The organism is Alloalcanivorax mobilis, from assembly GCF_002864685.1.
Taxonomy (GTDB): Bacteria; Pseudomonadota; Gammaproteobacteria; order Pseudomonadales; family Alcanivoracaceae; genus Alloalcanivorax; species Alloalcanivorax mobilis.
The window spans coordinates 282,640-337,881 of sequence record NZ_NMQZ01000001.1 but is presented as its reverse complement, the minus strand read 5'-3'; the positions used below and the strand labels follow the sequence as shown (position 1 = coordinate 337,881).

The following is a 55,242-nucleotide window of genomic DNA, read 5'->3' as shown; positions in this document are numbered from 1 at the left end:
TCCTCATGCTGGCCAGCCAGTTTGAGCACCTTATTGGCGCGCTCGGCCACGGTGCGGTGATCCTCGGCCAGGGTGCTCAGCATAGTCATGGCATCGGGTTCGCCTTCGGCGTCCTTGACGCTGGACAGCCGGGCGAACTCCGCGTAACTGCCCGGCGCCTTGCGGCCCAGGGCGCGGATACGCTCGGCGATGCTGTCCACGGCGGTGGCCAACTCGGTGTACTGCTGCTCAAACAGCAGATGCAGGCTGTGGAACATGGGGCCGGTCACGTTCCAGTGATAATTGTGGGTTTTCAGATACAAGGTGTAGCTCTCGGCGAGCAGTTTGCTCAGTTCCTCGGCCACTTCTTTGCTGTGCTCGATCATCGTGTGTCTCCTCCATGGATGGGGTTCGGGTCCACCGCAAGAGTGGCCCCTTGTGCGTGGGAATAAAGCTTTTTCCGCGCCTCCGTGATCCGGATCAGCGTTTATTGGTTCTAAGCTACGAATCCGCGGCCCGGGCAGCGAACCGTTTTTCGGTATTACCTCGATAGGAAACAACAATAAAAGGTTAAAATTCAATAGTTTTAACGAACCGCCGACGCCGGCCGGCCCGATGCTTTACAAGGCCATCCGCCCCCCGGCATGATGCCTTTTCGAGCCGGACGGCCCCGGCACCCGCAGCGCGAGCACCGAGGAACATTCCATGGCATCGCCTTCCGGCGCCACCCCCGTGACCTATTCCCTGGTCGAGGAATTTCTCAACAGCCTCACCCATGGCATCGGCATGGCCCTGAGCATTGCCGGCACCGCGGTGCTGGTGGTGGCGGCCAGCGCCCTGGGCGACCCGTGGAAGATCGTCAGTTTCAGCGTGTTCGGCGCCTGCCTGACATTGCTGTACACCGCCAGCATGCTCTATCACGGCAGCCGCCGGCCGGGCCTTCGCGCGGTCTACAAGGTGCTGGATCATTGCGCCATCTTCGCCCTGATCGCCGGTACCTACACCCCCTTTCTGCTGGTCAATATGCGCGGCGCCGTGGGCTGGACACTGTTCGCGGTGATCTGGGGGCTGGCCCTCACCGGCATCGTGTTGAAACTGGTGTTCGGCAACCGCTATAAACTGGCCCGGGTGGGTATCTATCTGGCCATGGGCTGGCTGGTGCTGTTCGCCTCCGGCGAGCTGCTGAACAGCCTCAATGACATTGGCTTCTGGCTGGTGCTGGCCGGCGGCCTGACCTACACCGCCGGTGTGGTGTTTTACCTGGCGGATCGGTTGCCCTACAACCACGCCATCTGGCATCTGTTCGTGGTCGGCGGCAGCGTGTGCCATTTCTACGCGATCTATTTCGGCGTACTACCCGCCTGAGGAAACCCATGAGGGCAAGGATACTGGGGCTGGCCGCCCCGCCCCTGCTGGTGCTGACCGGCTTCGCCACGGCCGCCGCCAGCCATACCCTGGACACCGTTACGGTCACTACCTCGCGCCAGGAGCAGCCCTTGCTGGATACGCCGTCGGCGGTCACCGTGGTGGACACCGAAGCGGCGCAGCGTGGTCGCCCCAATCTGCAACTGGACGAGGCGCTCAACCGGGTGCCCGGTCTGTTTTTCCAGAACCGCTATAACTTTGCCCAGAACCTGCGCCTTTCCAGCCGCGGGTTTGGCGCCCGTTCGCCCTTCGGCGTGCGCGGGCTGCATCTGCGCGTGGATGGCCTGCCCATCACCCTGCCCGATGGCCAGTCCCAGGTGGACGCCATTGATCTGGACTCGGTGCGGCGGGTGGAAGTGCTGCGCGGACCAGCGTCCAGCCTGTACGGCAACGCCGCCGGCGGCGTGGTGTTGCTGCACACCGCCGATGGCAGCGACGGCCCACCCGGCGCGAGCGTCAGCGTGGAAGGTGGCGGCGACGGCTACCGCAAAGCCAATCTCCAGCAGCAGGGGCGCAACGCGGACGGCAGCCACCATGTCAGCGTCACCGCGCTGGGTTTCGACGGCCAGCGCCAACAAAGCCGGGTGGAAAAATACCAGCTCGACGGCCATTGGCGCCACGCTCTGGCCGGGGGCGAGCTGACCACCCTGGTGAATCTGCTCGACGAGCCCACCGCTGAAGACCCCGGCGGCCTGACCCGCGCCCAGGTGGATGCCAACCGTGACCAGGCCAGCCGCTTCGCGCGCCTGCTGGATGCCGGCCAAACCGTGCGCCAACAGCGCATCGGCGCGGTTTACCGGCACCCCTGGGCGGAGGGCGAATGGCAGGGTTCTCTGCACTACACCCACCGGGATTTCGAACAGCAATTGCCGTTTCCCGGCAGTAGCCTGCTGGGTTACCAGCGGCACTTTTACGGCGGCGACCTGCGCTACAGCGGCCAGGCCGGCCCGCTCGCCTACACACTGGGCACCGAGGTCAGCCGCCAGGAAGACGACCGCTACCGCTTTAACGTCAACGCCGATGGCACCCGCGCCGCACGCTCCGGCGACGAGCAGCAGAACGCCACCGCCGCCGGCCTGTTTGGCCAGGCCACGCTGCCGCTGTCACCGACCTGGAGCTGGACCCTGGGCAGCCGCCTTGACCGGGTGCAGCTGGCCATCGGCGACCGCTTCGCCGCCGATGGCGACAACGACGGCCATCAGCGCTTCAACGAATACAGCTACAGCACCGGCCTGAACTGGCGCCCGGTGCCTGGCCAGCAACTCTACGCCAGTGTCGGCAGTGCCTTTGAAACCCCCACGTTTTCGGAATTCGCCAATCCCGATGGCGGCGGCTTCAATCCGGACCTGGAACCGCAGAAAGCCATCAACCGGGAGATCGGCGCGCGCGGCACGCTGAACCCGCGCTGGCGCTATGAAGTCGCGGTGTTTTCGGTCAGCACCCGTGATGAAATCGTGCCCTATGACGTCAGCGGCCAGACTTTTTATCGCAACGCCGGGCGCACCCGGCGTGATGGCATTGAGCTGGGCCTGACCTGGTTCCCGGACGACTGGACCACGGTGAGCGCCGCCTGGACCTGGGGCCATTACCGCTTCCGTGACGATCAGAGCAACGGCCAGGACCTGGACGGCAACGCCCTGCCCGGCCTGCCGGAAAATCAGCTGTATCTGGAGTACCGGCGCGATTTCGCCGGCGGCGGCTTCGCCGCGCTGGAAACCCTGATGGTGGATTCGGTGTACGCTGAAGACAGCAACCAGACCCGCGTGCCCGGCTACGCGCTGGTCAACGGCCGCGTCGGTCACCGCTGGCAGGGCGCCGGCCAACGCGCGCTGACCGTGTATCTGTCCGCCCGCAACCTGCTGGACCGCGATTACATCGCCAACCTGCGCATCAACACCAACAGCGACCGGCCGCTGGACGAGCGCGGTTATTTCGAGCCCGGCCCGGGCCGCACCTGGATAGTGGGGTTGGAAGCAAAACTGTAATGGCGGGAGCAAGGCCGCCGCCACGGGAGCGGCCCCATCGCGCCCCTGTGCTTACAGGAGCTTTTCGATGTCGTCGGCGAGTTTTTCCGGCTTATCCTTGGAGCCGTAACGGCGCACCACCCGGCCTTCCCGATCGACCAGGAACTTGGTGAAATTCCACTTGATGCCCTGGGTGCCCAGCACACCGGGAGATTCGGCCTTGAGGAATTTAAACAGCGGATGGGCCTGGGCGCCGTTGACCTCGATCTTGTCGAACATCGGGAACGAGACCCCGTAGTTCTTCTCACAAAAGGCGCCGATCTCACCGGCGTCGCCGGGCTCCTGGTGTCCGAATTGATTGCAGGGAAAGCCAAGGATTTCCAGCCCGCGCTCTCCATAGCGCTGATACAGCGCCTGCAGACCCTGATACTGAGGGGTGAACCCGCATTTGCTGGCGGTGTTGACGATCAACAACACCTTGCCCTTGAACTCGGAAAGCGGAATCTCCTGGCCATCCAGGTTACGGGCCTGGTAGTCGTACACGCCCATGCGGGGTCTCCATCAGCAAAGGAACGGCGCCGGCGGCGCCGCCTTCAGCTTATTCGGAATACAGGGCCTGTACCACCGCCTCCGCGGTGACCCGGCTGGAGGGGGGATTCTGCCCGGTGATCAGCCGCCCGTCGGTGACTGCCTGGGCCTCGAACTTGCCCTTGTTGTGAATCTCGGCGCCCAATTCACGCAGCCGTGTTTCCAACAGGAATGGCATCACCTCGTCGAGGCCGACTTCTTTCTCTTCCTCATTCGTGAAACAACTTACCTTGCGGTTGCGAACCAGAGGCTCGCCGTTTTCATCGCGCACGCCGACCAGCGCCGCCGGCCCGTGACAGACCGCGCTGACCACGCCGCCCTGGGCCCAGGTACGCTCCAGCACGCCCGCCACCATGGCATTGTCGGGCATGTCGAACATGGCGCCATGGCCGCCAGGCACGAACACCCCGACGAAGCCGTCTTGCCAGATTTCCTCCAGCGGGCGGGTGTTCTCCAGAACCGAAATGGCCTGCGCCCACTGTTCTTTCTGCTCGTCATCGGGCACCGAGCGCGGATCGATCGGCACCTTGCCGCCCTGCGGGCTGGCCACCACCACGGGCACGTTGTTGTCCTGGAAGATGCGATAAGGAAGGGCGAACTCTTCCAGCCACAGGCCGGTCTGCTGGCCCTGGCCCATCTGCGATGCGCTGGTGACCAGCATCAGAAGGGGTTTATCCAGATTCATAGCCACTCCTCGGTATTCTGAACCGCCCCGACGACGTGCCGCCAGGGCGGGATAATTCTCTTGACCCTGACACACGGGCCATCAAGATGGAATCAATGCCGCCGGCCGGTGCCGGCTCCTTCAGCTCTGGGGGCGAGTGCTCCCATTTCAACGATGTGCTCACCATGAACTGGGAACAACTGCTCAATAAGGGCCGCCTGGGACAGCGCGGCGCCAAGGACGAGAGCGGCCGCACCGCCTTTTTGCGCGATCATGACAAGATCATTTTTTCCGGCGCCTTTCGCCGCCTGGCCCGCAAAACCCAGGTGCATCCGCTGGCCACCAACGACCACGTTCACAATCGCCTGACCCATTCTCTCGAGGTCTCCTGCGTGGGGCGAACCCTCGGCATCCAGGTCGGCGAGCGTCTGCATGCCCTGGGCCTGCTGCCCGCCACCGCCAACCCCACCGACCTGGGCGACATCGTGCAATCCGCCTGCCTGGCCCACGACATCGGCAACCCGCCGTTCGGGCACACCGGCGAACGCGCGATCCGCGCCTGGTTCCAGGAGCGTGGCCAGCGGTACCTGGCGCTGCTGCCCGAGGCGCGCCAATCCGACCTGATCTATTTCGAAGGCAACGCCCAGGGCTTTCGTATCCTCACCAAGAGTGAGTACCACCAGTACCAGGACGGCATGCGCCTCACCTACGCCACCCTCGGCACCTTTCTCAAATACCCCTGGCTCTCGGCCCAGGCCGGCGAACACAGCGCCCGGCCGGGCAAATACAGCGCCTTTGTGTCCGAGGCGGAGGCGTTCCTCGAGGTGTGCGCCGCCACCGGCCTGCGGCCCCAGGGCGAGGGCCGTTTCTGCCGCCATCCGCTGGCCTACCTGATGGAAGCCGCGGACGACTTCTGCTACGCCATTATCGATCTGGAAGACGGCCTGGAGATGGATCTGCTGCACTGGGATGAAGTCTACGCGCTGCTACTGCCGGCATTGCCGGACAGCCCCGAGGTGCGCAAGCTGGTGCACTCGGAGATGCGCGATGGCCGCAAGGCGGCGCTGCTGCGTGGCAAGATCATCGAACGCTTTATCGAAGCCGGCGTGGAAGCGTTCGTGGCCAACCACGACGCCCTTCTGGCCGGCACCATGCGGGGTGATCTTCTGCATCATTGCGAACCCGCGGTCAGCGACGTGGTGGAGAACGCCAAGCAACTGGCGCGCGGTAAGGTGTTCGAGCACCCGCGCAAGATCGAGCTGGAAATCGGCGCTTTTGAAGTGATGGGCGCGTTGCTGGATGGCCTGATCGACGCGGTGCTCTCTCACGCTCTCGGTAATGTCCGCAACTATCGCCATGAGCGCATCATTGATCTGATCGGCCGGCACAGTTTCCCCGAAGGCCTGGCCCGCATGGACGAGCAGGAACGGATTTACCAGTGCATCATGCGGGCGCTGGATTTTCTCGCCGGCATGACCGACAACTACGCCACTTACCTGGCCAAGCAGTTCTCGGGGATGGCGGAGACCCGCTATTAGGGTCTGGGATGGGCCCGTTCACACCAATCTCCGCCGCTCAGGCGGCGCCCGGCCGGCGGCCGCTGGCGCAGGTATACCCAGGCCCGGCCCCAGGGCGTGGCGATCAGGGCACGGTGATAATCGCGGGGGTAATCCTCGAGCACGTCCAGCCGCGCCAATAACCGCCGGTTGATCGCGTAGACCTCGCCCAACACCGCGGTGCGGCCGCCGCGCCCCAGCATCGGGTAAGGCCCCAGATCCACCAGGTGATAGCGGGGCGCGGTGCGGCACTCGCCCAGGCAGGGCGCGCCTTCCAGCCAGCCATGGTTGGGCTGGCCGCGCCGCAGGGTGCCATAAACGAACACTCGCATCACTCGATCAGCGGTAACCGGTGTTCCAGACTGGCCGCGCGCACCGCGTCGGGGATCACGATCTCGGTAGCCAGCGGCAGATGGTCGGAAAGACGGCAATCAGTGAGGACCCGGGAATGGCGAACCTTCAATTCCGGCGCCGCCAGAATGTGGTCGATGTGCCGGTCCGGTGCCCAGCTCGGGTAAGTGTGAAACTCCCCTTCCACCGGCACCATACCCAGCTCCGCCAGGGGCGAGTTGGCGAGGTGCTCCAGGCGGCAGTTGAAATCGCCCATTACCAGCCGGTGGCGGTACGGCGCCAGCAACCCGGCCACATAGCCAAGCTGGGTGTTGCGCATCTTCTCGCCCAGGGCGAGATGCGCCACGGCGATCACCAGCGGCTCCGCCGGATGACCGAATTTCACCACGATCACGCCGCGCCCGGGTAATCCGGGCAACGTGTGGTCCTCCACCGCGAACGGCGTCAACCGACTCAGGAAACCGTTGCTGAACTGACCCAGCCGACCCAGGTTGCGGTTGAGCTGCTGGTGCCAGAACGGGAAGTCGGCCAGCGAGGCCAGATGCACCAGTTGATTGAGATTGCGTGAGCGCAGGCTGCCGCCATCGACCTCCTGCAGGCCGACCACATCAAAGTGACGCACTACGTCGGCGATCTGCTCGATGGTTTCGATACTGCGCGGGTGCGCCACCAGATGCTTCCAGCTTCCGGTCAGGTATTCGCGAAACCGGCTGGTGCCGATGCCGGCCTGGATATTGAAACTGAGCAGCTTAAGGGTGTCCGCGGGAAGTGCCACTTCACGCACCCGGCGGGTGCGGCGGTGGCCCTCCCGGGCGAAGGAAAAGCCCGCCGGGCGGGCCTTCCAATTCTGATAAGCGTTACGGGCTCGCTCCAACAACATGGCGGGGCGTTATTTGCTCTCTTTGTTGATCAGGTAATTGATCACATCGAACATCTCTTCATTGCTTTCCAGATGATCACGCAACACCAGGTACTTGGCGTTCACCACGAACGAAGGCACACCGCTGATCTGATAGTCGCGCGCCAGAGCGTCGGATTGCCGCACCTGGGTGGACACCCCGAAAGAGCTGTAGAGCTGGTTGAACTCTTCCTTATCCACACCGTACTTGGCGAAGAAGTCGGCCAGAGCGGTGGGCGTGAACAGCGGCTCGCGATGCTTGTGAATGGCATCGAACACCGCGCGGTGGGTTTTGGGCAGCAGGTCCAGGCTGTCCGCCACGTAGTAGGCGCGGGCCAGCGGCTCGGAGTTACGCAGGAAGGTCACCGGGCTGCGCACGAAATTGACGTTATCCGGTTTGCTCTTTTCCCAGGCCGTCACGGTCGGCTCCAGGTGGTAGCAGTGCGGGCAGATGTATGAGAAGAATTCACGCACCTCGATCTTGCCCGGTTCTTCCAGTGCGCCTTGGGTTTCCAGAACTTTGTAGTGAGTGCCAGCGGCATATTCTTTCTGATTCGAGTCCGCCGCCATGGCGGTGGACATCAGCCCCAGGCCGAGCAGCAATGCCATAAAGGTACGCAACATGTGGTTCTCCTTGTTGTCGGGTTCTCCAGTGTGACCGCGACGAAGCGAAAATGCTCCCCGGCGACACGGGTTTCAAGCTCAAGAAACCATTATGGGGATATATGGCGCCCACGCCCAGCCACCGCCCAACCCGGGGCAAACAAAAAATCGCCGGGAGCGATTCTGATGTCGCCACGGGCGGTGGCTCCGACGGTGGCCGCCAGGGGCGGCGAGCCACAAAAAAGGTGCTTCGCGGATTAGCGGGAAGTCTCGCTCCAGCCGGGGGCGCGGCTCAGGGCGCGACGCCCTGAGCCGCTTAGCAGTGAGCCTCGGCGACATGGGCCGCTGCAGACGCCGGGTGGAGCGATCCCGGAAGGCACCCACACAGATTCGCGTCCCGGATAGAGACCTCCCGCATAGATTTCCCGCTAAAGCGCGATGAACCAAAAAAAGGCAGCCCGCGGGCTGCCTTTTTGTGTTGCCGGGCGTGAACCTCGCCGTTACTCGGCGTCGCCCTCTTCCTCAACGGAAAGACCGGACAGGAAGCTGGCCACGGCCTTGATCTGGCCGTCGCTCATTTTGCCCGCGATGGTGCGCATCATCGCCTGCGGGTCGTTTTCACGGACCACCAGATTATCGCCCAGGTCGCCACGGCCGGCGGCGCGGAACGCCTTGAGCTGGGCTTCCAGGTACTCGGCATGCTGACCACCCAGCGCCGGGAAGTGCGCGGCGGCCACGCCCTGGCCGCCGGGGCCATGGCAGCCGGAGCAGGCGGGAATGCCGTTTTTCATGTCGCCGCCGCGGTACAGGCGCTCGCCCGCTTCCACCAGCTCCGGATCGGCCTGGCCCGGCTGAATGCTCTGATCGGCGAAGTAGGCGGCCAGATCCTGCATGTCCTGATCGCTCAGGTTGGCGACCATGCCGGCCATGATGGCGTTGTTGCGGGCGCCGGATTTGAACGCCTTGAGCTGCTCAAGCAGGTAGGGCGCGCCCTGACCGGCCAGGCTCGGGTACTGACCAGACGGGGAATTACCATCCTGGCCATGACAAGCCGCGCAGGGGGTCGCCTTTTCTTTACCGGCTTCCGCGTCGCCCGCGGCCAGCGCGGCGGGGGCGGCCAGCACGGCAGCCAAAAGCACAAACAGCTTGAAAAACTTCATGGCCCTTCCTTCAAAAACGGGGAGTTACTTTGAGGTCTTGGACATGTACTCGATAAGAGCACGATAGTCTTGATCGGAGCAGTCACCACACATGCCGCCCGGCGGCATGGCGTTGAAACCTTCTTTGACGTGTTTGACCAGCGTGTCTTCGCCTTTTTCCAGGCGCGGTTTCCACGCTGCCTGGTCGCCTGTTTTGGGGGCGCCCGCGGCACCGCTACTGTGGCAGTAGGTGCAGCTTTGGTCGTAACGTTCCTTGACCGTGGCGGCCTGGGCAACGGAAACGAGACCCAATGCGGCTACCAGGCCGAGCCCGGCGATCAAACCTTTCATGCGGTATCTCCCCATGGAGCTGGCGACATGCTGGCAAGCGGAATTTGCCTTTATAGACAAACACCTGTAGAACTCCGGCCACGCGCCAAACGCGTGACGGCGCGCATTATATACTACGCAGCCGGTGTTGAGTACATACGCATCCACTCCGGCGCCAAGCGCCGCCCCGGCGGTGATTTCCGCTGATTGTACGGACGACATCAGGCCATGTCACAGAGCCCCGCCGAACGCCTGTTGCACCAGGCCCAATTTTTTAAAAGCGCCCAGACCGTTGAGCAATGCCCGCCCGACGAGGGTTTCGAAGTGGCGTTCGCCGGCCGCTCCAACGCCGGCAAATCCAGCGCCATCAACCGGCTCACCGGACAGCGCAGCCTGGCGCGCACCTCGAAAACGCCGGGGCGCACCCAACTGATCAATTTTTTCGAACTGGACCCGCAACGACGGCTGGTGGATTTGCCCGGTTACGGCTACGCCAAGGTGGACAAGGTCACCCGAGCGCATTGGCAGCATCACCTGGACGATTATCTGGCGCGCCGGCAATGCCTCAGCGGGTTGGTGCTGCTGATGGACATTCGCCACCCGCTGAAGGAATTCGACCGCCTGATTCTGGACTGGTCGGCGCGCGCCAAAATGCCGGTGCATCTGTTGCTGACCAAAGCCGACAAGCTCAAGTACGGCGCCGCCAAGACCGCCCTGCTGGCGGTACGCAAGGAACTCACCGGCCACCCCGCCCCGCTGTCCGCGCAGTTGTTTTCGGCCACCGCCGGCACCGGCAGTGAAGACGCCTGGGCATTGCTGGGCGAATGGCTGGCAATCCCCGACGCGCCACAAAACTGACCGGCCGCGTCACCCCCGGGACATTTTGCGACACCCTGGCGCCCGGCACCGGCGGCGGGCTGATCGCGCCATTTCACGGCAACACGTTGATTTAGAAAGGATTTCTCTCTTTTTCGGGAAGTGGCACAGGAGTTGCTTTTCAGGAGGCAGGTACGCAAAGCCCACTTTTCGATGGGCAAAAAAAATCCCTGGCAGCAAGTGGGGGGAAGGGAACGACTGCGCTGCCAGGGAGGCTTGCCGCCCCAGCCTCCTGGGGGAGAGGCTGGGGTGTCCAGAAGCTACGAACCGGCGAGGGTACTGGGGGATCGGGGGTTACCAGTCCGTAGCTATTGATTAGGACCGGCCGCCTTGAGAAAAAGTTTCCATCGGTTCGGACCTTTTACAATTTTCACTGAATCTTTCTAATACCGCCCTGGAACTACTGTTTCCAGGGTCGGCCTTTTGTGTCTTTACGCCGTGCCAGACCCCGATGCATGGCCGCCTTGGCCAGCATGTGCGCGGACACCGGCGCGGTAATAAACAGGAACAACACGATCAGCACTTCCTGAAGCTGCAGGGTTTGCGCCTGCCAGGAAAAAAACAGCAGCGACGCCATGATCATGCCCCCCACGCCCAGGGTGCTGGCCTTGGTGGGCCCGTGCAGCCGCAGGTAAAAATCCGGCAGCCGCGCCAGACCGATGGAACCGATCAGCGCGAACGCCGCGCCCAGCAATATGAAGGCGGCGACCAGAAACTCAACCAGGGAATCCATTATTTTCTCTCCTGCCATCAGCACCGCGTGAGCGGCTATTCAATGATGTCGCCACGGGTCATGTATTTGGCCACCGCCACGGTGCTGACAAAGCCGATCAAGGCAATCAGCATGGCCGCTTCGAAGTACAGCTTGCTGTCGGTGGCGATGCCGTACAGCACGATCAGCGCGATGGCGTTGACGTACATGGTGTCCAGGGCCAAGGCCCGATCCGGCAGGGTCGGCCCGCGCAACAACCGGTACAGATTGAGCAGCAGGGCCAGCACGATCAGGGCGAACCCCACCGGAAGCGCGATCTCTAGCATTCGAAAATCTCCTTGAGCGGCCGTTCATAGCGCTGCTTGATCTCCGCCACCAGGGCCTCGGGGTCGTCCACATCCAACACATGAATCAGCAAGGTGGCGCGGTCCTCGCTGACGTCGGCACTGACGGTGCCCGGGGTCAGGGAAATGGTGCTCATCAGAACGGTGATGGCGAAGTCATCCGTGAGCGCCAGCGGCAATTCCACGAACGCCGGCCGCAAACGGCGCGGTGAACGCAGAATCAGCAATGCCACGGTCAGGTTGGCGACCACGATGTCCCAGTGCACCAGCGCCAGAAAACGCAGCAGCCGGGGCAGATTGCGCAAACGCGGCACGTTCGGCCAGAACGGCCGGGTCGCCAACGGCAACAACAGGGCCAGCAGCAGGCCGAGCAGCGCATGGCCCCAACTGAACCCATTGAGCAGCATCCACGCCAGCCACAACAACAGACTCAACAGCGGGAAAGGCAGTATCCGGATCATCCGCCACCTCCGGCGGTGTTCAGCACCGCATTGATGTACTGGGATGGATCGGCCCATTGGCCGGCGGTGGCATCGCTGATCGCCAGCAGAGGGCCGCCCCACACCGCCATCGCCGGCGCCGCCGCCAGCAACAGAGCCGCCGCGAACAACCGCCAGTAGTCCAGCCGCGGGGCATCCGCTTCGCCGGTGGCGCGCCAGAACAGCGTCGAGCCGGAACGGCTCAGCCCGACCAGCGCCACCAGGCCGGCGCTCAGCAACAGCGCCCAGTAGAGCGGCGCCGGCACCGCCTGCATCAGGGCGACTTTACCGAAGAACCCGGACAGCGGCGGCAAGCCCACCACCGCCACCGCGCCGATAAAGAACAACGGCGCCAGGCCCCCCCGGCCGGCCGGCACCGGCCCGGCCATGATCCGGTCACCCAGGTCGCCGCGACCCCGGCCGATCAGGTCGGCAAGCAGGAACAGCCCGCCGCACACCAACGTGGAATGAATCAGGTAGTACAGCGAAGCACCGAACGCCGCCGGCGTGCCCCAGGCCACGCCAGCCACCAGCGTGCCCACCGACATCACCACCAGATACGCGATCTGCTCGCCGAGACGGCGCGCCGACAGCGCGCCCAGCGCCGCCAGCACCAGGGTCACCAGCGCCACCACCCACAACGCGTTGCGGCCCAGCCCGGCCAGCTCACCGGCACCGAAGGCCAGCCCGTACACCCGCGCGATGGCGTAGATGCCCACCTTGGTCATCACCGCGAACAGCGCCGCCACGCCGGCACTGGCGTTGGCGTAGGTGGCGGGCAACCAGAAATACAGCGGGAACAGGGCCGCCTTGAGCCCGAACACAATCCACAACATCAGGCCCGCCACTTCGGCGAGCGTGCGGGCCTGGCCGTCGAGTTGATTCACCTTGACCGCGAAATCCGCCATGTTGAGGGTGCCGGTGGTGCCGTAGATCAACGCCAGGGCGATCAGAAACAGCGCCGAGCCGATCAGATTGAGCACCACATAATGGATGCCCGCGCCCACCCGCGCCGGGCCACGCCCATGCAGGGCCAAGCCGTAGGAGGCGATCAACAGCACTTCGAAAAACACGAACAGGTTAAACAGGTCGCCGGTCAGAAAGGCGCCATTGATGCCCATCAACTGCAGCTGAAACAGCGCCTGGAAATTGGCGCCGATACGGTCATCGCCCTGGCTCGCGTACAGCAGCGCCGGCACCGCCAGCAGCGAGGTCAGCAGCAGCATCAGCGCGCTGAGGCGGTCCAGCACCAGCACGATGCCAAACGGCGCCGGCCAGTTGCCCAGATCGTAGACGGTGATCTCGCCGGCGAAAGCACGCTGGAACAGCATCAGGGTCACCGGCACCAGCGCCAGGGTGGCGATCAAGCCGGTGGCGCGGCGCAGCCAGAGCCGCTCGCGCACTTCCAGCAACAGCAACATGCCGGCGAAGGCGGGAATCAGGATCGGCGCGATGATCAGGTGGTCCATCAGTCGATCTCCTCATCGCGCCGGCCATCCACATGGTCGGACTTCAATTCACCCTGGCCACGCAACGCCAGCACCACCAGAAAAGCGGTCATCGCGAAGCCGATCACAATGGCGGTGAGCACCAGCGCCTGGGGCAGCGGGTCGGTGGGCGAATCGGACACCCCCACCACCGCCACCTGGTCCAGTTTCAGGCGGCCGGAAACGAACACGAACACATTGACCCCATAGCTGAGCAGGGTGATGCCGAGAATCACCGGGAAGGTCCGGGCCCGCAGCACCAGATACACGCCGGTGCCCACCATCACGGCAATCACGATAGCGATCATCGCTTCCATCAGCCGGCCCTCCTTTTATCGTCAAGCAACGACAACTTGCCCAGATTGGCCAGCATCAACAGCGTGGCGCCCACCACCGTGAAGAACACGCCGGTGTCGAACAGCATGGCGCTGGCCAGTTCGAATTCGCCGACCAGGGGCCAGTGGATGTGATCGAAGGTGCTGGTCAGGAACGGGTAGCCGAACATCCAGGAGGCCAGCCCGGTAATGCCCGCCAGCAACAGGCCCACCGCCACCAGCGGGTGGTAATCGCCAGGCATGCGGCGGTGCACCCACTCAACCCCGGAGGCAACGTATTGCAGCAACAGCGCCACCGAAGTGATCAGGCCGGCGATAAAGCCGCCGCCGGGCAGGTTGTGGCCCCGCAGAAAGATGTACACCGAGACCAGCAACGCCAGCGGCAACAGCGGCCGCGAGATGGTCACCAGCACCAGCGGGTGGGCGTCCCGGGCCCACGGCCGGCCCATTGAATCGGTGGCCGCCGAGTCCAGTTCCAGGTCGCGCAGCAACGCATAGATGCCCAGCCCGGCGATGCCCAGCACGGTGATCTCGCCGAAGGTATCAAAGCCGCGGAAATCCACCAGAATCACGTTCACCACATTGGTGCCGCCACCACCGGGCTTGGCGTTCTCCAGGAAGAACGGGCTGATCGAATCGAAGCCACTGGTCATCATCGCGAAGGCCATCACCCCCACGCCGCCGCCGATCACCACCGCCAGCAGCACGTCCCGGCCCACCCGCAGCGCACCGGATTCCACCCGGGTGCGCACCGGCAGGAAGTACATCGCCAGCATCAGCAGCAGCATGGTGACCACTTCCACGGACAGCTGAGTGAGCGCCAGATCCGGGGCCGAAAAGCGCACGAAGATCAACGACACCACCAGCCCCACCACACTCACCGACATGATCGCGGTCATCCGGTGCCGGTGCAGGAAGGCGGTGATCAACGCCGCCACGATCAGAATCAGACCACCAAGCGCGGCGGCGCCGTCCAGCGGCAACATCGCGCCGGAGTCCGTGAGCAGGGCCGGCGTCAGATACACCAGCAGCATCAATGCCACCACGCCGAGCAGCCAGGCGGCGTAGCTTTGCAAGGAACCGTTGCGCAGGCGCTCGCTGAGCGCCGCGGCAAGGCGCACCAGCGCTTGAACCCGACCCTCGAAAATCAGATTGGCGTCCATCGCGGGCAACCGCTCGTAGGCGGCGAACAAGCGGCGCCGCTGGCTGTAGATCAGCACGCCGCCGGCCAGGGCCACGAAGCTCATCAGCAACGGCAGATTGAAGCCATGCCAGATCGACAGGGTGTACTCAGGCAGCGTGCCGCCCAGGGTGGCGGTGCCCGCCACCGCCAGCAGCGCGCTGACGGTAAACCCCGGAAATACCCCTACCGCCACGCACAAAGCAACCAGGATCTCCACTGGCACTTTCATATAGCGCGGCGGTTCATGGGGCGGAAACTTGGGCAGGTTGACCGGCTCGCCGTTAAAGAACACGTCGTGGATAAAGCGCGCCGAATAGGCCACCGAGAACACCCCGCCCAGGGTCGCGCCCACCGGCAACAGCCAGCTCAACGGGCTGACCGCACCGGCTTCCAGCGCCTCGGCGAAAAACATTTCCTTGGAGAGAAAACCGTTCAGCAGCGGCACCCCGGCCATCGCCGCGGTCGCCACCATCGCCAACACGGCGGTGTAGGGCATATAACGCCACAAACCATTGATGCGGCGCATGTCCCGGGTGCCGGTTTCATGGTCGATGATGCCGGCGGCCATGAACAGCGACGCCTTGAAGGTGGCGTGGTTGATGATATGGAACACCGCCGCCACCGCCGCCAGCGGCGAGTTGAGCCCGAACAGCATGGTGATCAGCCCCAGGTGGCTGATCGTGGAATAGGCCAGCAGGCCCTTCAGGTCGTGCTGGAACAGGGCCACCGCCGCTCCCCACAACAGGGTCGCAAGGCCGGCGCCGGTGACCAGATAGAACCACAGATCGGTGCCCGACAGCGCCGGGTAGAAGCGCGCCAGCAGAAAAACCCCGGCCTTGACCATGGTCGCGGAATGTAAGTAAGCGCTCACAGGCGTGGGCGCCGCCATGGCGTGCGGCAGCCAGAAATGGAACGGGAACTGCGCGCTCTTGGTGAACACCCCCAGCAGCACCAGCACCAGAATCAGTGGATAAAGCGCGTTGGCGCGAATCCGGTCGCCGGCCGCCAGCACCTCGCCAAGGGAGTAACTGCCCGCCACCTGGCCCAGCAACAGGACCCCGGCGAGCAGCGCCAGCCCACCCATGCCGGTGACCGCCAGCGACATGCGCGCCCCTTTGCGGGCGGCGCTCTGGTGCGACCAGAAGCCGATCAGCAAAAACGAACTGAGGCTGGTCAGTTCCCAGAACAGCACCAGCAAAATCAGGTTGTCGCTGGTCACCAGACCGAGCATCGCGCCCATGAACAACAGCAGGAACGCATAGAAGCGCCCGGCCTTTTCGTTGGCGGACAAATAATAGCGGGCGTACACCACCACCAGCAGGCCAATGCCCAGCACCAGCACCGCGAACAGCAACGACAGGCCATCCAGCCGGAACGCCAGGTCCAGGCCGAGAGAGGGCATCCAGGGCCGGGAAAACTGCACGATGCCGCCACTGAGCACCCGCTGCGCCGGCCACCAGAGCCAGACCAGCGCCAGCAACGGCAAGGCCGCGGCGGTCAGCGCCAGCACGGTGCGTGATGCTCGCAGACGCTCAGCCAGCGGTGGCAGTACCGCCCCCAGAAAGGGCAGCAAAACCATAAGGGCGAGATTCATAGGCAATCCGTTGTCGTCAGTCGCGGTCGGGGCCGCTTTGAGCTTAACAGGCCAGGGAAATACCCATGAAAGGCTTTTTCAGTGGGGCATGGCCTGCTTGATGGTATCGAAAAACGGCATCAATGAGACAACGGGGGATCGGGAAAATAGGGGCGCCTGCCCCGTCGCGGGCAGTGCGACAGGGTGATCAGAGTAATGTTGTGCCGCGAGTGGCATTCCATGATAGCTGAGCCTCCTGAATCATCGAGTATGCCACGCAACGACGCTCGCGCCTAACCTTCGCCGCTATCGGGCCAATCGCAAAAGGGGGCGAGGCGGGGCACACTAGCGCCAGGGCTCGGCAAGCCCTGTGAGGTTCCCTAACCATAACAATAGCGAAGGAGATGCCCATGTTACGCTTGAAGCACCTGTTACTTGGCGCCACCGTGGTTCTCGGCGCCGCCGGTTGCGCGCATCAGCCCACCCTGCCCGACAACGCCACTTCGTGTCCGTCGCCACGCCCGGCCATGTGCACCATGGATTACCGGCCGGTGGTCGGCTACTTCGCCAGCGGCACCAAAGCCGGCGAATACAGCAACGCCTGCAATGCCTGCTCGCAGCGCAGCGTCAACTACACGGTCCCCGCCAACAAGCTCTGATCCGCCGGTGCCGGGAGGATACGCGGCGGGGACGGGTGCGTTACACTGACGGTTCGCGTTTTCTCGACCGGGAAGCCTGATTTGCCGTCCTCGCCCTTACCCCTGCTGCTGGACTTCGACCACCAGTATCACCGCGATCAACGCCAGAGCGCCGACTTCCTGCATCGCCGGGACCGGCGTCTGGCGCTTGATTATCAACGCCGGCACGGCTCATTGCCGGGCCAGGCCGCCTGGCTCGGCGAAATCGGCGCCGCCAGCGGCCCCGAGCAAAGCAAACACGCTGACAGCGCCGCCGGCCTCCGTGGCTGGCGGCGGCTGCGGTTGCTGTTCATGGCGCTGGGCGCGGTGCTGGGCGTGCTGACCATGCTCGGCCTGCTTTATTACGACGGCGGCCGGCGCATCAATGTCACCCTGATCGTCGCCATGGCCCTGCTGCAACTGTTGCTGGCGCTGCTCACCAGCGCCCAGGCAATGGTCGGCGCGCGCCCTTGGCGCGGCCTGTTCCGTGATGGCGTGCCGCGCTGGTGGCCGTTGCCGGAGCCGGCCCCCATGCTGCGGCTTCTGCAGCCCCATCTGGCCGCCCGGATCGCCCACGGCGGCGGCCTGGCATTCGGCCTCTGTGCGTTGCTGACCCTGCTCACCCAAGTGCTGATCAAGGATCTGGCGTTCGGCTGGAGCACCACCCTGCAAGCCTCCGCCGCTGGCTACCATGAGCTGATGCGCGCCCTCGCCTGGCCCTGGCGGGAGTGGCTGCCCGGCGCGGTGCCGAGCCTGGAGCTGGTGGAACGCTCGCGGTATTTCCGCCTCGGCCAGGGCGCCCCCGCCGAACCGGCGCTGCTGGGCGGCTGGTGGCCGTTTCTGGCCATGCTGTGGGCGGTCTACGCGGTGATCCCAAGGCTGCTGTTGCTGGCCTTCGGCAGCTGGCAACTGCGGCGGCGCGCTCTGGCGCTGCTGCGCGATCACCCGGGCCACGCCGCCCTGCTCGAGCGTTTCAACACCGCCTATGTGGAAAGCGATCGACCCGCCGACCACGAGCCTCTGCCCGCTTCCCGTTCACCGGGCATCGACGGCGGCCCGGCCCTGCCGGTGCCGGGTACTCTGATCCGCTGGGCCGGCGCCGGCGCCGGCCAGCCCGGGCTGGCCCGTCATTTGATTCAAGGCGACGAGCCGCTGGTGCTGAACGCCGGTGGCGCCGCCAGCCTGGAGCAGGATGCCGAGACCCTGGCGGAGGCCGCGCAGTGCAATCGGCCGCTGGTGATCGTAACTCGGGGCTGGGAGCCGCCCACCGGCGAGCTGCAGGATTTTCTCACCGACGCCCGCCAGCGCTGCGCCGCCGGCACGCCCTTGATTCTGGTGCCCCTGGCGGCGGACGGCGATCCGGCGCCGGCCCGCGACGACACCCTTGCCCAGTGGCAGCGCTTCGCTCTGCGTCAGAAAGACCCGCGGCTCAGCGTCGCCGGTTTTAGCGTCGCGGAGGCCGATCAATGAGCCAGACGCCCCGTTTCGCCGTCGTCGGCCACCCCAATAAGGGCAAATCCAGCAGCGTCGCCACGCTGGCGCAGAACGACGACATCGCCATCGCCCTGGAGCCAGGCACCACCCGGGACAGCCGGCACTACCCACTGAGCGTGGACGGCCGGCCACTCTACGAGTTGATCGACACGCCTGGCTTTCAACGTCCGCGCCGCGTGCTGGCCTGGCTGGAACAACACAGCCAGAGCGCCTCGGACCGGCCCGACACGGTGCGCGCCTTTGTCACCCAGCATCGCGACGACCCGCGCTTCCACGACGAGTGCGAATTGCTGACACCGATTCTGGACGGCGCCGGGATCATTTACGTGGTCGACGGCTCGGTGCCCTATTCCAGCGAGCATGAGGCGGAGATGAACATCCTGCGCTGGACCGGCCGCCCCAGCCTGGCGCTGATCAACCGCATCGGCGAGCAGGATCACGGTGAGCGCTGGCGCGCGGCGCTGGGGCAGTATTTTCAGATTGTGCGCCACTTCGACGCGGTCCACGCGCCGTTCGACACCCACCTGGGGTTATTGCGCAGCTTCGGCCAGCTGGCGCCGGAATGGGAAGCGCCCCTGGACGAAGCCATCAACCACCTGGCCGAGCAACGCCAGCGGCGTCAGCAGCAGGCGATGCGGCTGATCGCCACCACCCTGGCCGCCATGCTCACCCGGGTGCAAAGCGCCACCTTGCCGGTGGGCGGCAACCGCGACGAGCTGGAACACGGCCTGAGGCAACGCTGGCGGGAATGGCAGCGCCAGCGCGAGCAGGGCTTGCGCCGGGACATCGAGGGCCTCTATCTGCACCACCATTTGCAGCGCCAGGAAAGCGATCTGGCCTGGGAGCCGGGCGCCGATCTGTTCAGCGAAACCACCCGCCGCGCCTGGGGCGTCAGCCGCACCTATCTGGCCACCGCCGGCTTCGGCGCCGGTGCCCTCGGTGGCGCTGGCGTGGACGCACTCACCGCTGGCCATACGCTGGGCGCCGGCGCTCTGGTCGGCGGCTTGTTGGGCGCCGCCGGCAGTCTCTATTACGCCGGCAAGCTGGACCGCCTCAAGCTCGGCCCGCTGTCCAGCGGCGGCCAGCGCGCCCATTTCGGGCCGGTGCGCGACCCGCAATTCGGCTACGTGGTGCTGGGCCGCGCCCTGGAGCATTGGTACCGGGTCAGCCACCGCAACCACGCCGGCCGCGACCCGCTCACCCTCGGCGACGCCGACAGCCACTGGCTGGAGCAACTGTCCCGGAGCCAGCGCCAGACGCTGCAAAAAGCCCTGCAGAACCCGCCACGGGACGACGGCGACAGCAAACGCCGGCGGGCTCTGGAACAGGCCGTGTCGGAATGCGGCGACGCCTTCCTGCAATGGCGCACCCAAACCTCGCCGTGACCGCGCCGGCCAGGCCGGCGGTCAGTCACGCAAATGCGCCGAGCGTTCGCGGCGATAGTCGCGCGGTGCCACGCCCATGACCTTCTTGAACTGCCGGGAAAAGTGATACGGGTCTTCGTAACCCAGATCGGCGGCGACGTCGGCGACGCTCAACTCGGTGATGTCGAGCAGGTAACAGGCGCGGCTGATTTTCAAATGCTGAAACGCTTGCATCGGCGTTTGCCCGGTGTGCCGTTTGTATTCGCGGATAAAGTGATAACGGGACAACGCACTGGTGGCCGCCACCAGTTCGCCGAGGTCGATTTTCTCGTGCAGACGGGTCTGCAGCCAGGCCTGCACCCGGGCCACATCCAGCGCCGCGTTACGGCTCTGGCGCTGGCGCCGCATCAGCGCCATGTAGCTGAGCACGCTCTTCAAAAGATTGGCCGCGTAAAGTTGATGCTGGCGCTGAAAACGGGTGGCGGTGGCGAGCAGCAATTCCAACTCCTCGGTAAGGCGTGAGTGCACCCCCACCGACACCGTGAAGGCGCGCTCATCGCTTTGAATCTCGTCGAAGTACGCGGCCACGCCGGCGCCGCCCAGGTGCACCCAGTAAATCGTCCAGGGATCGCCGGGATTGGCCCGATAGCGATGCCGGCGCCCCTCGCGCAGCAGCAGCACCTCACCCGCCCGCACCGGCCGACGCACCCCCTCGACCTCCGCTACGCCGGACCCGGCCAGGCAGTAAATAAACAGATCGTCCGCCGGCGCCACGCGCCCCATATGGTGGCCGGCCGCCGCCGGATAATAGCCCACCCCGTGGGGCTGGCAGTCCCGGCACAGCGGGTGCCCGGCCAGTTCATCGACCAGCGTTTGCGGGATCACCACCCGCCGGCCCGCCTTGGGCAAAGGCCATTTCGAGGTTTCGGCAAGGGGCGGCGTGAATTCAGTCATGGGAGCAATTTTATCCATCTTTTCTCAATCAAAGCCATCTAAACCGGCCCGTCATTGTGATACCAATAGCAATATATTTGTCAGTGACCGGTATCAAAACGCTCCGGTCGTAGTGATTACAACAACAATCAAGGATGTCGCGATGCTTGCGATCAGCTTCCTCGGCCTGTTCCTCGGCCTGGCTCTTCTCGTCTTCCTGACCATGAAGGGCGTCAATATCATCATCTCCGCCGTGCTGTGCGCGGTGCTGGTGGCCCTGTTCAGCGGCCTGGCTCTCGACGAGGCGATGCTGGACACCTACATGAGCGGCTTCACCGGCTTCTTCACCACCTGGTTTCCCGCCATTCTGCTGGGCGCCATTTTCGGCCAGATCATGGACGACAGCGGCGCCGCCAAGACCATCGCCCGCAAGGCGCGCGACTGGTTCGGCGAGAAACGCGCCATCATGGCGGTGGTGGGCGCTTCGGCGATTCTCACCTACGGCGGCGTCAGCGTGTTCGTGGTCGGCTTCAGCGTTTATCCGATCGCCTACCAGCTGTTCAAAAGCGCCAACCTGCCGCACCGCTTTATCCCCGGTGCCATGGTGTTCGGTTCGATCTCGTTCACGATGACCTCACCGGGCTCGCCGGAGGTGCAAAACCTGATTCCCACCGAACACTTCGGCACCACCGCCGTGGCCGGCGGTTTTATTGGCGTGATCTGCGGTTTCACCATTTTGCTGCTCGGTGCCTATGCCCTGAAGCTGGCGGTGGGCCGCGCGGTGGCGGCCGGCGAGCAATTCGATCCGCCCGCCGCCAGCCGCCAGCACGGCGACGACGATGCCCTGCGCATTCCGGCCCTGGCGGCACTGGTACCGCTGGTGGTGCTGGTGGGGGGTTTCAATCTGCTGTCGCTGGTGTTCGAACTGCGCGCCGTGGAAGCGCTGCTGGTGGCCATGGTCACCAGCCTGGCGCTGGGCTTTGTGCTGTTTCGCCATGCGCTTGATCACAGCACCGGCACCCTGGCCGCCGGCGCCGACAACGCCCTGGTGGCCACCGCCAATACCTGCGCGGTGGTCGGCTTCGGCGCGGTGGCGGCGTTGACGCCGGCCTTCAAGGAGATCGTCGCGGTGCTCACCGACCTGCCCGGCCTGGAGTACGCCGGCCTGGCCATGGCGGTCACGGTGATCGCCGGCATCACCGGTTCCGCGTCCGGCGGGCTGGGCATCGCGCTGCCAATCCTGGCGCCGATTTACCAGGGCATGGGCCTGGACAACGGCGCCATGCACCGGATCTCGGCGCTCGCCTCCGGGGGGCTGGATTCACTGCCCCATAACGGCTACGTGGTGACCACCATTCGCGCCATCTGTAAAGAAACGCACCAGCGCGCGTACCCGATGATTTTCGTCGCCAGCGTGCTGGTGCCCTCGGCGGTACTGATGCTCGCGGTGCTGCTGTACACCCTGTTCTGAGCCGTGCCGGTGAAGCTGGCAAATGGCTATACGAAGTGTTTTCCTGATGGGGATGCTCTCCATCAGGCGGCCACCTTGTCCGCCCCGCGATGGGCGGATTCCGGTACCCCTAACGCATCACTGATATCAAAGCGGAGACCCTCATGTCGACCCGACTGCCCCAACTGATCAATGGCGAGTTCGCCGAAAGCAACACCCGCACCTGGATTCCGGTGACCAACCCCGCCACCCAGGAAGTGCTCTGTGAGGCCCCCGCCGCCACCGCGGAGGAAATGGAGCAGGCCATCGCCGCCGCCGGCGCCGCTTTTCTTGAATGGCGTGAAGTGCCGGTGTCCGAACGGGCGCGCCTGATGTTGCGCTATCAACACCTGCTCAAGGAGCGCCACGACCAGATCGCTGAAGTGCTGGCCAAGGAAACCGGCAAAACCTTCGAGGACGCCAAAGGCGATGTATGGCGCGGCATCGAAGTGGTCGAGCAGGCCGCCAACGTGGCCTCGATGATGATGGGCGAGACTGTGGAGAACGTGGCGCGCAGCATCGACACCCACTCCTGGACCCAGCCACTGGGCGTGTGCGCCGGTATTACCCCGTTCAACTTCCCGGCGATGATTCCGCTGTGGATGTTCCCGATGGCCATCGCCTGCGGCAACACCTTCGTGCTCAAGCCCTCGGAACAGGACCCGATGACGCCCAACATGCTCGCCGAGCTGTTCCTGGAAGCGGGCGCGCCGAAAAACCTGCTGCAGGTGGTGCACGGCGGCAAGGAGCAGGTCGACACCCTGCTCACCCACCCGGCGATCAAGGCGGTGTCGTTCGTCGGCTCGGTGCCGGTGGGCCAGCATGTGTATCGCACCGCCACCGACCACCTCAAACGCGCCCAGTGCTTCGCCGGCGCCAAGAACCACATGGTGGTGATGCCCGATGCCCAGAAGAGCCAGGTGATCGGCAGCCTGGTGGGGGCCTCCTGCGGCGCCGCCGGCCAGCGCTGCATGGCGATCAGCGTGGCGGTGTTCGTCGGTGAATCGCAACAATGGATCGAAGAACTGAGCGCCGAGTTCGCCAAGATCCGCCCCGGCGCCTGGGACGACAAGGACGCCGGCTACGGCCCGCAGATCAGCCCCAAGGCCCGCGACCGGGTGCTGACGCTGATCAAACAGGGCAAGGAGGAAGGCGCCACCTGTCTGCTGGATGGCTCCGAGTGCACCGTGGACGGCCTGCCCGACGGCAACTGGGTCGGCCCGACCCTGTTCACCGACGTCAAACCGGAAATGGCCATCTACCAGGAAGAGATCTTTGGCCCGGTGCTGTGCTGCGTGTGCGTGGACACCCTGGAAGAAGCCATCGAGCTGGTCAACAACAGCCCTTATGGCAACGGCACCTCGATCTTCACCGCCAGCGGCGCCGCCGCGCGCAAATACCAGCACCAGGTGGAAGTGGGCCAGGTCGGCATCAATGTACCGATTCCGGTGCCGCTGCCGTTCTTCAGCTTCACCGGCTGGAAGGGCTCGTTCTATGGCGACCAACATGCCTACGGCAAGCAGGCGGTGCGTTTCTATACCGAAACCAAAACGGTCACCAGCCGCTGGTTCGAGGACGACATCCAGAGCGGCCCGAACATGACCATTCATTTGAAATAAACGCGCCCGGGACCGCGCCCCGACGAACACCGTTGGTCGTGGGCGCGGTTGCCACCGGCCGCCACCAGCACAGGACCCAAGCCGTGGATTTCGCTCTTAATGAAGAACAACTGGCGTTCCGCGACACCGCGCGCCAGTTCGCCGATAAGGAGTTGGCGCCGTTCGCCGCCGCATGGGACGCCGGCAGCGTGTTCCCCAAAGACACCCTCCGCCGCGCCGGCGAATTGGGCTTCTGCTCGCTGTATTGCGACGAGGAGCACGGCGGCATGGGCCTGAGCCGGCTGGACGCGGCTCTGATTTTCGAACAACTGGCGGCCGGCTGCACCTCCACCACCGCCTTTATCACCATTCACAACATGGCCACCTGGATGCTCACCCGTTTCGGCAACGACACAGTGCGGCAACGCTGGGGCGCCGCCTTGATGAGCGGAGAGAAACTGGCTTCCTATTGCCTCACCGAACCGAACGCCGGCTCCGACGCCGCGTCGCTCACCACCAGCGCGCGCCGCGACGGCAATGATTATGTGCTCAACGGCGCCAAGGCGTTCATTTCCGGCGCCGGCGACACCGATGTGCTGGTTCTGATGGCGCGCACCGGCGGCCCCGGCGCGGGCGGCATTTCCTGCTTCGCGATCGCCGCCGACACGCCGGGCGTCAGCTACGGCCGCAACGAAGAAAAAATGGGCTGGAAAAGCCAGCCCACCCGGGCGGTGATTCTGGACAACGCCCGGGTGCCAGCGGAGAACCGCATCGGCGACGAGGGCCAGGGCTTCAAGATCGCCATGGCCGGCCTGGACGGCGGTCGCATCAACATCGCCAGCTGTTCCCTGGGCGCGGCCACCGCCGCGCTGCGCCAGGCGCAGAGCTATGTGCAGGAACGCCAGCAGTTCGGCCAGCCGGTGGCGGCCTTCCAGAACACCCAGTTCGCCCTGGCCGACATGGCCACCCACCTGCTGGCCGCCCAGCAGATGGTGCGGCTGGCGGCCTGGAAACTGGACCAGGGCCACGACGACAAAAGCACCGTGTGCGCCATGGCCAAGCGCCTGGCCACCGACCTGTGCTTCGACATCTGCAATCAAGCGCTGCAGTTGCACGGCGGCTACGGTTACATCAAGGAATACCCGCTGGAACGCTATGTGCGCGACAGCCGGGTGCATCAGATTCTCGAAGGCACCAATGAAATCATGCGGGTGATCATCGCCCGCCGGGTGCTTCAGGATTTGTCATTCTTATAAACGCGCAAAATCACGCCCGCCCAGCGGACAATAAGGAGAAAACAATGAAAATCGGCTTTTTTGGTGTCGGTAACATGGGCGGCCCGATGGCCGCCAATCTGGTCAAGGCCGGCCATGAAGTCACCGCCTTTGATCTGGTGCCGGCGCTGCTCGAAGCGGCCAGCGCCGCCGGGGCCCGCGCCGTGGACCAACCGGCGCTGGCGGTGCAAGGCGCCGAGGTGGTGATCAGCATGCTGCCTTCGGCCAAGGCGGTCACCGGCCTGTATCTTGGCGAGCAGGGCATTCTTGATCTGATCGACCCGGACACCCTGATTATCGATTGCTCGACCATCGACGCGGCCACCTCACGGCGGGTGGCCGGGATCGCCGCCGACAACGGCCGGGTGATGATCGACGCGCCGGTTTCCGGCGGTGTCGGCGGCGCCAAGGCCGGCACCCCCACCTTTATTTGCGGCGGCCCCGCCGACGCCGTGGAACAAGCCCGGCCCCTGCTCGAATGCATGGGTAAGAACATCTTCCGCGCCGGCGACAGCGGCGCCGGCCAGGTGGCGAAAATCTGCAACAACATGCTGCTGGCGGTGCACATGATCGGCACCGCCGAGGCGCTGCAGATGGGCGTCGATCATGGCCTCGACCCGGCGGCGCTGTCGGAGATCATGCGCGCCAGTTCCGGCGGCAACTGGTCGCTGGAAGTGTACAACCCGTGGCCCGGCGTGATGCCCAATGTGCCCGCCTCCAACGGCTATCAGGGCGGCTTTGGCGTGAACCTGATGAACAAGGACCTGGGGCTGGCTCTGGAAGCGGCGCTGACCAGCGGCTCGTCCACGCCGATGGGCGCGCTGGCGCGCAGCCTGTACGCCGCCCACGCCAACCAGGGCCACGGCGGTCTGGATTTTTCCAGCATCCAGACTTACTTCCGAAGCCGCGACGCGGATTGATTCGCAGCAATCGTCGACGCATAAAGAACGGCCCGGTGTGCGTGTTATCGCATTAATCACCAACAAAGAGGCCTCAATGCACGGGGCCGGCGACATTTTTTGGCGCTGGCCCTTGCAGGCGGCGATCAAACAGAACGTCCCGCCGGGGCTGACACAGCATGAAGTCGGCCCCGAAGGGCCCGTGTGCCAGTGATCAGTGATCAGTGCACCATGATCGTTTTCTGATCATCCGCAGCAATCCACGGCGACTGCAAACGTGGGATTGATCCCGGTCACACCTGGGACGCCCCACCATCGGCGAACAACTCGACGCCGTTGATGTAACTCGAGGCATCACTCGCCAGAAACGCAACGGCCCTGCCAATCTCCCGCGCCTCACCTATCCGCCCGAGCGTGCTTTTTTCACTGAACGCTTGGATAACCCTTTCCGCGTCTTCAGCGAGCATGCTTCGCAGGGACTGGGTATCGACAGGGCCAGGGCTGAGGAGATTGATGCGGACGCCGGAACCCTTGATGTCCAGAACCCAGCTTCTCACCAGGGCACGCAGGGCAGCCTTGGTTGCGCCATAGACGCTCAGGCCGGGGCCGGGATTGATCGAGGCAGTGGAGCCGATGATGACGATGCTGGACCCTTTGGCCATAAGGGGCAGCGCTCCCTGGACGGTAAAGGTCACGCCTTTCACATTGATATTGAAAAGCCGATCAAAGCTTGCTTCGGTGATCGTACCCAGCGGCCCTATTTCCCCCGTCCCCGCGTTAGCGATCAGGACATCGATACGGCCGATATCCGACTCGATACGGCTAAAGAGTGCCGCCAGATCGGACGCGTTCGAAACATCGGCGGCAATGGCGACGGCCTCATCGCCCAGGCCGGCCAGGGCCTCGTCCAACTGCTCTTGTCGGCGCCCGGTAATGACAACTTGAGCGCCCTGCTCGACAAACTCTCGTGCAATCGCGAGCCCTAAACCTGATGACCCACCGGTGACCAGCACAACTTTATCTTTGAATGACATGAACATTTACCTGAGCAAAGGAATGGGACTGCGCATAAAATATGTAGTGGATACTACATAGTGCGCGCATACTGCGCAACCCATTTAGCAATCACTATATAAATCTTCGTTTGCCGAACGTTTGCTCGTGGATATAGCGGCCGCTACACTGAATTTCTCATCTCGCGAGGCCACCATGAACGAAAAGACCCGACAACGCCGCCCTGCTTTTGATCGCGAAGCGGGAGTCGCTATCGCTCAGGCGCTTTTTCATGAACGTGGTTATGACGGGGTCAGCCTTGCTGATCTGACCGAAGCCATGGACATCAAACCGCCCAGTTTTTACGCCGCCTACGGCAGCAAAGCGGAGCTGTTCGAGCGGGCGATGCTGCGTTATGCCCAGGAAAACGCACTGCCCCTGGACGATCTTCTCGCGCCCGACCGGCCTCCCGCTGAAGCGCTTTCCGCATTGCTGCTCGCCGCCGCCAAACAATACGGGCGGCACAGCCTGCTGCGTGGCTGCATGATTACCGAGGGCATGCGAGCGAATGACCAGGTGGCACGCCAAATGGCTCGGAATCTTGGCAATGGCGGGCTTCAGGCGATCCGCGCTTACCTTGATCAGGTTCACCCGCGAGGGGCCCAGGCGCTGGCGGATTACATGGCGGTCACTTTGCGCGGCTTGTCGGCAGCGGCTTGCAACGGCATGTCTCGCAAACGTCTTATTGAGGTCGCACAGGTAGCTGGCCGATTTCTCTCTCGGGAAATGGACGCCGACCAATCCACCTCGGCTTCCTAAGCCGTGAGTCGCTGCGGGGCGATGACCTCTGTCTGTATCGATCCGTGATCGTGGTACCCGCGATGGTCTCGCCGAGTTCGCCACCGAGCCGACGTGCCGGCGTTTCGAAATCTGGCCGTCGTTCGCCGTGGAACAAAGCGCCAAATCGGTTCATCGCCTTGGCGGGCCAGACACAGGGGGGGATGAAGAAGGACTATTTCCGGTCTTGAATGCGCCGCCAGGGGCGCGCCAGCTCCAATTCGAAAGCCAGCTCCAACAGCGTGCGTTCACCGCCCTGCACCGCCGCCAGCTGCACGCCAATGGGCAGGCCGTTTTCGGTCTGGCCCATGGGCAACGAGATCGCCGGGCTGCCAGAGGCGTTGTTGGCGGGGGTGAAACTGGCGTACTTGATCAACCGGTCGATGAGCGTGTCGAACGGCACTGTCGGGCTCAGATAACCCAGCTCCGGCGTGGTGTGCGCCAGCACCGGCGAAAGCACCACATCGTACTGTTTGAAGGCGCTGGCGTAGCGCTGCCAGGTGCGTTTCAGATGAAACAGCATGGACGGCGTTTTCAGCATGTGGCAGCGGTAATAGGCGCTCAGCCCCAGGGTCAGATCGTCCAGTTCGGCGGCGTTGAAATCCGGGCTGACGATGCGCCGGCCGAAGCGGTGCACCATGAATGCCATAAAGCCGTAATACAGCACGAAGTCATCGATAAAGCGCCGCCCCAACGGGATCGGCGCCTCTTGCACATGGTGGCCGAGATCCTCGAGAAGGCGGGCGGTGTCTTCCACGGTGGCGCGGGTGGCCGGGTCGGTGGCGCTGCCGGTGATCGAATCGACCAATAACCCGACACGCAAGCGTCGGCGGGCCGGGCCGCTCACTTCGCCAATCGGCGCCAGCCGCGGGTCGCGGTAGTAGCGCTCGGCGTGGGCGAAAAAACGCGCCGTGTCGCGCACGCTGCGGGTCAGCACTCCCTCGCAGATCAAGTCCACCGGCAGCGCCCGCGAGGCTTCCGATTTGACCAGCCGGCCACGGGTCGGCTTGAGCCCCACCAGCCCGCAACAGGCGGCGGGAATGCGGATCGAGCCGCCGCCGTCGTTGCCGTGGGCGATCGGCACCGCGCCAGCGGCCACCAGCGCGGCGGCACCGCCGGAGGAAGCGCCACAGGAATAGTCCGTGTGCCAGGGGTTGCGCGCCGGCGGCGCGTCCATGAACTCGGTGGAGGCGCTAAAGCCGAAATCCGGCAACCGGCTCTTGCCCAGCACCGTGAAACCCTGCGCCAGATACTGACGCGCAAAGGCGCTGTCGCGCGCCGCCGGGCGCGCATGGGCCGCCGCCGCGCCCTGTCCGGTGGGCAGGCCTTTCAGATCGAGATTGTCCTTGATCAACGTCGGCACGCCAGCGAACGCGCCGGCGCCCCGGCCGAGCCGCTTCGCCTCGGCGCGCGCACGCTCGAACGTCGCCAGCGCCACCGCGTGCAATCGCGGATCGACCTGTTCGATCCGGGCAATGGCCGCGTCGGTCACCTCGGCGGCGCCCAAGGCGCCGCTGCGAATGCCCTCGGCCACGGCGGTGGCGTCCAGATCGCCAAGGGCATCGTCGCCGAAAGCGTGGCGCTTTTTATTGGGGTCGTTCATCGCGTTTTTTGCCCTTCGTTTGATCAACATGCCCACCCCGATGGGGCCATCGGAGCCATGCCGGAATGTACCATGGTGCCAGCTTCAGGACGGGCCAATCCCAGCTGCCCCGCTTCGCCATGCCGCCCTGGGGCAAGAGCCCGATTTAGGCGTAAAGTACCCGCTTAACAACCAATATAAGGGGAGAGCGTCATGGCGTTTGATTTCAGTGGGTACCGGGTGATTGTCGCCGGCGGCAGCAAGGGGATCGGCCGGGCTATTGCGTTGGGTTTCGCCGGCGCTGGCGCGCGGGTGAGCGTGTGCGCCCGTAACGAAGAGGCCCTGCAAGCGTTGCGCGAAGATGCCGCCGCCGCCGGGCTGGAGCTGTTGACCGGCCGCTGCGACATCGGCGACAAGGCGGCGCTGGAAGGCTACCTGAGCGATGCGCTTTCAACCCTCGGCGGCCTCGATGTGCTGGTCAATTGCGCCTCCGGGTTTGGCCGTACCGACGACGAAGCGGGCTGGGCGGTGAGCCTGGACGTGGATCTGATGGGCACCGTGCGCGCCAGCCACGCCTGCCTGGCGGCGCTGCGGCAATCCGAACATCCGTCGATCATCAACCTGGCGTCGATCTCCGCGCTGCGCGCCTCGCCGCGCACCCCACCCTATGGCGCCATCAAGGCGGCGGTGGCGCACTACACCGGCACCCTGGCGCTGGAACTGGCGCCGCACAAAGTGCGCGTCAACGGCATCGCGCCGGGTTCCATCGAGTTTCCCGGCGGCGTCTGGGACAACGCCAGACAACACAATCCCGAGCTTTACCAGCGCACCCTTTCCAGCATTCCGTTCGGCCGCATGGGCAGCGACCAGGAGGTGGCCAACGTGGCACTGTTCCTGGCCAGCGACTACGCCAGCTGGATCACCGGGCAGACCCTGGTGGTGGATGGCGGGCAAGTACTCGGCTGACCGCCTCGGTGGCAAGCCCGCCGGCGCGCACGTCGGGCTTGCATTGGCACCGGAATGCCGCCACATTGGCCGCACTTGAAGGGGAGTATCCCAGGCGGTGCCGCTCGCATGAGGCGGCGCCCCGCCATTCCGCCGTCGTCAGCACGGGCCCAGTGGCCCCGGCGCCGGAACCGGCCCGCCCATGGCGACCGGGGGAGAGACTTTCGGGGATGACCCGTATTCATCTGCCGGAGGTTTTTGCGTGCACGTACCACTTTGGGTTTGGCTGGCGACCATCGCCGCCATCGCCGCTTTATTCCTGTTCGACTTCGTCGCCCATGTGCGCAAGCCCCATGAACCCACGTTCAAGGAGGCCGCCTGGTGGTCCACGTTTTTCATCACGCTGGCGCTGCTGTTCGGCGCCGGTCTGTGGGTGGTGTGGGGGCACCAGCATGGCGCCGAATACTTCGCCGGCTTTATTACCGAGAAAAGCCTCTCCATCGACAATCTGTTCGTGTTCGTCACCATCATGGCGAAGTTCGCCGTGCCCCGTCCTTATCAGCAAAAAGCGCTGCTGATCGGCGTGCTGATCGCGCTGATTCTGCGCGGCCTGTTTATCGCCGCCGGCGCCGCCGCCATCGCCCGCTTCAGTTGGGTTTTCTACATTTTTGGCGTATTTCTGCTCTATACCGCCGTCCATCTGACCCTGGAATTTTTCAGCAAAAAAGAGGCCGGCGACAACTACCAGCCCGGCCCGGGTGTGCGCCTGCTGCAAAGAATCCTGCCTTCGACCAGCGATTACCACGGCCAGAATCTGTTCGCCCGGGTCGACGGTAAATGGCTGGTGACGCCTTTGTTCATGGTGGTGGCGGCGCTGGGTTTCACCGATGTGCTGTTCGCGCTGGATTCGATTCCGGCGATTTACGGGCTGACCAAAGAACCCTATATCGTTTTCACCACCAATGCGTTCGCCCTGCTTGGCCTGCTGCAACTGTATTTTCTGATCGGTGGTCTGCTGCAACGGCTGGTCTATCTGGGGCTGGGTCTGTCCGCGATTCTGGCGTTCATCGGCATCAAGCTGGTGATCGAGGCGCTGCACACCAACAATCTGCCGTTCATCAACGGCGGCGAACCGATCCATTTGCTGCCGGAAATTCCCATCTGGCTGTCGATGACGATCATCGTCGGCACCCTGGTGGTCACCACCCTCGCCAGCCTGATAAAAAGTGGCTTGGATAAAAAAGCCGGCTAGGAAGCCTCTGAAAAACGCTGGCACGCCAAAGCCCCGGCCCGTTCGCCACGCTCTGGCTTAGCGTCTGGCGGTGTCAGGCGCGGTCGCGCTCCACGCGCAGGCCGTTGGCCAGCATGCGCCGGGCCAGGGTGACCAGTTCGGCGATGCTGTCCACCACCGCGTCCGGGCGGTGCGGGTGGCGCAGGGTATTGGGGAAGATCTTGTCGATCCAGGCCGGGGACCAGTGGGCGCCGTTGTAAAAGATCGCAGTGACACCCGCTTCCTTGCCGGCAATCACATCGGTGGTGCTGTCGCCCACGTACCAGACGCTCTCCGACGCCGGCACATCCAGTTTCTCCAGCGCCCGCAAAATCATGTCCGGAGCCGGTTTGCGCCGCTGCACATCGTCGCCGCAGACGATCACATCAAACAGGTCGCGCCAGCGCCCTTCGTCCACCAGCCCCAGTTCATGTTCCAGATATTCCCGACGGCGGTTGGAAATCACCCCCACCGGTACGCCGCTGGCCTTGAGCCGGCGTAACTGCTCATTGATGTCCGGCTCCAGCGGGAACACCTGGTCCACGTACTTCTTGTAGCACGCGTCGAACGCCTGATGGATGGTGCGCTTGGCACCATCATCATCGCCGAACAGCACCTCGAAAATGTCGGTGCGGGAGATCTTGCGCTGGGCGGTGATTTTGGGATGAAGGCGGTGGTGCTCACGCACGTATTTGACCAGTTTGGCGTCTTCCAGGGTTTTCGACTGGTCCGGACCCAGCAGCTTATCCCAAAGGTCCAGCTCCTCCAGACGGGGCAGAACATCGTCCACCGCGTGGTACATCGCATCGTGGGTATCCACCAGGGTGGCGTGCCAGTCGATCAACACCGTCTCCGGCCGGGCGCCGGGCAACTGCAGGATGCTCATGGTGCGCTCCTCTCCACCGGGGGAGCCCTTACCCTACCGGATTCCGGCCGCATGCGCCGCCGCACCGGTGCCAATCTTTTACGTTTCCAACGCTGTTTTAACCGCCCCGCGCACCCAGTTACCAGGAACGAGCAGGAGGCCTGAGATGAGTGACGATCGCCTGAGCCGCTATCGCGACAAACGGACGCTGACCAGTAGCCACGAGCCCGCCGCCGGTCATGAGCGTGGCGCGCGGTTCGTGGTTCAGAAACACGATGCCAGCCGGCTCCATTACGATTTCCGGCTGGCGGTGGCGGGCGTGCTGAAATCCTGGGCGGTGCCCAAGGGCCCCTCCACCGACCCGCGCGAGAAGCGGCTCGCCGTGCAAGTGGAAGATCACCCTTTGGACTACGCGGATTTCGAAGGCACCATCCCCGCCGGCCATTACGGCGCCGGCACGGTGATGGTCTGGGACCACGGCGGGTATCGCAATTTGCGCGCCGACAACGACTCGCCCCGTGACATGGAACAAAGCCACCAAGAAGGGCTGATCGAGATCTGGCTGGACGGCGAGAAAATTCGCGGCGGCTATGCGTTGAAACGGTTTCGCGAGGGCGACAAACCGCAATGGCTGCTGATCAAGATGAGCGATGATCAGGCCGACGCGCGCCGGCGCCCCACCCACACCGAAAACCGTTCGGTACTCAGCGGCAAGACCCTGGCCGGCATCGCCCGCGCCGCTGGCCAGGACCGGCCAAAAGGTAACCACGATGACTGAAAAACACTACCACCTGGATGGCCATGACATTGCTGTCAGCCACGCCGACAAGGCGCTGTTTCCCGAACCGAAGATCACCAAGCAGGCGCTGGCTGAGTACTACCGCCGAGTGGCGCCGGTGATGTTGCCGCATATAAAAGGGCGGCCGTTGACCCTGCATCGCTTCCCCGATGGCATCGGTGAAGATGGCTTCTTCCAACAAGCTCGAGGGCGTTACTTTCCTGAGTGGCTGCCGGCGCGAACGATCGAGCATGGCGGCGACACCGGTGAAGTAACCCACGTGCTGTGCGAACACAGCGCGGATCTGGTCTACCTGGCCGGGCAGGCAGCCATCGCCCTGCACGCCTGGCCCAGCCGCCAGCCGGAGCTGGATAAGCCTAGCCAATTGATCTTCGACCTGGACCCGCCGGGCCAGGACTTCGAGCCGGTGCGCCAGGCAGCGTTACAGCTCGGCCAGTGGCTGCGTGAACGGAATATCACGCCGTTCGTGAAGACCACCGGCTCGCGGGGCCTGCACGTGGTGGTGCCTCTGGAGCCGGAGCTGGATTTCGACCGCGCCCGGGATCTGGCACGGGACATGGCCGCGCAGTTGGCGCATCAGCATGCCGACACGCTGACGCTGGAGCAGCGGAAGGACAAGCGAAAAGGACGGCTGTACCTGGACATCATGCGCAACGCTTTCGGCCAGACCGCGGTGGCGCCTTATTCGGTGCGCGCTCTCCCCGGCGCGCCGGTGGCGACGCCGTTGGAATGGTCGGAACTGGATGACGCGCGGTTAACCGCGCGCCGCTATACCGTGGCCAACCTGTTCCGCCGGCTCGGCCAGAGGCAGGACCCCTGGCATCGCATGGAGGATCAGGCGGTGGGTGCGGCCGCGTTACGTAAGGCCACCGGTTAAAGGGAATGGCTGTTTATTGCGGCGGCGTTATTTGTGCGCCGCCATCTCCTTCTGGTAGGTCCGGGCAAGGCTGGTCTTTTGCTGCTCGGGCAGGGCTCGCCCGGCAAGCTGGAATACTTCCTGCTCTTCTTCATCAAGATGATGGGTGACCAGATGTTGCAGTTTCTTGGCGGTGCTCAACCAGGCCGAAGAACTGAAATCCGTTTCTTCCAGGGTTTCCAACAGTTCGTCGATCTCGTGGTGCTCGGCCACACTGTGGCGCGCTTTTTCCTGGGTCAGATCGACTTCCATCATGGGGATATAAAGGGCACGTTCTTCCGCGGCGGCGTGGGCGCTCAGCTCGGTTTTCACCTTTTCGAACAGCTCGTCGCGCCCTTCGCTGTCGCCGTGGGTTTTCACCAACAGTTCCAGCAGAGTCCGCTGTTTATCGTGGTCCGCGCGCAGCGCTTCGAAAATGGTCATGGATATGGCCTCCTCAGGGGGGTGCACCGGGCCGGCGCGTCGGAGTCGCGCCAAAAAAAGCCCGCGGTACGATTTCAATCGGTCCGATCAATGACCGTTACCATACCCTGGAAAAGAGAAATTCCCGGACAGCTTTACCGGAGTTTACCTTCCCCCATGTTCAGTCAGTCTCCAGCAGACGCGGCCCCGGCCCCTCGTCACCAAGCTGGTCCCAGGGGTTGCGCAGCGGGCAGGCTTCCATCGACAAACAGCCGCAACCGATGCAGCCGTCGAGCTGGTCACGCAATCGGGTAAGCTGCTCAATGCGCCGATTCAAATCACCACGCCAGCGCCGCGACAAACGCTGCCAATCCCGAGCGGTGGGCGCGCGGCCATCCGGCAATTCATTCAGCGCGTCGGCGATCTCCGCCAGCGGAATGCCGGTACGCTGGGCCACCTTGATCAGGGCCACCCGGCGCAGCACACCGCGATGGTAACGCCGCTGATTGCCGTTATTGCGGCGGCTCTGAATCAGCCCTTTGCTTTCATAGAAATGCAACGCCGACACCGCCACGCCGCTGCGGCGTGCCACCTCGCCCACCGACAGCTCCTTGTTCACGGTCTGCTGGTTAACCGTGCCCTCGTTAACAGTACTCTCGTTGACCGTGCCCATGCGCCACTCTTTGACCTCAAGTTTAGTTGAGGTTTTACACTGCCGGCGCGGGCATGGCAACCGTGATTAAAGAATCCAATCGCCACCCCGGTTAAACGTTCGCCGTAGTATCATCGGGGCCGGGTCGAAACAGCCCGACCCCGGTCGACTACCTCCCCGACCCAATCACACCGTTTCCGACGCAGCAAGGAGCCGCCGTGGACCCGATCATTTCCATCAAGCAGTTGAGCAAGACCTACGACAGCGGCTTCCAGGCGCTGAAGAACGTGGATCTGGAAATCCGCCGGGGCGAAATTTTCGCCCTGCTCGGCCCCAACGGCGCCGGCAAGACCACTCTGATCAGTATTGTTTGTGGCATCGTCAATCCCAGCGCCGGCCAAGTCGACGCCGATGGCCACGATATTCTGCGCGACTTCCGCGCCGCCCGGTCCTCGATTGGGCTGGTGCCCCAGGAAATTTCCACCGACGCCTTCGAGACCGTGTGGGCCACGGTCACTTTCAGTCGCGGCCTGTTCGGCAAGCCCGCCAACCCGGCTTATGTGGAAAAAGTGCTGCGGGATCTGTCGCTGTGGGACAAACGCAAAGACAAGATCATCGCGCTCTCCGGTGGCATGAAGCGGCGCGTGATGATCGCCAAGGCGCTGTCGCACGAGCCCAAGATCCTGTTTCTGGACGAGCCCACCGCCGGCGTCGACGTGGAGTTGCGAAGGGACATGTGGGAGATGGTGCATGCTCTGCGCGAGAGCGGCGTGACCATTATTCTCACCACCCATTATATCGAGGAGGCCGAGCAGATGGCCGATCGCATCGGCGTGATCAATCACGGCGAGATCGTGCTGGTGGAAAACAAGCACGCGCTGATGGAAAAGCTGGGCAAGAAAGAACTGCGTCTTCAACTCAGCGAACCGTTGCAGGCTCTGCCGGAAGGGCTGCGCGATCAATCGCTGGCACTGGCCGCCGACGGTCACGAACTGGTCTACAGTTTCGATGCGCGCCACGGTCAGGGCGACATCGCCGGTCTGCTGCGCCGTCTCGCGAAGCTGGGCATTGAATTCAAGGATCTGCGCACCCGGGAAAGCTCCCTGGAGGAGATTTTCGTCAGCCTGGTGCATGAACCGCAATCACAACCGCGCCCGGAGGAAGAAGTATGAATTTTCACGCGATCCGTGCGATCTACCTGTTCGAAATGGCGCGCACCTGGCGCACGCTGATGCAGAGCATCGCCTCGCCGGTGATTTCCACCTCGCTGTATTTCGTAGTGTTCGGTTCCGCCATCGGCTCGCGCATGGTGGAAATCAATGGCATCAGCTACGGCGCCTTTATCATTCCCGGCCTGATCATGCTGATGCTGCTCAACGAAAGTATTTCCAACGCCTCGTTCGGCATCTATATGCCGAAGTTTTCCGGCACCATCTACGAGGTGCTCTCCGCCCCGATCTCCTATGTGGAAATCGTGCTCGGCTATGTCGGCGCGGCGGCCAGCAAATCGGTGGTTCTCGGCTTGTTGATTCTCGCCACCTCACGGTTGTTCGTGGAATTCCATATAGCCCATCCGCTGTGGATGGTGGGCTTTCTGGTGCTGACCGCCGTCACCTTCAGCCTGTTCGGTTTTATTATCGGCGTCTGGGCGGATGGCTTTGAAAAGCTGCAGATCATTCCGATGATGATCGTGACGCCGCTGACGTTCCTTGGCGGCACCTTCTATTCCGTGGATATGCTGCCACCAGCGTGGCAAACGGTGACCTTGTTTAATCCGGTGGTGTACTTGATCAGCGGCTTTCGCTGGAGCTTTTACGGCATCGCCGACGTCAGCATCGGCATCAGCCTGGGCATGACGGTGCTGTTCATGTTGCTGTGCTTGAGCACGGTATGGTGGATCTTCAAAACCGGTTATCGGTTGAAGAGTTGAGTGCCGGCGTTGAACACGGCAAGCCGGCCCGACGGATGTCGCGGCGGGCCGGGCTTGTCACTGACACCGACTTAGCGCTTCTTATTGAGATCCGTGACGATTTTTTCCACCTCATCACGAGGTAGATAATCCAGGTCCCAATGATTGGTGTAACTTTCTTTTAAGCGGCGTCGACCACGGTGCAGCGGCTCCGGGTCGTCGCCGGCGTGGGCGGCGGCGCTGTCGCCAAGCTGTGGCGGCGGTTCCTTCGGCGGCTGTTTGGCCGGGCGCCGGGGAAAGCGCCGCCACCAGTCGCGCCATCGGCGTTTCCAGATTGAGCCCATCGTTTGCTCCGGATTGCGGGCCAGGCGGGTCCCCCTCCATGCTACGCCGGCCCAACCACGCCGCCCACCCCGCCATTCCCTTCATGGCGCCAGCTTCGTACCATGGGCGCTGCCGTGACCCTGGGGAATCGCTTTGAATCTCGACCTGACCGATCTGCTGCTGCTTGCCGCGCTGGTGCTGGGTGCCGCGTTGTTCTGGCGCTCGCAGCGCATCCGCGAGACCGCCCTGCGCGTTACCCGCCGCTATTGCGAACGCGAGGACGTCATGCTGCTGGACGAAACCGTTGGCCTGAAACGCCTGCGGCTGCGCCGGGACAACCAGGGGAAGCTGCGTCTATGGCGCGTTTACGAGTTCGAATTCACCGTCACCGGCGGCGAGCGCTACCGCGGCGAAACGCTGCTGCTGGGTGAGCGCGTGGAGCGGGTCACCCTGCCGCCGCACCGATTCGTGGACGAACCCGACCGCCTTCGCTAGGGCGCCTGACACTGCTTTTACACCTTTTTTAATCAAACCGGTGTTTTCATGCACCGATCAGGCGTACTCATGGTAGGCCCCGCCAGCAACACGGAGGCCCCATGATTTACGCGCAAAGGGTGGAACGGATCCAGCCATCGCTGACGCTGAAGATCAATGCCGAGGCGGCGGCGCTCCAGAACGGCGACGGCTCGGTGGCGCGGCTGGGTGCCGGAGAGCCGGATTTCGATACCCCGGAGGCGATCAAACGCGCCGCTCACCGCGCCATTGATGAAGGTTACACCCACTACACCGCCGTGGACGGCTACCCCGCCCTGAAGCAGGCGGTGCGCGACAAATTCCGACGCGATAACGACCTGGCTTTTGATAGCGACGAGATCCTGGTGAGCTGCGGCGCCAAGCAAGCGCTCTATAACATCTGCCAGACCCTGCTGCAGCCCGGCGACGAAGCCCTGGTGCCGCGCCCGTATTGGGTGACCTATCCGGCCCAGGTGATGCTGGCCGGCGCCGATCCCGTGTACGTGGACGCCCCCGCCGAAGAAGGTTATACGCTCACCGCCGAGCGCCTGCAGGCTGCGATCACCGCCCGCACCCGGCTGGTTTTTCTGAACAGCCCGAACAACCCCACCGGTCGCGTTTACCGTGACAGCGAGCTGGCCGACATCGCCGATCTGCTGCGCCAGCATTCTCGCCTGTGCATTGTCAGCGATGAAATCTATGAACATCTGAATTGGGGCCCGGCGCCGTTTCGTAACCTTCTCAACGTGGCACCGGACCTGGCTGAGCGCTGCTTCGTGGTCAATGGCGTTTCCAAGGCCTACGCCATGACCGGCTGGCGGGTTGGCTTTGTCGGCGGCCCGGCGGAGGCAATCGCACGGATAAAAAAGGTGCAGGGCCAGAGTACCGCCGGCACCGCTTCGATCAGCCAGCACGCCGCGCACGCCGCGCTGAGCGGAGATCAGCGCCCGGTGCGCGAGATGGTGCGCGAATACAAGCGCCGTCACGATCACATCGTACCGGCCCTGAACGCCCTGAAAGGCATTGAATGCCCGGTTTCGGACGGCACTTTTTACGCCTTTGCCGATGCCCGGGCGTTGATTGAGCGGCGCACCGATCTGCAGGACGACCAGCAATTGGCCGAACGGCTGCTGCACGAGGCCGGCGTGGCGGTGGTGCCCGGCAGCGGCTTCGGCGCCCCCGGGCGGCTGCGTATTTCCTTCGCCGCCAGTCGCGAGACCATCGACACCGGCCTGCAACGGTTGCGCCGGTTCATCGGCTGAATCAGCCCTGTTCAAGGAGGAATCATGAGCACCCAAACGGTAGGAGATTTCATCGTCGAGCGCCTGCACCAGTGGGGCATTCAGCGCGTTTACGGCTACTCCGGCGACGGCATCAACGGCGTGATGAGCGCGCTGCGCCGCGCCGAGGACAAAATCACCCTGGTGCAACCGCGCCATGAGGAGCTGGCGGCTTTCATGGCCAGCGGCCATGCCAAATACACCGGCGAAACCGGGGTGGTGGTCGCCACCTCCGGTCCGGGGGCGGTTCACGCTCTCAATGGTCTGTACGACGCCGCCAAGGACCACATGCCGGTGGTCGCGATTCTCGGCCAACAGGCGCGCGTCAGTCTGGGTTCGGATTTCCAGCAAGAGGCGAACCTGGAAAGCCTGTGCCAGGACGTCGCCGGCTACGTGCAGACGCTGATGGCGCCGGAGCAGACCCGCCATGTCGTTGATCGGGCGCTGCGCATCGCCGAAGCGGAGCGCACCGTGACCCGTGTGATCGTGCCCAACGACCTGCAGGACGCCGCCACGGCCCAGCCGCCGGCCGGCCACGGCTCGACCTGGTCGGGCACCGGCTATCGTGCCTCCGAGCGCCTTCCCAAGAGCGCCGATCTGGACGCCGCCGCGCGGCTACTCGACCAGGGCGACAAGGTGGCGATTCTGGCCGGCGCCGGCGTCCAGGACGCGGTGCCGCAACTGCTGGAACTGGCCGACGCCCTCGGCGCCGGCGTCGCCAAAGCGGTGTTGGCCAAGACCATGATCGCCGACGACGCCCCCGGGGTGACCGGCGGCATCGGTTTGCTCGGCACCGAACCCAGCGATTACATGATGCGGCATTGCGACACCCTGTTGATGGTGGGCACCAGCTTCCCCTACGCCGAGTTTCTGCCCGCCTGCGACCAGGCGAAAGGGGTGCAGATCGATGTGGACGCCGCCAATCTGGGCCTGCGCTTTCCCAACGAGGTCAACCTGCACGGCCACGCCAAACCCACCCTGCAGGCATTGCTGGAACGGGTAACCCGTAAACCAGAACGAAGCTGGCGGGAAACGCTGGAGGGCCGTGTCCGCGACTGGTGGGAAACGCTGGAAGCGCGCGCCAACACCAGCGCCGAGCCGCTGAATCCGCAGAAGCTGTTCTGGGAGCTCTCGCCACGCCTGCCCGAGGGCGTACGCCTGGCCGCGGATGTCGGCACCGCCACCGACTGGTATTCCCGTTTTCTGAAAGTTGGCGGCCACGCCATCGGCTCCACCTCCGGCGGCCACGCGTCCATGGGCAACGGCATCCCCTATGCGCTGGCCGCCAAGTTCGCGGCCCCGGACAAGCCGGTGATCGCCCTGGTCGGTGACGGCGCCATGCAGATGATCGGCAACAATGGCCTGATCACCGTGGCCCATTACTGGCGCCAATGGAGCAACCCGACGCTGATCGTACTGGTGCTCAACAACGGCGATCTGAATCAAGTGACCTGGGAGCAGCGGGTCATGGAAGGAGACCCGAAGTTCGAGACCTCGCAGGCGCTGCCCGATTTCGACTACGACCGCTACGCGGAAATGCTCGGCTTGCGTGGCTTGCGCGTGGATCACCCGGATCAGGTGGGCCCGGTGTGGGATCAGGCCCTGGCGGCGGACCGGCCGGTGGTGATCAATGCGGTGGTGGACCCCAATGTGCCGCCCCTGCCCACCCACCTGGAGCTGGATCAGGTGAAAGGTTACCTGGGCTCCATTCTCAAAGGCGACCCGGAAGCCGGCGCGGAAATCCGCCAGTCGCTGAAAGCGATGGCGGCGAAGTATCTGAAACGCTAACGCGCCGCAACGTAAAACGCCCCGGCAAGCCGGGGCGTTTTTATTGCCGGTTTGACCGTGGGGCTCAGGTCCAGCCGAACAGGCCGTCCAGCAGGCCACCCAACAGATCACCCAGCCCGGGGATGCCTTCGAGAACGTCGGCAATCGGGTTAAGAATCTGCTTGAGCACGCCGTCATCGCCGGCCAGGGTATCGATCAAGCCCACCAGCGGCTCACCCAGCCCAGGGATCTGACCCAGCAGATCGCCCAACGCCGGCACCAGAGCACCGTTCTCGCCGAGCACGCCGCCGAGCAGATTATCCAGGCCCGCTTCGCCTTCCAGGGCACCGCCGTCCAGCAGACCACCCAGCAGGCTGTTGACCAGATCACCGAGCACCGGCACCTGACCGAGCAGGTCGGTGGCCGGGCTGAGCAGATCGCCAGGGTTGCTCGGGTCCACGCCGCCTTCGCCGCCCAGCAGTGTACCCAGCACCTGGTTGAGCAGGTCACCGGCCACCGGAATGTTCTCCAGCGCGTCGGTCAGGGTCGCCAGCGGGTCAGCGCCGTCGCCACCGTCACCACCGGGGACCGCGCCCAGCAGGGTTTCCAACAATGGGTTGAGCAGGTCGCCCAGCACCGGCACTTCGCCCAGCAGTTCGCTGAAGTCACCCAGTTGATCGCTGGCGGAAGTCAGGCAGTCCAGCGGGTTTTCGGATTCGCAGGCCACCGCGCCAAGCAACTGATTGACCAGCGGGCCAAGAACCGGCACTTGCTCAAGCACTTCGTTGACCTGGTCAAGCTGACCGCCGGACAAGCCGCCCAGCAGGGATTCCAGATCCAGGGCGTCCAGCGGCAGGCCGCCGGTGTCGCCGCCGGCCAGGCCGTTGAGCAGGTCGCCGAGCACGGGGATTTCCGCGACCATTTCGGGCAGGCCTTGCAGCTGGCCGAGCAGGGCGAACAGCGGGTTGGCGTCGTCGCCTTCGCCGCCTTCCAAGGCACCGCCGATCAGATCACCGAGCACCGGAATACCGGCCAACAGTTCCGGCAGGGTTTCCAGCAGGTCCACGTTGGTGGGGTCTTGCAGGCCCGCCAGCAGGCTGTCGACCAGGTCGCCCACCACCGGCACGCCACCCAGTGCGTCGGTCACCGGCGCCAGCAGGCCGCCAGCGCTCAGCAGACATTGCAGCGGGTTGGTGTCTTCACTGCAGATCTCACCCAAACCGGGAACCGTGATCGCGCCGGGGTCCAGAATAGTAGTCACGCCACCGATGATTTCATTCAGGCAGGCTTGCGGCTCGAAACCGTTGGTGGAAGTGACCGGGCACAGCGCGCCGGTCAAGGTGTTGCTGGTGGAGATCAGCAATTCACCGCTGGTCAGACTTTGCGCCACGCCGCTGAGGCACACCTGCGGGTTGGTGGCATCGTCGCAACCTAGCAGCGACAGCGCACCCTGGACCGTATCGGGGGTGGACTTCAGTACATCGACCAGGCAGGTAACGGGATTATCCGAGTCAGGGCAAAGCTGTTGAGCCAAGGGAGCGCTGCCGTCCAGCAAACCGGTGAGCGTGTCTTTCAAGTAAACGCCGCTCTCTTTTACGCAAGCGGTCAGGAATTCAGGTTTGGTAGCGCTTCCCACCAGGGAGGTATCGGTGTCCGCCACGGTATCGGCACACAATAAGCCGAGGATATTGTCGTTGCCCAGGGAGATATTCTGTAGCGCTTCATTTTCGCAAGCCAGCACATCGATCGGCGCCAGCAGACCTTCGCTGGGCAGGCCGGCAACTTCCGGACACACCGACAAGGTGAAATGGTTCTGAGTGTCAATCAGGCTGACCACCTTGGCTTCTTCCTCATCGGTCATGCCGTCATCCGGATCGCCGCCGTTATCGGGATCGTCCGGGTTGCCCGGGTTATCCGGGTTGTTGCCGCCGTCATCCGGATCATCCGGATTGTCCGGGTTATTGGGATTGCTCGGGTTGTCCGGATTGTTGGGGGTATCCCCACCACCGCCGGAGCCTCCCCCACCGCCACCACAAGCCGCCAGTACGGCGACCATCATCAGCATAAGCAGGCTTCTTGCCAGGGACGTGATCATTTTTCCACCCTCTCACAGAGATTTTTCAAGGAATTCGTCTCGCCGGCACCGGGGGGCGCTACCCCTTCCCCCTCAGGAAAAAAACAGCCGGTAACCGTGAACGTTTTGAATGTACAAAGGATGGCTATGAAAAAATGTAGAGCGTGATTTAAGTCATGTTACGGCCTGGTTCAAAAGCGGCGATAAGTGCAGCTTCTGTGTGCGCCGTGTAACGATTTCGTGATTTTTTACGTTCTGAAAGGGCAAAGTTCGAGGTTTGTGTACTGGCGCACTTTATTGAAGTGGCGTCGCTCACACGGAAATTGTGCAAACGCGCAAGAACAGGATGGGGCCGCGCGCCGGCGAAGTCGCCGGCACAGGGCTCGACAACAAAGGCGGCGCGACCCGGTGGCACGCCGCCGCCGGGCTCAGGTGATCGGGATCATCACCCGGTCCCGGTAGGCCGACCGCTTGCGCAGCCGGCCGTACCAGGCTTCCAGATGGGGCATCGGGGGGCGCTCGATGTCCAGCTCGAACCAGGCATAAACCAGACAACCGAGGGGAATATCGCCCATGGCGAAGCGGTCACCGGACAGATAAGGCTGCCTGGCCAGCGTCTGGTCGGCCACCGCCAGGGCCCGGGCCAGGGTCTGGCGGCCCTTTTCCATGGCTTCGTCATCACGCTCCGGCGGCGCCTTGCGCACCCGGTTGATAAACCAGGCTATGTAAGGCGGCACCAGGGTCGAGGTGGCCCAGTCCATCCATTTGTCCGCCACCGCGCGTGCCGCCGGGTCGGCGTCATACAAGCGGCCCTCGCCATAACGAGCGCTCAGATAACGGACCATGGCGTTGGACTCCCACAGCACCAGATCGCCGTCTTGCAGACACGGGATCAGACCATTGGGGTTGAGCGCCCGGTAATCCTGCTCGTTCAGGCCGCCGAAGCGGCCGCCCACGTCGATGCGCTGATAGTCCAGCGCCAGCTCATCGGCGCACCAAAGCACTTTTTTAACGTTGGTGGAATCCAACCGGCCCCAGATTTTCATTGGCGCCTCAGAGCTGCTCAAGCACGGTTTCCGCGCTGCTCTGGTCGACGCCCTTGGCGTCCACGCCCAGGTATTCCACCACGCCATCGTTGGCGATCAGCGCGAAGCGCTTGCTGCGGATACCCATGCAGCCAGCGGTGGCGTCCAGCTCCAGGCCCAGCGCCTTGGCGAACTCGGCGTTGCCGTCGGCGAGCATGGTGATTTTCTCGGCGTTCTGATTCTGCTGCCAGGCGTCCATCACGAAGGCGTCGTTGACCGCCATGCAGGCGATCGCATCCACTTTTTCCAGAATGTCGTCGGCGCTGACCACGAACCCGGGCATATGGGTGTTGGAGCAACCCGGCGTGAAGGCGCCTGGCACCGCGAACAGCACTACCTTTCGGCCTTTGAAGAACTCACCGGTGGCAAGATCCTGAGGGCCCTTATCGCCATTGGTCTTGATGGTAACGTCGGGGATTTTATCGCCTACGGCTATGGTCATGTGTGGCTCCTGCTGACGAACAATCGGTACCGCCCGGGTGGGCGGCGAGGCCCTCCAATGTAGCAGATCGCGCCGGCGCCGGCTTCCCGCTGGCGCGGCTTGCGCCCCTGCCCCGGCACCAGGCTTCAATGTTCCGTCATGGCGGTTGAGGGAGGTGGCGGGCATCCCCATCTCTGCGTCAACGCAGACGCAATGAATGGAGACAGCGATGACTCAAACCGTGGTAATCACCGGCGCCAACCGGGGTATCGGGCTGGAAATGGCGCGCGCCTGGAAAGCGCGCGGCGATCAGGTGATCGCCGTCTGTCGGCAAGCCTCGGCAGCGCTGAAAGGGCTCGACACACAGATTATCGAAGGCATCGACGTGGGCCGGGACCAGGACATGGCGGCTCTGCGCAATGCGCTTGAGGGTGTCACCATCGGCGCGCTCTATAACAATGCCGGCACCATGAGCGACGAAACCCTGGACGACATGGACTACGACCGCATTCGCACCCAGTTCGAGGTCAACACCCTGGGGCCACTGCGCGTTACCATCGCGCTCACCGGCAACCTCGCCAACGGCAGCAAGGTGGGCCTGATGACCTCGCGCATGGGTTCCATTGACGACAACGACTCCGGCGGCCGCTACGGCTATCGGATCAGCAAGGCCGCCCTCAATGCCGCCGGCAAGTCCCTGGCTCTGGATCTGAAAGCGAAAGGCGTGGCGGTGGGCATTTTCCATCCCGGTTACGTGAAAACCGACATGACCGGCCACACCGGTCATCTCACCCCGGAACAGTCCGCCGAACGTCTGCTCGAGCGCATGGACCAGCTCAACCTGGATAACACCGGCACCTTCTGGCACTCGGACGGCAGCGTGCTGCCCTGGTAAACGCTCGGGCCGCGCCAACCCGACAAGCGGCCTTTCCAGCCATGAAAATAGTACCGATCAGGAAAAAAATGCTCGGTTTTTCTCAGAATCCACTTTTTAGTCCCGATCGGTATGATTATTGGACTTCAGACTGGATATCGCTCTAATATTACCGATCAGGAATATTTGGAGTGACCCCAATGAGCGCCGTGCCGCGACAATACAACGTGGACAACCCGGCAGAACTGGGGCGGCGCATCCGCGCCGCTCGGAAGGCCCAGGGCCTGACCCAGGTGGATCTGGCGGAAATCGCCGGCGTCGGCCCACGTTTTTTGTCGGAGCTCGAGCGCGGCAAGGACACGGTGCGCCTGGGGCTGGCGCTGAAGATCGCGCGCCTGGTGGGGCTGGATTTGTTCGCCGTGCCACGAGGGGGTACCTCATGAACCGGGCACTGAACGTCTGGTATCAAGACCGCAAGGTCGGCCGCTTATTGGACAGCGGCGACGGGCGCATGGCCTTTATCTACGACGGCGACTGGCTGGAACACGGCTGGGCGATCTCCTGCAGCCTGCCCGTGAACGAAACCGGCGACTTCCTGCCGCCGGACCTGCGCGGCCATCATTTCTTCGCCAATCTGTTGCCGGAAGGAAACGCCCGGGACCGGCTGGTGCGGCAACTGGGTATCGCCGACGACGATTTCACGCTGCTGGAAACCTTGGGCGATGATTGCGCCGGGGCCCTGCAGCTGCTGCCCGAAGGCCAGGTTCCCAATGTCAGCAGCAACGCTCTGCGCCCGCTCCGGGAAGCCGATCTGATTACCGCCATCGAACGGGGCCGAGCCCAATGGTTGGATGGCGACGACGCCCCGCGCCTTTCATTGGCCGGCGCTCAAGACAAAGTACCGGTTCGCGCCACAGCCGGCGAGCACGGTATCTGGACTTTCCAACTGCCGGAAAGCGGCGCCGCGTCCACGCACATCCTGAAACTCCCGGTGCGCGATCTGAAGCAGGTGCCGTTGCTGGAGATTTACACCACTTATATCGCTGGGAAGCTAGGCCTGCCGGTGGCCCCGGTACGCCTTGTGCGTATCGGTCCACATATCGCGTCCCTGGCCGAACGCTACGACCGCCAAAGCCGCGACGGTCTGGTATCACGATTGCACCAAGAAGACCTTTGCCAGGCGCAGGGGCGCTCACACGCTTCAAAGTACGACGCCGGAAGCAACGCGTTCTCCGAGTTAGCGGCGGTGATCCAACAGCACTGCCAAGCACCCGCCGTGGATCTGCAGGCCTTGGCCCGCTGGCAAATCTTCAATGCGCTGGCGGGAAACGCCGACGGCCACCTGAAGAACCTTTCACTGATCTCTCACGGACACGACGGTTGGTCGCTCGCGCCCTTTTACGACCTGGTCTGCACGCTGGCCATCGATAACATCAGCCACCAACTGGCGCTGCCCGTGGGACGTCACACCGACCCCGGCAACCTGCACCGCAAGCACTGGGACGTGTTTGCCGAACAACTGGGCATGACGACGAAGCGCATTCAACGGCTAATCCAGGAGCAGAGTTCGGCACTCAGTGAGAACCTTGATGCCTGGCACCGAAATTTCATCGAAGAACACCGCCTCGCCGGCGAACTCGACAATGCCAAGGCCGTGATAGCCCGGCAGATCGGTAAAGCACAACGGGACTGGCTTCCCTAGAGGTCGCACTGCACGCCGAACACAGCGAGGCCCTCCACCAGGTACTCGGACAGCAGCGGGTGGCCGAGCAGGAAGTCGGCGGTGTCCGGCGTCCACTCGTCGCGGGCCATGCGCAGGGCCTCCTCCCACTCGTCCTCCTGGAAATCGCCACGACCCAACCACATCAGCGCCACCACCTCGGTCTGCTGATCCGGCTCCAGGTCCTCAATCACGGTGCGAAACTCCGCCACTGAGCCGTCCTCTTTGCCGGCCGCCGGCTCCGTCAGCGCCTCCGCGCCGGCGGCGTCGTCGATGGGGTTGCCGGCGTCCTCCGGCATGCTCACCGTGTCACGGGCCTGGAAGGCCTGGGCCAATTCCACCAACCGACATACGGTCTCGCCGCTCACGTTCAACATAGGATTCTCCCTGCCTGTCGGCTCTCAAAACGAGAACCCGCGTGGCTTTAACCTCAAATCTGAAGACGGCGGAGGCAACCACAAGGAGGAATTTGTAAAAGGTGGCCGGGGAGAAGCGGAAGTGCGAACTACGCGACCTCGTTACGAGCGGAGACGACGTCGCCTCGCCCTGCGACCAGGCCCTCCACGGAGATGTCCTCATTCAGCACATCCCAATGAATACCCTTGCCGGAGTAACTGATTCGATATTGATCTCGCTGCTCCGGCCGTGCGTTCAAAAGGCGGGGAAACCAGGCAAGTGGGATACCTAATGAGCGGCCGTCATTAAGCTCCACCCACATGGTGTCGTCATCAAAGCTCACCGCTTTAGCGCTCGCTGAAATGTTCATGCCATGCTCGTTCAATCTCATCACGACGTTTCGCCACGATGGCCGTCAGTTGGGAAAGTTGCTAACGATTATAACCCGCGCTATCTGCTATAGACACCTCGGGATACAGCCATAATTTAGCCTCCCCGGCACCACTCTCGGCATGGATATGCATCTTCTCCCTGGGGTTACCCTCATTCGAGTAGAAGAAGAATCGGATTCCCTTATAGCGGAACACTACTGGCATAATTACGCCCCGTACCGAGAAGATGCATCAACGGTAACGCGATCAGAGCGGACCAATCGCCAGGCCACTTCTTCAAAACGGCCCAGCCCGGCCTGCTGGAACCGGGGCTGGTGGGCGATCACATCCTTGCGGGACAGCTCTTGTCGGTGATACGCCCTGCCGTAGGCCCGTTCGATCCACGCCGGCGGCACCGAGAACGGCGGGCCGTCCATGCGCGCCTGGTCGTACTCGAAGCTGATCAGCAACTGCGGCGCGGTCGCGGTCAGCCCCGGCAGCGCTTCGGCGTAGCGCTCACGCATGGGCGGCGGCAGCGCCACCAGCGCGGCGCGGTCGTAGATCAGATCCACCGGTCCGAGACTCTGCGCCGTCAGAGCGAAAAAATCGCCCTGGAACACGGTCAGGTCAGCGTGGCGCCAACACTGTCCGCCGGCCCAGTCGGAAATCTCCGGCACCAGGTTGCGCTCCTGAAACAGCTCGCGCACCGCCAATTCGCTCAGCTCCACGCCCACCACCCCATAGCCTTGCTCAAGCAAGTAACCCATGTCCAGAGTTTTGCCGCACAGCGGCAGAAACACGCGGGCCCGATCGGGCAGATCAAACAGAGGCAGCGACCGTTTAAGAATGGGATGCACGAAAGGGAGATGAAAGCCCAACTCGTGTTTTTGCCATTTATCTTTCCAGAACGACCCTTCCATATTGTTCTCCGTCGGGAGCGAGCGTGATCAATGCGCCTCTTCCCAATTTCCGCCCATGCCGGCGTCAACGATCAGCGGAACGTCCAGTTCGGCGGCGCTTTCCATCAGCGCGGTGACTTCCTTGACCAGGTCGTCAACCTGGCTTTCTTTCACTTCGAACACCAATTCATCGTGCACCTGCATGATCATCATGGCGTCCAGATCGCTTTCGCCCAGCCAGGCGTCCACCTTGATCATGGCCCGTTTGATGATGTCGGCGGCGGTGCCCTGCATCGGCGCGTTGATGGCGGTGCGCTCGGCGGCCTGGCGGCGCTGGCCGTTGCGGCTGTTGATTTCCGGCAGATACAGGCGGCGGCCGAACAGGGTTTCCACGTAGCCTTTTTCGGCGGCGTCGGCGCGGGTGTTTTCCATGTAGCGTTTCACGCCGGGATAGCGGGCGAAGTAAAGGTCGATGTACTCCTGAGCCTCGCCACGGGGCACGCCCAGCTGCTTGGCCAGGCCGAAGGCGCTCATGCCGTAGATCAGGCCAAAGTTGATGGCCTTGGCGTTGCGGCGTTCGTTGTCGGTGACGTCATCCAGGTCTTTTCCCCACACTTCGGCGGCGGTGGCGCGGTGGATGTCTAGCTTGTTGGCGAAGGCCTCGGTGAGGCCTTTGTCGCCGGACAGGTGCGCCATGATGCGCAGTTCGATTTGTGAGTAGTCGCAGGCAACGATTTTGCGGCCGGTCGGCGCCAGGAACGCCTGGCGGATCTTGCGGCCTTCTTCGCTTCGCACCGGAATATTCTGCAGGTTGGGGTCGCTGGAGGAGAGCCGGCCGGTGGCGGCCACCGCCTGGTGGTAGGAGGTGTGCACCCGGCCGGTGGTGGGGTTGATCAGTTCCGGCAGTTTGTCGGTGTAGGTGTTTTTCAGCTTGGAGACACCGCGGTAGTCCATGATCACCTGGGGCAGTGGATAACCCTGCAAGGCCAGGTCCTGGAGCACCGCTTCGGCGGTGGAAGGCGCGCCTTTGGGGGTCTTTTTAATGACCGGGATTTCCAGCTTCTGGTACAGAATTTCACCGAGCTGTTTGGGCGAGCCCAGGTTGAATTTCTGCCCCGCTTCCTGAAACGCGTTTTCTTCCAGTTCCATCATGCGCTTGGCGAGAAAGGTGCTCTGCTTTCTGAGCATGTCCGCGTCCACGTAGGTGCCGTTACGCTCGATGCGGCTGAGCACCGGCACCAGCGGCAGTTCGATTTCCTCGAACACGCGCTTGAGGCCGGCGTGCTGTTCCAGTTGTGGCCACAGGGCCCGGTGCAGGCGCAGGGTGATGTCGGCGTCTTCGGCGGCGTAGGCGGCGGCTTCGTCGAGGCCGACCTGATTGAAGGTGAGCTGCTTGGCGCCCTTGCCGGCGATTTCTTCAAAAGAAATGGTTTTATGGCCCAGATACTTGAGCGACAGGGAATCCATATCGTGGCGGGTGGCCACCGAATCAAGCACGTAGGATTCCAGCATGGTGTCAAAAGCAATGCCGCGCAGGCTAATGCCGGCGCGCGCCAGCACGCTCATGTCGTATTTCAGGTTCTGGCCGACTTTTTTAATGCGTTCGTCTTCGAGTAAGGGTTTGAGTTTTTCCAGAACCTGCTCACGGGGCAACTGATCCGGGGCGCCGGGGTAATCGTGTGCGAACGGAATATAAGCGGCCTCGCCTTCGGCGGTGGCCATGCTGACGCCCACCAGATCGGCTTCCATGTAATTCAGGCTGGTGGTTTCGGTGTCGAACGCGAACAGATCGGCGTTTTTCAGCTTTTCGATCCAGGCGTCCAGCTGTTCACCGGTGAGCGCGTTGTCGTAGCTGTCGCGGTCCACCGCGTGCTCGGGCTGCAGCGCGGCCACGTCGCCGTCCACCGCCGGGTCCTGGCCTTCCAGCAATTCCGCCAGCCAGCCTTTGAATTCAAAGGTGCGATACAGCTCGGCGAGTTTTTCCGCCTCCGGCGTTCGCAGTTTCAGATCGTCCAGGTCCTCGTTGAGCGCACAGTCCAGTTTGATGGCGGCCAATCGGTAGGAAAGAAACGCCTGCTCGCGGTGCTCTTCCAGTTTTTTGCCCATGGTCTTGGCGCCACGAAAATCCAGCGTGGCGACCTGATCCAGGTGGTCGTAAATGTTACTGATGGCACCGAGCCCGCTGATCAGGGCGCGGGCGGTTTTCTCGCCAACACCGGGCACGCCGGGAATGTTGTCCACCTTGTCGCCCATCAGCGCCAGCAGATCGATGATCAGCTCCGGACCCACGCCGAACTTTTCTTCCACGCCGGCGATGTCGAGCAGGGTGTCGCTCATGGTGTTGACCAGGGTGACGTGCTCATTGACGAGCTGGGCCATGTCCTTGTCGCCGGTGGAGATCAGCACCGCTTTTTGCTGCTCGCTGAAAACGCGCGCGAAGGTGCCGATCACGTCGTCCGCTTCCACGCCTTCTTCGATGATCAGCGGCAACCCCATGGCGCGAATCAGCGCATGCAGTGGCTCCACCTGGGCGCGCAGGTCATCGGGCATCGGCGGGCGGTTGGATTTGTATTCTTCGAACAGCTCATCGCGGAAGGTCTTGCCCTTGGCGTCGAACACCACCGCCATGTACTCGGGATCGTAATCCTTGATCAGCTTGCGCAGCATCGATGCCACCCCACGCACGGCGCCGGTGGGCTGGCCGCTGGAAGTGCTCAACGGCGGCAGGGCGTGGAACGCCCGGTACAGATAGGAGGAGCCATCCACAAGGATGATCGGAGCGCGCTCGGCCATGGAATTCCCTGGTCAGATCGGTGAAGCGCACAGTGTAGCGCCGCCAAGCGGTCAGGTCAGGTTGCGGCTGCAAGCCGCAAGCTACAAGCTACAAGCTTCAAGATGGAGTGGACCGGTTTAAGTAGACACCGGTTTAGGCGGCGGCATAGGCATGAGGGGTAAGTCCCCCCAAGGCCATATGACGCCGCATCTTGGGGTAAAATTGATCCGTGTAGTATCGGATTTCACTCGCCATCTCGTCCCGCCCAATCAGCCCCAGGCGTCGGGTCCACTCCTTCTTGAGCAGCGCAAAGAAGCTCTCTGCGCAGGCGTTGTCCCAGCAATTTCCAGGGCGGGACATGCTGATCGTCACGCCTCGGGCGTTCAACCACCCCACTACCGCTTCGCTGCGATACTGGCTGCCTTGGTCCGAGTGGAACAGTAACTCCTCGCCTTTGGGGCACTGCCGGCGCCAAGCCTGTTCAAGAGCCTCAAGGACCAGGTTGGAGTGGTTCACCGGGCCCAACGCCCGGCCCACTACGTCCCGAGTCCCCAGGTCCAACACCACCGCCATATACAGCCAGCCTTCCCGACACCGTATCTGCGTGATGTCTGAGACCCATACCCGGTTGGCCTCAGAGACCTCAAAGTCACGGTTCAGCAGGTTCGGTGGCACCGGCAGGCCGGGATCTGGGCGGCGATGCCCGGGCTTCATGGCGACACACGACCGGTAGCCCGCCTCCCGCAACAGCCTCTGTACCTGATTCTTGCCGCAAGCAAAACCGGCATCCTGAGCGTCCAGCCAGAGTTTACGATACCCCGGAACGCTCTCCTGTTGCTCGGCGGCTTCCAGCAAGAACGAACTCAAGGCTTGGTGGTGCCGCTGGCGCGGACTGGGCCGGTGTTGGCGCTGACGCCAACGGTAATACCCTGCCCGGGAGACATCGAGTACGCTGCACATCAGCGCGACCGGCCACGCCGCGTCGTGATGGCCGTCAATGAAGGCGAACCTCATTTCCGGTGCTTGGCAACGTACTCTTCCGCCTTTTTTAGGATGTCGTTCTCCAGCTTCGCCCGTGCCAGTTGCTTCTTCAGCCGAGCGTTTTCCCGCTCAAGCTCCCGAACGCTCTTCTCCGGCCCCGGCTGGGGAGCCGGTTGATCCGATCTTTGATGAGCCATGATCCACTCACTGCGCCAGCGGCTTAACACGTTGGGATGAACACCCAGTTTGCCAGCGACTTCGGCCAGTGTCTGCGGGCTGGACAGCGACAACTCGACCGCCTCGCCTTTGAAGTCGTCGCTGAAAGATCGACGTGCCCGGAATTTCATACACCTTTCCTCTCTCAGAAAGGTGTCTACTTTTCTCGGGCCACTCCAAGAACAACCCTTGTGGCTTGCAGCTTGCAGTTTGTAGCCCTACAACCGCTCGGTAATCCGCCGGCAGATGGCGTTGACCGCCGCGCGGGCGGCCGGGATGGCGCCGCCCATGGTGATAAAGCCATGCACCAGTTCGGGGTAGTCCAGATTGATCACGGTGACACCGGCCTGTTTGAGCTTTTCGCCATAGGCCAGACCTTCGTCGCGCAGCGGGTCGGTGGCGGTGACCAGCACGGTGGTGGGCTGGCCGGCCAGGTCCGGGTTGCGCAGCGGCGAGACGCGAAGGTCGTCGAGCACCGACTTGTCCGGCAGATAGTGGTCGCGGAACCAGTTCATCATGGCCAGATCCAGGCCACCCTGGCCGCCGCCAAGCTGCGCCACCGACGGGCTGTCCATGGCGCCGTCGGTGGTCGGGTAGACCGCCACCACCAGCTTGGGCAGGGTCAGCCCGTGGACGGCGGCCTGCTGGGCGGCGACGATGCACAGGTTGCCACCGGCGCTGTCGCCCATGGTGGCCAGGCGGGTCGCATCGATGCGCAGCTCGGCGGCGTTTTCAAGCAGCCAGCGCCAGGCGCTGAGCACATCGTCGGCGGCGGCCGGCGAGGGAAACTCCGGCGCCAGGCGGTAATCCACGTTGAGCACCACCGCGCCGGTGCGGTTGGCCAGATAGCGGCACAGGTGGTCGTATTGCTCGGCGCTGCCGATGGTGAACCCGCCGCCGTGGAAGTATACGATCGCCGGCGCCTCGCTGGCGGCGCCTTTGGGCCGGTACAGCTTGACCAGAAAATCGCCGTCGCCAGCGGCCAGCGGCACACGCAGGTCGCGGGTTTCCGCCACCGGCTGGAAATCCACGTCGAGCATGCGAATCATCTGGCCATACAAGGCCCGGCCCTTGGGCAACGGCAATTGGTGGAAGCCTTTACGGCCATCGCCCAGCGCCAGCAGCAGGCGCAGCCGCGGGTCGAGCCGTTCACGGTTAACCTTTTCCACCAGGCCGGCGAGCCGGCCCAGCACCGGGCCGGGCAGTTTCATCAGCGAGCGTACGGTGGCGCGTTCGATCTTTTCCTGCAGCGACATGATTTCTCCTCAGGCCCGTAGCGGGCGCCAACAAACCGGTGGGGCTCGACCTGACGCGGCAGTTCCCCCGGGACGCCAGCGGTTATAACATCGCCTGAGATGCCTGGCCCGGTCATCCCGGGCTGTTTTCAGGGAAGAGCCCCATGTCGGTGTACACCCGCATTGAAACCGAACACCTGGCCCGCCTGCTGGCGCGCTTTGAATTGACGCTGAAAGGCGCCGAGGCGGCTCGCCACGGCATCGAGAACAGCACCTTCCTGATCGACGCCGATACCGCCTCGGGCGAGCCCCGGCCGGTGGTGCTGACGGTGTTCGAGCAATTCGACGGCGCCGCGCTGGCGCCTTATCTGGAGTTGCTTGCCAGCCTCGCGGCGGCGGGTCTGCCGGTGCCGGCGGCGCTCAGTGATGACCATGGCCAGCGGCTGTTCGAGGTGGTCGGCAAGCCGGCGGTGCTGACCCCGCGCCTGCCCGGCGGCCACTGCTTCGAACCGGAAGTGCCGCATTGTCAGCAAATCGGCGCGCTGCTGGCGCGCCTGCATCGGCAACCCTCGGCGCCGGCGCGGGCATTAACCGATGAGCGCCAGCGGCTGGACACCTTCGCCCATCATCTGTGCCGTCTCAGCGAAGGCGACCAAATGCACGCCCGGCAGATTCTCGAGCAATGGGCGGGGGTTGATCCCGGCGACGTGCCGGTGCACGCGGATTTGTTCCGTGACAACGCCCTGTTCGATGACCAGGGCCGGCTCACCGGGGTACTGGATTTCTACAACGCCTGCCTGGAGCGCCCCGAATACGACCTCGCGGTGGCGTTGAACGATTGGGCGGTGGCCCACGATGGCCGCCCGGTACCCCGCCGGCAGGCGGCGCTGCTGGCCGCCTATCGCGATGCCGGTGGCCATTGGGACGAA

At 63.7% G+C, this 55,242-nt stretch carries 56 protein-coding genes (2 of these 56 cut by a window edge); 25 read left to right on the top strand and 31 right to left on the bottom strand.

Features of this window, described 5'->3' with window-relative positions; genetic code table 11:
- Positions 1-365, bottom strand: the 5' portion of a protein-coding gene (locus tag CGS25_RS01600) for a Dps family protein (RefSeq protein ID WP_089033765.1). It extends 85 nt beyond the left edge of the window; the window shows 365 of its 450 coding nt (coding positions 1-365); its start codon is at positions 363-365; its stop codon lies off the left edge, out of view.
- A gap of 319 nt (positions 366-684) precedes the next feature.
- On the opposite strand from CGS25_RS01600, the gene trhA reads away from it, so the two are divergent.
- Both trhA and CGS25_RS01590 read left to right on the top strand, forming a co-directional pair.
- A complete protein-coding gene (gene trhA, locus CGS25_RS01595; RefSeq protein ID WP_089033766.1) occupies positions 685-1,344 on the top strand; it encodes a PAQR family membrane homeostasis protein TrhA in 660 nt (219 codons plus the stop codon).
- A gap of 8 nt (positions 1,345-1,352) precedes the next feature.
- On the top strand, positions 1,353-3,389 hold the full coding sequence (locus CGS25_RS01590) for a TonB-dependent receptor family protein (protein ID WP_101674328.1): 2,037 nt from the start codon (positions 1,353-1,355) through the stop codon (positions 3,387-3,389).
- Positions 3,390-3,440: 51 nt separating this feature from the next.
- On the opposite strand, the gene CGS25_RS01585 is transcribed toward CGS25_RS01590, so the two are convergent.
- Together CGS25_RS01585 and CGS25_RS01580 are read right to left on the bottom strand one after the other, a co-directional pair.
- Positions 3,441-3,917, bottom strand: coding sequence for a glutathione peroxidase (locus tag CGS25_RS01585; RefSeq protein WP_089033768.1), 477 nt, complete (start codon positions 3,915-3,917; stop codon positions 3,441-3,443).
- A gap of 49 nt (positions 3,918-3,966) precedes the next feature.
- Entirely contained in the window at positions 3,967-4,641 is a 675-nt protein-coding gene (locus CGS25_RS01580) for a type 1 glutamine amidotransferase domain-containing protein (RefSeq protein ID WP_089033769.1), read from the bottom strand.
- A gap of 164 nt (positions 4,642-4,805) precedes the next feature.
- Here CGS25_RS01580 and CGS25_RS01575 point away from each other — a divergent pair, with 164 nt between their 5' ends.
- The gene (locus CGS25_RS01575; protein ID WP_101674343.1) at positions 4,806-6,158 is read left to right on the top strand and encodes a deoxyguanosinetriphosphate triphosphohydrolase; all 1,353 of its coding nucleotides are present in this window, start codon (positions 4,806-4,808) and stop codon (positions 6,156-6,158) included.
- On the opposite strand, the gene CGS25_RS01570 is transcribed toward CGS25_RS01575, so the two are convergent.
- The 5 genes from CGS25_RS01570 to CGS25_RS01550 all read right to left on the bottom strand — a co-directional run bounded on the left by CGS25_RS01570 (position 6,155) and on the right by CGS25_RS01550 (position 9,518).
- Positions 6,155-6,508, bottom strand: coding sequence for a gamma-glutamylcyclotransferase family protein (locus CGS25_RS01570; RefSeq protein WP_089033770.1), 354 nt, complete (start codon positions 6,506-6,508; stop codon positions 6,155-6,157). The two genes, CGS25_RS01575 and CGS25_RS01570, sit on opposite strands and share 4 nt — an antisense overlap.
- Complete coding sequence (locus CGS25_RS01565; protein WP_089033771.1) at positions 6,508-7,407, bottom strand: endonuclease/exonuclease/phosphatase family protein; 900 nt, start codon at positions 7,405-7,407, stop codon at positions 6,508-6,510. Before CGS25_RS01565 ends, CGS25_RS01570 begins: the two co-directional genes overlap by 1 nt.
- 9 nt (positions 7,408-7,416) lie before the next feature.
- Positions 7,417-8,049 (bottom strand): thiol:disulfide interchange protein DsbA/DsbL, encoded by a 633-nt coding sequence (locus tag CGS25_RS01560; RefSeq protein WP_101674327.1) that lies wholly within the window; start codon positions 8,047-8,049, stop codon positions 7,417-7,419.
- Positions 8,050-8,528: 479 nt separating this feature from the next.
- Positions 8,529-9,188: a c-type cytochrome gene (locus CGS25_RS01555; RefSeq protein ID WP_101674326.1), complete on the bottom strand. Its 660-nt coding sequence runs from the start codon at positions 9,186-9,188 to the stop codon at positions 8,529-8,531.
- Between the two features lie 24 nt (positions 9,189-9,212).
- Positions 9,213-9,518 carry a c-type cytochrome gene (locus CGS25_RS01550; RefSeq protein ID WP_089033774.1) on the bottom strand — a complete coding sequence of 102 codons (306 nt, stop codon included), beginning with the start codon at positions 9,516-9,518 and terminating at the stop codon, positions 9,213-9,215.
- Positions 9,519-9,725: 207 nt separating this feature from the next.
- Between CGS25_RS01550 and yihA the strand changes: the two genes are divergently transcribed.
- Complete coding sequence (gene yihA, locus CGS25_RS01545; RefSeq protein ID WP_101674325.1) at positions 9,726-10,355, top strand: ribosome biogenesis GTP-binding protein YihA/YsxC; 630 nt, start codon at positions 9,726-9,728, stop codon at positions 10,353-10,355.
- A 418-nt stretch (positions 10,356-10,773) separates the two neighbouring features.
- Here yihA and CGS25_RS01540 read toward each other — a convergent pair whose 3' ends face one another.
- The 6 genes from CGS25_RS01540 to CGS25_RS01515 are packed head-to-tail and all read right to left on the bottom strand — an operon-like array spanning position 10,774 to position 16,507.
- Complete coding sequence (locus tag CGS25_RS01540) at positions 10,774-11,106, bottom strand: Na+/H+ antiporter subunit G (protein WP_089033776.1); 333 nt, start codon at positions 11,104-11,106, stop codon at positions 10,774-10,776.
- A 35-nt stretch (positions 11,107-11,141) separates the two neighbouring features.
- The gene (locus CGS25_RS01535) at positions 11,142-11,411 is read right to left on the bottom strand and encodes a K+/H+ antiporter subunit F (protein ID WP_101674324.1); all 270 of its coding nucleotides are present in this window, start codon (positions 11,409-11,411) and stop codon (positions 11,142-11,144) included.
- Positions 11,405-11,890, bottom strand: coding sequence for a Na+/H+ antiporter subunit E (locus CGS25_RS01530; RefSeq protein WP_089033778.1), 486 nt, complete (start codon positions 11,888-11,890; stop codon positions 11,405-11,407). Before CGS25_RS01530 ends, CGS25_RS01535 begins: the two co-directional genes overlap by 7 nt.
- Positions 11,887-13,377, bottom strand: a complete 1,491-nt coding sequence (locus tag CGS25_RS01525) for a monovalent cation/H+ antiporter subunit D (RefSeq protein ID WP_089033779.1) — start codon at positions 13,375-13,377, stop codon at positions 11,887-11,889. The genes CGS25_RS01530 and CGS25_RS01525 overlap by 4 nt, the downstream gene beginning before the upstream one ends.
- Positions 13,377-13,712: a Na+/H+ antiporter subunit C gene (locus CGS25_RS01520; RefSeq protein WP_089033780.1), complete on the bottom strand. Its 336-nt coding sequence runs from the start codon at positions 13,710-13,712 to the stop codon at positions 13,377-13,379. The genes CGS25_RS01525 and CGS25_RS01520 overlap by 1 nt, the downstream gene beginning before the upstream one ends.
- Complete coding sequence (locus CGS25_RS01515) at positions 13,712-16,507, bottom strand: monovalent cation/H+ antiporter subunit A (RefSeq protein ID WP_101674323.1); 2,796 nt, start codon at positions 16,505-16,507, stop codon at positions 13,712-13,714. The genes CGS25_RS01520 and CGS25_RS01515 overlap by 1 nt, the downstream gene beginning before the upstream one ends.
- Before the next feature lie 389 nt (positions 16,508-16,896).
- Between CGS25_RS01515 and CGS25_RS01510 the strand changes: the two genes are divergently transcribed.
- The 3 genes from CGS25_RS01510 (at position 16,897) to CGS25_RS01500 (ending at position 20,042) form a co-directional block, all read left to right on the top strand.
- A complete protein-coding gene (locus CGS25_RS01510) occupies positions 16,897-17,145 on the top strand; it encodes a hypothetical protein (protein WP_198588659.1) in 249 nt (82 codons plus the stop codon).
- Between the two features lie 81 nt (positions 17,146-17,226).
- Positions 17,227-18,633: a DUF2868 domain-containing protein gene (locus tag CGS25_RS01505; RefSeq protein ID WP_101674322.1), complete on the top strand. Its 1,407-nt coding sequence runs from the start codon at positions 17,227-17,229 to the stop codon at positions 18,631-18,633.
- The gene (locus CGS25_RS01500; RefSeq protein WP_101674321.1) at positions 18,630-20,042 is read left to right on the top strand and encodes a GTPase/DUF3482 domain-containing protein; all 1,413 of its coding nucleotides are present in this window, start codon (positions 18,630-18,632) and stop codon (positions 20,040-20,042) included. Before CGS25_RS01505 ends, CGS25_RS01500 begins: the two co-directional genes overlap by 4 nt.
- Positions 20,043-20,063: 21 nt before the next feature.
- On the opposite strand, the gene CGS25_RS01495 is transcribed toward CGS25_RS01500, so the two are convergent.
- Positions 20,064-20,975, bottom strand: a complete 912-nt coding sequence (locus CGS25_RS01495) for an AraC family transcriptional regulator (RefSeq protein ID WP_101674342.1) — start codon at positions 20,973-20,975, stop codon at positions 20,064-20,066.
- A 142-nt stretch (positions 20,976-21,117) separates the two neighbouring features.
- Here CGS25_RS01495 and CGS25_RS01490 point away from each other — a divergent pair, with 142 nt between their 5' ends.
- From CGS25_RS01490 to mmsB, 4 genes are all read left to right on the top strand, one after another.
- Positions 21,118-22,425, top strand: a complete 1,308-nt coding sequence (locus CGS25_RS01490; RefSeq protein WP_101674320.1) for a GntP family permease — start codon at positions 21,118-21,120, stop codon at positions 22,423-22,425.
- Positions 22,426-22,568: 143 nt separating this feature from the next.
- Positions 22,569-24,062 (top strand): CoA-acylating methylmalonate-semialdehyde dehydrogenase, encoded by a 1,494-nt coding sequence (locus CGS25_RS01485; protein WP_101674319.1) that lies wholly within the window; start codon positions 22,569-22,571, stop codon positions 24,060-24,062.
- Positions 24,063-24,145: 83 nt separating this feature from the next.
- Positions 24,146-25,297, top strand: a complete 1,152-nt coding sequence (locus CGS25_RS01480; RefSeq protein ID WP_101674318.1) for an acyl-CoA dehydrogenase family protein — start codon at positions 24,146-24,148, stop codon at positions 25,295-25,297.
- 44 nt (positions 25,298-25,341) lie between these two features.
- Complete coding sequence (gene mmsB / locus CGS25_RS01475) at positions 25,342-26,235, top strand: 3-hydroxyisobutyrate dehydrogenase (RefSeq protein WP_101674317.1); 894 nt, start codon at positions 25,342-25,344, stop codon at positions 26,233-26,235.
- A gap of 272 nt (positions 26,236-26,507) precedes the next feature.
- Here mmsB and CGS25_RS01470 read toward each other — a convergent pair whose 3' ends face one another.
- A complete protein-coding gene (locus tag CGS25_RS01470; protein WP_101674316.1) occupies positions 26,508-27,248 on the bottom strand; it encodes an SDR family NAD(P)-dependent oxidoreductase in 741 nt (246 codons plus the stop codon).
- Positions 27,249-27,423: 175 nt separating this feature from the next.
- On the opposite strand from CGS25_RS01470, the gene CGS25_RS01465 reads away from it, so the two are divergent.
- Positions 27,424-28,026 (top strand): TetR/AcrR family transcriptional regulator, encoded by a 603-nt coding sequence (locus tag CGS25_RS01465; protein WP_089033789.1) that lies wholly within the window; start codon positions 27,424-27,426, stop codon positions 28,024-28,026.
- Positions 28,027-28,219: 193 nt separating this feature from the next.
- Here the strand turns inward: CGS25_RS01465 and CGS25_RS01455 are convergent, their stop codons facing one another.
- On the bottom strand, positions 28,220-29,647 hold the full coding sequence (locus tag CGS25_RS01455) for an amidase (RefSeq protein WP_101674314.1): 1,428 nt from the start codon (positions 29,645-29,647) through the stop codon (positions 28,220-28,222).
- A 192-nt stretch (positions 29,648-29,839) separates the two neighbouring features.
- Here CGS25_RS01455 and CGS25_RS01450 point away from each other — a divergent pair, with 192 nt between their 5' ends.
- Both CGS25_RS01450 and CGS25_RS01445 read left to right on the top strand, forming a co-directional pair.
- A complete protein-coding gene (locus CGS25_RS01450; protein ID WP_089033791.1) occupies positions 29,840-30,592 on the top strand; it encodes an SDR family NAD(P)-dependent oxidoreductase in 753 nt (250 codons plus the stop codon).
- Positions 30,593-30,833: 241 nt separating this feature from the next.
- Positions 30,834-31,823: a TerC/Alx family metal homeostasis membrane protein gene (locus CGS25_RS01445; RefSeq protein WP_101674313.1), complete on the top strand. Its 990-nt coding sequence runs from the start codon at positions 30,834-30,836 to the stop codon at positions 31,821-31,823.
- Between the two features lie 73 nt (positions 31,824-31,896).
- Here CGS25_RS01445 and CGS25_RS01440 read toward each other — a convergent pair whose 3' ends face one another.
- On the bottom strand, positions 31,897-32,727 hold the full coding sequence (locus CGS25_RS01440) for an HAD family hydrolase (protein ID WP_101674312.1): 831 nt from the start codon (positions 32,725-32,727) through the stop codon (positions 31,897-31,899).
- 145 nt (positions 32,728-32,872) lie between these two features.
- Between CGS25_RS01440 and CGS25_RS01435 the strand changes: the two genes are divergently transcribed.
- Both CGS25_RS01435 and ligD read left to right on the top strand, forming a co-directional pair.
- Positions 32,873-33,484: a DNA polymerase ligase N-terminal domain-containing protein gene (locus tag CGS25_RS01435; protein ID WP_089033794.1), complete on the top strand. Its 612-nt coding sequence runs from the start codon at positions 32,873-32,875 to the stop codon at positions 33,482-33,484.
- Positions 33,477-34,382, top strand: a complete 906-nt coding sequence (gene ligD, locus CGS25_RS01430) for a non-homologous end-joining DNA ligase (protein WP_089033795.1) — start codon at positions 33,477-33,479, stop codon at positions 34,380-34,382. Before CGS25_RS01435 ends, ligD begins: the two co-directional genes overlap by 8 nt.
- 27 nt (positions 34,383-34,409) lie before the next feature.
- Here ligD and CGS25_RS01425 read toward each other — a convergent pair whose 3' ends face one another.
- Both CGS25_RS01425 and soxR read right to left on the bottom strand, forming a co-directional pair.
- Positions 34,410-34,844 (bottom strand): hemerythrin domain-containing protein, encoded by a 435-nt coding sequence (locus tag CGS25_RS01425; RefSeq protein ID WP_089033796.1) that lies wholly within the window; start codon positions 34,842-34,844, stop codon positions 34,410-34,412.
- Between the two features lie 160 nt (positions 34,845-35,004).
- On the bottom strand, positions 35,005-35,496 hold the full coding sequence (gene soxR / locus CGS25_RS01420) for a redox-sensitive transcriptional activator SoxR (protein ID WP_101674311.1): 492 nt from the start codon (positions 35,494-35,496) through the stop codon (positions 35,005-35,007).
- A gap of 197 nt (positions 35,497-35,693) precedes the next feature.
- On the opposite strand from soxR, the gene CGS25_RS01415 reads away from it, so the two are divergent.
- Positions 35,694-36,647, top strand: a complete 954-nt coding sequence (locus tag CGS25_RS01415; RefSeq protein ID WP_101674310.1) for an ABC transporter ATP-binding protein — start codon at positions 35,694-35,696, stop codon at positions 36,645-36,647.
- Entirely contained in the window at positions 36,644-37,405 is a 762-nt protein-coding gene (locus CGS25_RS01410; RefSeq protein ID WP_101674309.1) for an ABC transporter permease, read from the top strand. Before CGS25_RS01415 ends, CGS25_RS01410 begins: the two co-directional genes overlap by 4 nt.
- A 71-nt stretch (positions 37,406-37,476) precedes the next feature.
- Here CGS25_RS01410 and CGS25_RS01405 read toward each other — a convergent pair whose 3' ends face one another.
- The gene (locus CGS25_RS01405; RefSeq protein WP_089033800.1) at positions 37,477-37,728 is read right to left on the bottom strand and encodes a hypothetical protein; all 252 of its coding nucleotides are present in this window, start codon (positions 37,726-37,728) and stop codon (positions 37,477-37,479) included.
- A gap of 133 nt (positions 37,729-37,861) precedes the next feature.
- Here CGS25_RS01405 and CGS25_RS01400 point away from each other — a divergent pair, with 133 nt between their 5' ends.
- The 3 genes from CGS25_RS01400 to CGS25_RS01390 all read left to right on the top strand — a co-directional run bounded on the left by CGS25_RS01400 (position 37,862) and on the right by CGS25_RS01390 (position 41,289).
- Positions 37,862-38,203: a DUF3301 domain-containing protein gene (locus CGS25_RS01400; protein WP_101674308.1), complete on the top strand. Its 342-nt coding sequence runs from the start codon at positions 37,862-37,864 to the stop codon at positions 38,201-38,203.
- Between the two features lie 101 nt (positions 38,204-38,304).
- Positions 38,305-39,483, top strand: coding sequence for a pyridoxal phosphate-dependent aminotransferase (locus CGS25_RS01395; RefSeq protein ID WP_101674307.1), 1,179 nt, complete (start codon positions 38,305-38,307; stop codon positions 39,481-39,483).
- Positions 39,484-39,507: 24 nt separating this feature from the next.
- Positions 39,508-41,289, top strand: coding sequence for a thiamine pyrophosphate-requiring protein (locus CGS25_RS01390; protein ID WP_101674306.1), 1,782 nt, complete (start codon positions 39,508-39,510; stop codon positions 41,287-41,289).
- Between the two features lie 64 nt (positions 41,290-41,353).
- On the opposite strand, the gene CGS25_RS01385 is transcribed toward CGS25_RS01390, so the two are convergent.
- The 3 genes from CGS25_RS01385 to CGS25_RS01375 form a co-directional block, all read right to left on the bottom strand.
- A complete protein-coding gene (locus CGS25_RS01385; RefSeq protein WP_232802195.1) occupies positions 41,354-43,363 on the bottom strand; it encodes a hypothetical protein in 2,010 nt (669 codons plus the stop codon).
- 407 nt (positions 43,364-43,770) lie between these two features.
- Positions 43,771-44,388: a glutathione S-transferase family protein gene (locus CGS25_RS01380; RefSeq protein ID WP_101674305.1), complete on the bottom strand. Its 618-nt coding sequence runs from the start codon at positions 44,386-44,388 to the stop codon at positions 43,771-43,773.
- 7 nt (positions 44,389-44,395) lie between these two features.
- Positions 44,396-44,869: a peroxiredoxin gene (locus CGS25_RS01375; protein WP_089033805.1), complete on the bottom strand. Its 474-nt coding sequence runs from the start codon at positions 44,867-44,869 to the stop codon at positions 44,396-44,398.
- Positions 44,870-45,077: 208 nt separating this feature from the next.
- On the opposite strand from CGS25_RS01375, the gene CGS25_RS01370 reads away from it, so the two are divergent.
- From CGS25_RS01370 to CGS25_RS01360, 3 genes are all read left to right on the top strand, one after another.
- Entirely contained in the window at positions 45,078-45,743 is a 666-nt protein-coding gene (locus CGS25_RS01370; RefSeq protein WP_101674304.1) for an SDR family oxidoreductase, read from the top strand.
- A gap of 179 nt (positions 45,744-45,922) precedes the next feature.
- Positions 45,923-46,165, top strand: a complete 243-nt coding sequence (locus CGS25_RS01365) for a helix-turn-helix domain-containing protein (protein ID WP_101674303.1) — start codon at positions 45,923-45,925, stop codon at positions 46,163-46,165.
- On the top strand, positions 46,162-47,424 hold the full coding sequence (locus tag CGS25_RS01360; protein ID WP_101674302.1) for a HipA domain-containing protein: 1,263 nt from the start codon (positions 46,162-46,164) through the stop codon (positions 47,422-47,424). The genes CGS25_RS01365 and CGS25_RS01360 overlap by 4 nt, the downstream gene beginning before the upstream one ends.
- On the opposite strand, the gene CGS25_RS01355 is transcribed toward CGS25_RS01360, so the two are convergent.
- The 7 genes from CGS25_RS01355 to CGS25_RS01325 all read right to left on the bottom strand — a co-directional run bounded on the left by CGS25_RS01355 (position 47,421) and on the right by CGS25_RS01325 (position 54,334).
- Positions 47,421-47,819, bottom strand: coding sequence for a DUF3775 domain-containing protein (locus CGS25_RS01355; RefSeq protein WP_089033809.1), 399 nt, complete (start codon positions 47,817-47,819; stop codon positions 47,421-47,423). The genes CGS25_RS01360 and CGS25_RS01355 overlap by 4 nt on opposite strands.
- A 128-nt stretch (positions 47,820-47,947) precedes the next feature.
- Positions 47,948-48,208 (bottom strand): DUF2442 domain-containing protein, encoded by a 261-nt coding sequence (locus CGS25_RS01350; protein ID WP_232802193.1) that lies wholly within the window; start codon positions 48,206-48,208, stop codon positions 47,948-47,950.
- Positions 48,209-48,269: 61 nt separating this feature from the next.
- A complete protein-coding gene (locus tag CGS25_RS19375; protein ID WP_198588658.1) occupies positions 48,270-48,434 on the bottom strand; it encodes a DUF4160 domain-containing protein in 165 nt (54 codons plus the stop codon).
- A gap of 2 nt (positions 48,435-48,436) precedes the next feature.
- Positions 48,437-49,129 carry a thiopurine S-methyltransferase gene (gene tmpT, locus CGS25_RS01340; RefSeq protein WP_101674301.1) on the bottom strand — a complete coding sequence of 231 codons (693 nt, stop codon included), beginning with the start codon at positions 49,127-49,129 and terminating at the stop codon, positions 48,437-48,439.
- 27 nt (positions 49,130-49,156) lie between these two features.
- Positions 49,157-51,901 (bottom strand): DNA polymerase I, encoded by a 2,745-nt coding sequence (polA, locus tag CGS25_RS01335; RefSeq protein ID WP_101674300.1) that lies wholly within the window; start codon positions 51,899-51,901, stop codon positions 49,157-49,159.
- 133 nt (positions 51,902-52,034) lie between these two features.
- Positions 52,035-53,209 (bottom strand): IS3 family transposase gene (locus CGS25_RS01330; protein ID WP_101674299.1). Its coding sequence is split into 2 segments (ribosomal slippage): positions 52,035-52,918 and positions 52,918-53,209, totalling 1,176 coding nucleotides; the frame shifts between segments, so codons are not numbered across the junction.
- A gap of 87 nt (positions 53,210-53,296) precedes the next feature.
- Positions 53,297-54,334 carry an alpha/beta hydrolase gene (locus CGS25_RS01325; protein ID WP_101674298.1) on the bottom strand — a complete coding sequence of 346 codons (1,038 nt, stop codon included), beginning with the start codon at positions 54,332-54,334 and terminating at the stop codon, positions 53,297-53,299.
- A gap of 143 nt (positions 54,335-54,477) precedes the next feature.
- On the opposite strand from CGS25_RS01325, the gene CGS25_RS01320 reads away from it, so the two are divergent.
- On the top strand, positions 54,478-55,242 hold the 5' portion of the coding sequence (locus CGS25_RS01320; RefSeq protein WP_101674297.1) for a homoserine kinase. 180 nt of this gene lie beyond the right edge of the window; the window shows 765 of its 945 coding nt (coding positions 1-765); its start codon is at positions 54,478-54,480; its stop codon lies off the right edge, out of view.

Excerpts from the sequence above, each read along its gene's own strand:
- trhA (WP_089033766.1), top strand. The coding sequence starts at position 685 with ATGGCATCGCCTTCCGGCGCCACCCCCGTGACCTATTCCCTGGTCGAG.
- CGS25_RS01590 (WP_101674328.1), top strand. The coding sequence starts at position 1,353 with ATGAGGGCAAGGATACTGGGGCTGGCCGCCCCGCCCCTGCTGGTGCTG.
- CGS25_RS01585 (WP_089033768.1), bottom strand. The coding sequence starts at position 3,917 with ATGGGCGTGTACGACTACCAGGCCCGTAACCTGGATGGCCAGGAGATT.
- CGS25_RS01580 (WP_089033769.1), bottom strand. The coding sequence starts at position 4,641 with ATGAATCTGGATAAACCCCTTCTGATGCTGGTCACCAGCGCATCGCAG.
- CGS25_RS01575 (WP_101674343.1), top strand. The coding sequence starts at position 4,806 with ATGAACTGGGAACAACTGCTCAATAAGGGCCGCCTGGGACAGCGCGGC.
- CGS25_RS01570 (WP_089033770.1), bottom strand. The coding sequence starts at position 6,508 with ATGCGAGTGTTCGTTTATGGCACCCTGCGGCGCGGCCAGCCCAACCAT.
- CGS25_RS01565 (WP_089033771.1), bottom strand. The coding sequence starts at position 7,407 with ATGTTGTTGGAGCGAGCCCGTAACGCTTATCAGAATTGGAAGGCCCGC.
- CGS25_RS01560 (WP_101674327.1), bottom strand. The coding sequence starts at position 8,049 with ATGTTGCGTACCTTTATGGCATTGCTGCTCGGCCTGGGGCTGATGTCC.
- CGS25_RS01555 (WP_101674326.1), bottom strand. The coding sequence starts at position 9,188 with ATGAAGTTTTTCAAGCTGTTTGTGCTTTTGGCTGCCGTGCTGGCCGCC.
- CGS25_RS01550 (WP_089033774.1), bottom strand. The coding sequence starts at position 9,518 with ATGAAAGGTTTGATCGCCGGGCTCGGCCTGGTAGCCGCATTGGGTCTC.
- yihA (WP_101674325.1), top strand. The coding sequence starts at position 9,726 with ATGTCACAGAGCCCCGCCGAACGCCTGTTGCACCAGGCCCAATTTTTT.
- CGS25_RS01540 (WP_089033776.1), bottom strand. The coding sequence starts at position 11,106 with ATGGATTCCCTGGTTGAGTTTCTGGTCGCCGCCTTCATATTGCTGGGC.
- CGS25_RS01535 (WP_101674324.1), bottom strand. The coding sequence starts at position 11,411 with ATGCTAGAGATCGCGCTTCCGGTGGGGTTCGCCCTGATCGTGCTGGCC.
- CGS25_RS01530 (WP_089033778.1), bottom strand. The coding sequence starts at position 11,890 with ATGATCCGGATACTGCCTTTCCCGCTGTTGAGTCTGTTGTTGTGGCTG.
- CGS25_RS01525 (WP_089033779.1), bottom strand. The coding sequence starts at position 13,377 with ATGGACCACCTGATCATCGCGCCGATCCTGATTCCCGCCTTCGCCGGC.
- CGS25_RS01520 (WP_089033780.1), bottom strand. The coding sequence starts at position 13,712 with ATGGAAGCGATGATCGCTATCGTGATTGCCGTGATGGTGGGCACCGGC.
- CGS25_RS01515 (WP_101674323.1), bottom strand. The coding sequence starts at position 16,507 with ATGAATCTCGCCCTTATGGTTTTGCTGCCCTTTCTGGGGGCGGTACTG.
- CGS25_RS01510 (WP_198588659.1), top strand. The coding sequence starts at position 16,897 with ATGTTACGCTTGAAGCACCTGTTACTTGGCGCCACCGTGGTTCTCGGC.
- CGS25_RS01500 (WP_101674321.1), top strand. The coding sequence starts at position 18,630 with ATGAGCCAGACGCCCCGTTTCGCCGTCGTCGGCCACCCCAATAAGGGC.
- CGS25_RS01495 (WP_101674342.1), bottom strand. The coding sequence starts at position 20,975 with ATGACTGAATTCACGCCGCCCCTTGCCGAAACCTCGAAATGGCCTTTG.
- CGS25_RS01490 (WP_101674320.1), top strand. The coding sequence starts at position 21,118 with ATGCTTGCGATCAGCTTCCTCGGCCTGTTCCTCGGCCTGGCTCTTCTC.
- CGS25_RS01485 (WP_101674319.1), top strand. The coding sequence starts at position 22,569 with ATGTCGACCCGACTGCCCCAACTGATCAATGGCGAGTTCGCCGAAAGC.
- mmsB (WP_101674317.1), top strand. The coding sequence starts at position 25,342 with ATGAAAATCGGCTTTTTTGGTGTCGGTAACATGGGCGGCCCGATGGCC.
- CGS25_RS01470 (WP_101674316.1), bottom strand. The coding sequence starts at position 27,248 with ATGTCATTCAAAGATAAAGTTGTGCTGGTCACCGGTGGGTCATCAGGT.
- CGS25_RS01465 (WP_089033789.1), top strand. The coding sequence starts at position 27,424 with ATGAACGAAAAGACCCGACAACGCCGCCCTGCTTTTGATCGCGAAGCG.
- CGS25_RS01455 (WP_101674314.1), bottom strand. The coding sequence starts at position 29,647 with ATGAACGACCCCAATAAAAAGCGCCACGCTTTCGGCGACGATGCCCTT.
- CGS25_RS01450 (WP_089033791.1), top strand. The coding sequence starts at position 29,840 with ATGGCGTTTGATTTCAGTGGGTACCGGGTGATTGTCGCCGGCGGCAGC.
- CGS25_RS01440 (WP_101674312.1), bottom strand. The coding sequence starts at position 32,727 with ATGAGCATCCTGCAGTTGCCCGGCGCCCGGCCGGAGACGGTGTTGATC.
- CGS25_RS01435 (WP_089033794.1), top strand. The coding sequence starts at position 32,873 with ATGAGTGACGATCGCCTGAGCCGCTATCGCGACAAACGGACGCTGACC.
- ligD (WP_089033795.1), top strand. The coding sequence starts at position 33,477 with ATGACTGAAAAACACTACCACCTGGATGGCCATGACATTGCTGTCAGC.
- CGS25_RS01425 (WP_089033796.1), bottom strand. The coding sequence starts at position 34,844 with ATGACCATTTTCGAAGCGCTGCGCGCGGACCACGATAAACAGCGGACT.
- soxR (WP_101674311.1), bottom strand. The coding sequence starts at position 35,496 with ATGGGCACGGTCAACGAGAGTACTGTTAACGAGGGCACGGTTAACCAG.
- CGS25_RS01410 (WP_101674309.1), top strand. The coding sequence starts at position 36,644 with ATGAATTTTCACGCGATCCGTGCGATCTACCTGTTCGAAATGGCGCGC.
- CGS25_RS01405 (WP_089033800.1), bottom strand. The coding sequence starts at position 37,728 with ATGGGCTCAATCTGGAAACGCCGATGGCGCGACTGGTGGCGGCGCTTT.
- CGS25_RS01395 (WP_101674307.1), top strand. The coding sequence starts at position 38,305 with ATGATTTACGCGCAAAGGGTGGAACGGATCCAGCCATCGCTGACGCTG.
- CGS25_RS01390 (WP_101674306.1), top strand. The coding sequence starts at position 39,508 with ATGAGCACCCAAACGGTAGGAGATTTCATCGTCGAGCGCCTGCACCAG.
- CGS25_RS01385 (WP_232802195.1), bottom strand. The coding sequence starts at position 43,363 with ATGATCACGTCCCTGGCAAGAAGCCTGCTTATGCTGATGATGGTCGCC.
- CGS25_RS01380 (WP_101674305.1), bottom strand. The coding sequence starts at position 44,388 with ATGAAAATCTGGGGCCGGTTGGATTCCACCAACGTTAAAAAAGTGCTT.
- CGS25_RS01375 (WP_089033805.1), bottom strand. The coding sequence starts at position 44,869 with ATGACCATAGCCGTAGGCGATAAAATCCCCGACGTTACCATCAAGACC.
- CGS25_RS01370 (WP_101674304.1), top strand. The coding sequence starts at position 45,078 with ATGACTCAAACCGTGGTAATCACCGGCGCCAACCGGGGTATCGGGCTG.
- CGS25_RS01365 (WP_101674303.1), top strand. The coding sequence starts at position 45,923 with ATGAGCGCCGTGCCGCGACAATACAACGTGGACAACCCGGCAGAACTG.
- CGS25_RS01360 (WP_101674302.1), top strand. The coding sequence starts at position 46,162 with ATGAACCGGGCACTGAACGTCTGGTATCAAGACCGCAAGGTCGGCCGC.
- CGS25_RS01355 (WP_089033809.1), bottom strand. The coding sequence starts at position 47,819 with ATGTTGAACGTGAGCGGCGAGACCGTATGTCGGTTGGTGGAATTGGCC.
- CGS25_RS01350 (WP_232802193.1), bottom strand. The coding sequence starts at position 48,208 with ATGAACATTTCAGCGAGCGCTAAAGCGGTGAGCTTTGATGACGACACC.
- CGS25_RS19375 (WP_198588658.1), bottom strand. The coding sequence starts at position 48,434 with ATGCCAGTAGTGTTCCGCTATAAGGGAATCCGATTCTTCTTCTACTCG.
- tmpT (WP_101674301.1), bottom strand. The coding sequence starts at position 49,129 with ATGGAAGGGTCGTTCTGGAAAGATAAATGGCAAAAACACGAGTTGGGC.
- polA (WP_101674300.1), bottom strand. The coding sequence starts at position 51,901 with ATGGCCGAGCGCGCTCCGATCATCCTTGTGGATGGCTCCTCCTATCTG.
- CGS25_RS01325 (WP_101674298.1), bottom strand. The coding sequence starts at position 54,334 with ATGTCGCTGCAGGAAAAGATCGAACGCGCCACCGTACGCTCGCTGATG.